At 72.1% G+C, this 57,671-nt stretch carries 45 protein-coding genes and 1 pseudogene (2 of these 46 cut by a window edge); 14 read left to right on the top strand and 32 right to left on the bottom strand.

All coding sequences use genetic code 11. The features are described from left to right. The 3 genes from eccE to ACZ4MF_RS21315 all read left to right on the top strand — a co-directional run. Positions 1–747: the 3' portion of a type VII secretion protein EccE gene (gene eccE / locus ACZ4MF_RS21325; RefSeq protein WP_467493503.1), read on the top strand. The gene continues 591 nt to the left of window position 1, outside the view; only the last 747 of its 1,338 coding nucleotides appear in the window; its start codon lies off the left edge, out of view; it ends in the stop codon at positions 745–747. Then, complete coding sequence (locus tag ACZ4MF_RS21320) at positions 744–1,523, top strand: hypothetical protein (RefSeq protein ID WP_467493502.1); 780 nt, start codon at positions 744–746, stop codon at positions 1,521–1,523. Before eccE ends, ACZ4MF_RS21320 begins: the two co-directional genes overlap by 4 nt. Positions 1,524–1,876: 353 nt before the next feature. Next, positions 1,877–5,041, top strand: a complete 3,165-nt coding sequence (locus ACZ4MF_RS21315; RefSeq protein WP_467493501.1) for an SCO5717 family growth-regulating ATPase — start codon at positions 1,877–1,879, stop codon at positions 5,039–5,041. A 62-nt stretch (positions 5,042–5,103) separates the two neighbouring features. On the opposite strand, the gene ACZ4MF_RS21310 is transcribed toward ACZ4MF_RS21315, so the two are convergent. The 9 genes from ACZ4MF_RS21310 to rimP form a co-directional block, all read right to left on the bottom strand. Beyond that, positions 5,104–6,051, bottom strand: a complete 948-nt coding sequence (locus tag ACZ4MF_RS21310) for a bifunctional riboflavin kinase/FAD synthetase (protein WP_467493500.1) — start codon at positions 6,049–6,051, stop codon at positions 5,104–5,106. 151 nt (positions 6,052–6,202) lie between these two features. After that, positions 6,203–9,946, bottom strand: a complete 3,744-nt coding sequence (locus ACZ4MF_RS21305; protein ID WP_467493499.1) for a trypsin-like peptidase domain-containing protein — start codon at positions 9,944–9,946, stop codon at positions 6,203–6,205. Between the two features lie 275 nt (positions 9,947–10,221). Next, entirely contained in the window at positions 10,222–11,127 is a 906-nt protein-coding gene (truB, locus tag ACZ4MF_RS21300) for a tRNA pseudouridine(55) synthase TruB (RefSeq protein ID WP_467493498.1), read from the bottom strand. Further along, entirely contained in the window at positions 11,124–11,576 is a 453-nt protein-coding gene (gene rbfA / locus ACZ4MF_RS21295; RefSeq protein WP_071375654.1) for a 30S ribosome-binding factor RbfA, read from the bottom strand. The genes truB and rbfA overlap by 4 nt, the downstream gene beginning before the upstream one ends. A gap of 72 nt (positions 11,577–11,648) precedes the next feature. Beyond that, positions 11,649–11,942 carry a DUF503 domain-containing protein gene (locus ACZ4MF_RS21290; RefSeq protein WP_356024361.1) on the bottom strand — a complete coding sequence of 98 codons (294 nt, stop codon included), beginning with the start codon at positions 11,940–11,942 and terminating at the stop codon, positions 11,649–11,651. A 324-nt stretch (positions 11,943–12,266) separates the two neighbouring features. Then, a complete protein-coding gene (gene infB / locus ACZ4MF_RS21285) occupies positions 12,267–15,347 on the bottom strand; it encodes a translation initiation factor IF-2 (RefSeq protein WP_467493497.1) in 3,081 nt (1,026 codons plus the stop codon). A gap of 148 nt (positions 15,348–15,495) precedes the next feature. Continuing rightward, positions 15,496–15,792, bottom strand: coding sequence for a YlxR family protein (locus ACZ4MF_RS21280; RefSeq protein WP_467493496.1), 297 nt, complete (start codon positions 15,790–15,792; stop codon positions 15,496–15,498). Between the two features lie 140 nt (positions 15,793–15,932). Beyond that, positions 15,933–16,919, bottom strand: a complete 987-nt coding sequence (gene nusA / locus ACZ4MF_RS21275; RefSeq protein ID WP_071375657.1) for a transcription termination factor NusA — start codon at positions 16,917–16,919, stop codon at positions 15,933–15,935. A gap of 2 nt (positions 16,920–16,921) precedes the next feature. Beyond that, positions 16,922–17,431: a ribosome maturation factor RimP gene (gene rimP / locus ACZ4MF_RS21270; RefSeq protein WP_467493495.1), complete on the bottom strand. Its 510-nt coding sequence runs from the start codon at positions 17,429–17,431 to the stop codon at positions 16,922–16,924. A gap of 245 nt (positions 17,432–17,676) precedes the next feature. On the opposite strand from rimP, the gene ACZ4MF_RS21265 reads away from it, so the two are divergent. The 3 genes from ACZ4MF_RS21265 (at position 17,677) to ACZ4MF_RS21255 (ending at position 19,659) form a co-directional block, all read left to right on the top strand. Next, positions 17,677–18,183: a hypothetical protein gene (locus ACZ4MF_RS21265; protein ID WP_467493494.1), complete on the top strand. Its 507-nt coding sequence runs from the start codon at positions 17,677–17,679 to the stop codon at positions 18,181–18,183. Continuing rightward, on the top strand, positions 18,180–18,698 hold the full coding sequence (locus ACZ4MF_RS21260; RefSeq protein ID WP_467493493.1) for a ferritin-like domain-containing protein: 519 nt from the start codon (positions 18,180–18,182) through the stop codon (positions 18,696–18,698). Before ACZ4MF_RS21265 ends, ACZ4MF_RS21260 begins: the two co-directional genes overlap by 4 nt. 61 nt (positions 18,699–18,759) lie before the next feature. Continuing rightward, positions 18,760–19,659 carry an aminoglycoside phosphotransferase family protein gene (locus ACZ4MF_RS21255; protein WP_467493492.1) on the top strand — a complete coding sequence of 300 codons (900 nt, stop codon included), beginning with the start codon at positions 18,760–18,762 and terminating at the stop codon, positions 19,657–19,659. Between the two features lie 96 nt (positions 19,660–19,755). Here the strand turns inward: ACZ4MF_RS21255 and ACZ4MF_RS21250 are convergent, their stop codons facing one another. From ACZ4MF_RS21250 to ACZ4MF_RS21215, 8 genes are all read right to left on the bottom strand, one after another. Next, positions 19,756–21,462 carry a proline--tRNA ligase gene (locus tag ACZ4MF_RS21250; protein ID WP_467493491.1) on the bottom strand — a complete coding sequence of 569 codons (1,707 nt, stop codon included), beginning with the start codon at positions 21,460–21,462 and terminating at the stop codon, positions 19,756–19,758. A gap of 72 nt (positions 21,463–21,534) precedes the next feature. Next, positions 21,535–22,065 carry a GNAT family N-acetyltransferase gene (locus tag ACZ4MF_RS21245; RefSeq protein WP_467493490.1) on the bottom strand — a complete coding sequence of 177 codons (531 nt, stop codon included), beginning with the start codon at positions 22,063–22,065 and terminating at the stop codon, positions 21,535–21,537. Positions 22,066–22,177: 112 nt separating this feature from the next. Continuing rightward, a complete protein-coding gene (locus ACZ4MF_RS21240; RefSeq protein ID WP_467493489.1) occupies positions 22,178–23,026 on the bottom strand; it encodes a GNAT family N-acetyltransferase in 849 nt (282 codons plus the stop codon). A 66-nt stretch (positions 23,027–23,092) separates the two neighbouring features. After that, complete coding sequence (locus ACZ4MF_RS21235) at positions 23,093–23,509, bottom strand: barstar family protein (protein WP_467493488.1); 417 nt, start codon at positions 23,507–23,509, stop codon at positions 23,093–23,095. Between the two features lie 6 nt (positions 23,510–23,515). Further along, positions 23,516–23,845: a hypothetical protein gene (locus tag ACZ4MF_RS21230; protein WP_467493487.1), complete on the bottom strand. Its 330-nt coding sequence runs from the start codon at positions 23,843–23,845 to the stop codon at positions 23,516–23,518. Between the two features lie 137 nt (positions 23,846–23,982). Beyond that, positions 23,983–24,228 carry a hypothetical protein gene (locus tag ACZ4MF_RS21225; RefSeq protein WP_467493486.1) on the bottom strand — a complete coding sequence of 82 codons (246 nt, stop codon included), beginning with the start codon at positions 24,226–24,228 and terminating at the stop codon, positions 23,983–23,985. A gap of 71 nt (positions 24,229–24,299) precedes the next feature. Continuing rightward, entirely contained in the window at positions 24,300–24,497 is a 198-nt protein-coding gene (locus tag ACZ4MF_RS21220) for a DUF397 domain-containing protein (protein ID WP_467493485.1), read from the bottom strand. Next, positions 24,494–25,330 (bottom strand): helix-turn-helix domain-containing protein, encoded by an 837-nt coding sequence (locus ACZ4MF_RS21215; RefSeq protein ID WP_467493534.1) that lies wholly within the window; start codon positions 25,328–25,330, stop codon positions 24,494–24,496. Before ACZ4MF_RS21215 ends, ACZ4MF_RS21220 begins: the two co-directional genes overlap by 4 nt. A gap of 137 nt (positions 25,331–25,467) precedes the next feature. Here ACZ4MF_RS21215 and ACZ4MF_RS21210 point away from each other — a divergent pair, with 137 nt between their 5' ends. Beyond that, positions 25,468–25,899 (top strand): ATP-binding protein, encoded by a 432-nt coding sequence (locus ACZ4MF_RS21210; RefSeq protein ID WP_467493484.1) that lies wholly within the window; start codon positions 25,468–25,470, stop codon positions 25,897–25,899. Between the two features lie 23 nt (positions 25,900–25,922). On the opposite strand, the gene ispG is transcribed toward ACZ4MF_RS21210, so the two are convergent. The 3 genes from ispG to dxr all read right to left on the bottom strand — a co-directional run bounded on the left by ispG (position 25,923) and on the right by dxr (position 29,821). Continuing rightward, positions 25,923–27,080: a flavodoxin-dependent (E)-4-hydroxy-3-methylbut-2-enyl-diphosphate synthase gene (gene ispG, locus ACZ4MF_RS21205; protein WP_467493483.1), complete on the bottom strand. Its 1,158-nt coding sequence runs from the start codon at positions 27,078–27,080 to the stop codon at positions 25,923–25,925. A gap of 168 nt (positions 27,081–27,248) precedes the next feature. Beyond that, positions 27,249–28,541 carry a M50 family metallopeptidase gene (locus tag ACZ4MF_RS21200; RefSeq protein ID WP_467493533.1) on the bottom strand — a complete coding sequence of 431 codons (1,293 nt, stop codon included), beginning with the start codon at positions 28,539–28,541 and terminating at the stop codon, positions 27,249–27,251. A gap of 8 nt (positions 28,542–28,549) precedes the next feature. Continuing rightward, positions 28,550–29,821, bottom strand: coding sequence for a 1-deoxy-D-xylulose-5-phosphate reductoisomerase (gene dxr, locus ACZ4MF_RS21195; protein WP_356024413.1), 1,272 nt, complete (start codon positions 29,819–29,821; stop codon positions 28,550–28,552). A gap of 137 nt (positions 29,822–29,958) precedes the next feature. On the opposite strand from dxr, the gene ACZ4MF_RS21190 reads away from it, so the two are divergent. Together ACZ4MF_RS21190 and ACZ4MF_RS21185 are read left to right on the top strand one after the other, a co-directional pair. Next, positions 29,959–30,423, top strand: coding sequence for a lamin tail domain-containing protein (locus ACZ4MF_RS21190; RefSeq protein ID WP_467493482.1), 465 nt, complete (start codon positions 29,959–29,961; stop codon positions 30,421–30,423). Positions 30,424–30,555: 132 nt separating this feature from the next. Next, positions 30,556–31,020, top strand: a complete 465-nt coding sequence (locus tag ACZ4MF_RS21185; RefSeq protein WP_467493481.1) for a hypothetical protein — start codon at positions 30,556–30,558, stop codon at positions 31,018–31,020. A gap of 2 nt (positions 31,021–31,022) precedes the next feature. Here ACZ4MF_RS21185 and ACZ4MF_RS21180 read toward each other — a convergent pair whose 3' ends face one another. Next, positions 31,023–32,963 (bottom strand): acyl-CoA dehydrogenase family protein, encoded by a 1,941-nt coding sequence (locus ACZ4MF_RS21180; RefSeq protein ID WP_467493480.1) that lies wholly within the window; start codon positions 32,961–32,963, stop codon positions 31,023–31,025. A gap of 288 nt (positions 32,964–33,251) precedes the next feature. Here ACZ4MF_RS21180 and ACZ4MF_RS21175 point away from each other — a divergent pair, with 288 nt between their 5' ends. Next, positions 33,252–34,265: a LacI family DNA-binding transcriptional regulator gene (locus tag ACZ4MF_RS21175; RefSeq protein WP_467493479.1), complete on the top strand. Its 1,014-nt coding sequence runs from the start codon at positions 33,252–33,254 to the stop codon at positions 34,263–34,265. 75 nt (positions 34,266–34,340) lie between these two features. After that, positions 34,341–36,404 carry a glycoside hydrolase family 31 protein gene (locus ACZ4MF_RS21170; RefSeq protein WP_467493478.1) on the top strand — a complete coding sequence of 688 codons (2,064 nt, stop codon included), beginning with the start codon at positions 34,341–34,343 and terminating at the stop codon, positions 36,402–36,404. Between the two features lie 50 nt (positions 36,405–36,454). On the opposite strand, the gene ACZ4MF_RS21165 is transcribed toward ACZ4MF_RS21170, so the two are convergent. The 6 genes from ACZ4MF_RS21165 to ACZ4MF_RS21140 all read right to left on the bottom strand — a co-directional run bounded on the left by ACZ4MF_RS21165 (position 36,455) and on the right by ACZ4MF_RS21140 (position 43,548). Next, positions 36,455–37,168: a glycoside hydrolase family 12 protein gene (locus tag ACZ4MF_RS21165; RefSeq protein WP_467493477.1), complete on the bottom strand. Its 714-nt coding sequence runs from the start codon at positions 37,166–37,168 to the stop codon at positions 36,455–36,457. Between the two features lie 44 nt (positions 37,169–37,212). Further along, positions 37,213–39,414: a glycosyl hydrolase family 95 catalytic domain-containing protein gene (locus tag ACZ4MF_RS21160; RefSeq protein WP_467493476.1), complete on the bottom strand. Its 2,202-nt coding sequence runs from the start codon at positions 39,412–39,414 to the stop codon at positions 37,213–37,215. Beyond that, positions 39,411–39,626: a Beta-galactosidase C-terminal domain gene (locus ACZ4MF_RS21155; protein ID WP_467493475.1), complete on the bottom strand. Its 216-nt coding sequence runs from the start codon at positions 39,624–39,626 to the stop codon at positions 39,411–39,413. Before ACZ4MF_RS21155 ends, ACZ4MF_RS21160 begins: the two co-directional genes overlap by 4 nt. Before the next feature lie 182 nt (positions 39,627–39,808). Then, positions 39,809–40,753 carry a carbohydrate ABC transporter permease gene (locus tag ACZ4MF_RS21150; protein WP_467493474.1) on the bottom strand — a complete coding sequence of 315 codons (945 nt, stop codon included), beginning with the start codon at positions 40,751–40,753 and terminating at the stop codon, positions 39,809–39,811. Then, the gene (locus ACZ4MF_RS21145) at positions 40,750–41,721 is read right to left on the bottom strand and encodes an ABC transporter permease (protein WP_467493532.1); all 972 of its coding nucleotides are present in this window, start codon (positions 41,719–41,721) and stop codon (positions 40,750–40,752) included. The genes ACZ4MF_RS21150 and ACZ4MF_RS21145 overlap by 4 nt, the downstream gene beginning before the upstream one ends. A gap of 117 nt (positions 41,722–41,838) precedes the next feature. After that, complete coding sequence (locus tag ACZ4MF_RS21140; RefSeq protein WP_467493473.1) at positions 41,839–43,548, bottom strand: extracellular solute-binding protein; 1,710 nt, start codon at positions 43,546–43,548, stop codon at positions 41,839–41,841. 255 nt (positions 43,549–43,803) lie between these two features. On the opposite strand from ACZ4MF_RS21140, the gene ACZ4MF_RS21135 reads away from it, so the two are divergent. Continuing rightward, the gene (locus ACZ4MF_RS21135) at positions 43,804–46,647 is read left to right on the top strand and encodes a glycoside hydrolase family 3 C-terminal domain-containing protein (protein ID WP_467493472.1); all 2,844 of its coding nucleotides are present in this window, start codon (positions 43,804–43,806) and stop codon (positions 46,645–46,647) included. Positions 46,648–46,731: 84 nt separating this feature from the next. Here the strand turns inward: ACZ4MF_RS21135 and ACZ4MF_RS21130 are convergent, their stop codons facing one another. From ACZ4MF_RS21130 to ACZ4MF_RS21115, 4 genes are all read right to left on the bottom strand, one after another. After that, entirely contained in the window at positions 46,732–48,099 is a 1,368-nt protein-coding gene (locus ACZ4MF_RS21130; RefSeq protein ID WP_467493471.1) for a S53 family peptidase, read from the bottom strand. Positions 48,100–48,327: 228 nt separating this feature from the next. Then, the gene (locus ACZ4MF_RS21125; RefSeq protein WP_356024446.1) at positions 48,328–49,776 is read right to left on the bottom strand and encodes an aldehyde dehydrogenase family protein; all 1,449 of its coding nucleotides are present in this window, start codon (positions 49,774–49,776) and stop codon (positions 48,328–48,330) included. Between the two features lie 154 nt (positions 49,777–49,930). After that, complete coding sequence (locus ACZ4MF_RS21120; protein WP_467493470.1) at positions 49,931–51,562, bottom strand: PucR family transcriptional regulator; 1,632 nt, start codon at positions 51,560–51,562, stop codon at positions 49,931–49,933. A 125-nt stretch (positions 51,563–51,687) separates the two neighbouring features. Further along, the gene (locus tag ACZ4MF_RS21115) at positions 51,688–54,114 is read right to left on the bottom strand and encodes a type IV secretory system conjugative DNA transfer family protein (protein WP_467493469.1); all 2,427 of its coding nucleotides are present in this window, start codon (positions 54,112–54,114) and stop codon (positions 51,688–51,690) included. A gap of 299 nt (positions 54,115–54,413) precedes the next feature. Between ACZ4MF_RS21115 and gabT the strand changes: the two genes are divergently transcribed. After that, on the top strand, positions 54,414–55,748 hold the full coding sequence (gabT, locus tag ACZ4MF_RS21110) for a 4-aminobutyrate--2-oxoglutarate transaminase (RefSeq protein ID WP_362821944.1): 1,335 nt from the start codon (positions 54,414–54,416) through the stop codon (positions 55,746–55,748). 434 nt (positions 55,749–56,182) lie between these two features. Continuing rightward, positions 56,183–56,701: pseudogene (locus ACZ4MF_RS21105) on the top strand (phosphatase PAP2 family protein); the annotation flags it as partial. A 49-nt stretch (positions 56,702–56,750) separates the two neighbouring features. On the opposite strand, the gene ACZ4MF_RS21100 reads toward ACZ4MF_RS21105, so the two are convergent. Beyond that, positions 56,751–57,671 carry the 3' portion of a chitinase gene (locus tag ACZ4MF_RS21100; RefSeq protein WP_467493468.1) on the bottom strand. The gene runs 897 nt beyond the window's last position, so 921 of the gene's 1,818 nt are visible here — the last part of the coding sequence; its start codon lies off the right edge, out of view; it ends in the stop codon at positions 56,751–56,753.

Here is a 57,671-nt window from a genome sequence, read left to right as displayed (position 1 = left end):
GTGGACGGGATCCGGCTGGAGTCGGCCCAGATCGTGCTGCACACCCAGCCGGCGCCCGCGCTGCATCTGCCCCAGCAGTCCGTCGCCGTGTCCAACTACCTTCCGCTGCAGGAGCAGACGGGCGCCCCGGCCGTCCGCATCACCTGGATCGCGCTGAAGCTCGATCCCGAGAGCTGCGCGGAGGCCGTGGCGGCGCGCGGCGGCGGGCTGCTCGGCGCACAGAAGTGCGTCGCGCGGACCGCGGACCACCTGGCGAGCCGGCTGACCGGCTCCGGGTTCCGCGCGCGGGTGCTCGACGAGGAGGAACTGGTCGCCGCGCTCGCCACGTCGGCATGCGCCAACCCCCTGGTCACCGCCGAGGCGGGGCGCAGCGAGACCCGGGAGCGGCGTACGGAGGAGGCCGGGCGCAGCTGGCGCTGCGACAACCGGCGGCACACGACGTACTGGGTCAGACGCTGGCCCCAACTGGGCGGAGGCAACGGCGAGTCGCTGCCGCACTTCGTCGCCCGGGTCACGGCGATCCCGGCCCTGGCGACCACCTTCAGTCTCACCCTCGCCCACGGGGAGCGGCAGGAGGTGTCCCTCTCCGGCCACCTGCGGGTGACCGGACGCAGTGACGAGGAACTCGTGGCGGCACGGCACGCGCTGGAGGCCGCCGCCCGGCAGGGCGGAGCCGGACTGGCCCGCCTCGACCGTGAGCAACTGCCCGGCATGCTGGCCACGCTGCCCCTCGGAGGTGCGCGGTGACGACGATTGCGACGACTTCCACGAGGCCGGGCACGGACACTCCGGCACCGTCCGGACCGCGCCGGATGGGCGAGCTGCTGCGGCACGGCCTGGGACTGATCGGACCCCGGCACAGCCGGCACGGGTTGCCCGTGCAGCAACTGGACGCGCTCGCCCTGCCGATCGGAGACGACGGCGTCGTGGCCGGTGTCGACGCCGAGGGCCAGCCGGCCGTCCTGGGTATCAACCGGCCCACGCCGTACGACGTCGTGCTGATCGGCGGGCTGTGGACGGCACAGGTGCTGGCTCTGCGCTCGGCGGCCACCGGCGCCCGGGTCGCGGTGGAGACGGGCCGGCCGCAGGCCTGGATGCAGATGGTGCACGCGATGGGCGGCGGGCAGAACGGACTTTCCGTGTACGACGTCGGGCGAGTGCCTCCGCAGGGCGCCTCGGCCGGCACGCCCGTCCTGGTGGTCCGGGACTGCGGCATGCGGCCGCCGCGTGGACGCGTGGTGTCCGGCCCCTGGCAGTCGGTACTGACACTGCTGCCGTATCTCAGTCCGGTCGCGCCCAGGCTGCTGCGCCAGGCACGGCTCGCCGGCATCCAGCGGGTCTCGCCGGACGAGGCCGCCGAATTGGGGCGCACGACAGGTCTGTCGCGCGCCGAGGTGGAGTCGCTGCCGGCGCTCCCCGACGGCGTCACTCTGTGGTGTACCGACCGCGACCGGCAGTACGTCCTGACGCAACCCACCGACGCCGAGATCGGATTGTTGGGCACGCCACGTCGGATGGACTGAACTACCCCCGAGTGTCCCTTTTATTCGCAGTTTCCACTCTCCCCTTTCATTACATCTCTCCCGTTTTACCCATCCTTCCTTCGGCAAGGCGCAAGGCCTGCGGGGTGTTTCGGGCGCATGGTGACCCGGCGTTCGCGTGCCGAGAAGCGGGCGGGCCTGCCGAGGGACGGCTCATGGTGATTAGGCTGGGAGTGGGCGCGCTGACAGGACCCGTGGACCGGGCGTCGGTGTCCGGGGGGAGAACCGATGGATCGGGCTGCCTCGAAAACGACTACGGACGACTCGGAACAACACGACATGGTCGCCCCAGCACGGCATGAGCATGAGGGTGTTCGACCACACCAGGAGGAACTGTGAACAGCGATCGGGACGGGATCCGCGGGGGCTGGGACACACCCGACGACGACCAGACCGACGCGGAGTCCGCCATCGAGATGACGGGCGAGTTCACCATCGACTACGCGCCGCCCGCCTGGTACACGCAGAACGCGTCGGGTTCGTCCGCTCCTCCTGCGGCGCCGGTGCCGCAGCAGTCCGTCGGCACCCCGCCGCAGGGCACTGCGTACGCGCCCCCGCAGGGCACCCCGTACGCTCCGCCGCCTCCGCCCGCGCAGGGCGGTTACGGCTTCCCGCCGCCGGTGCAGCCCGCGCCGCCGGTCGGACCTCCCGTCGGGCCTCCGGTGCCGATGCCGCAGCTGCCGCAGGGGTTCGAGCCGCAGCAGCCCGAGCCGCACGACTTCGAGCTGCAGCAGCCGCACGCCGCTCCGCAGGTCCAGCCCGTGGCGCCTGCGTCGGAGACGGACAACGGGGATCTGGAGAGCGGGGCCACCATGCGGTTCTCCGCCGTGGCCCTGAAGCGCGAGATGGCCGAGATCGCCGAGCGCGCGGCGGCCGTCAAGAAGGAGGCCGAGTCCGTCGGCCAGGATTCCGCCGAGGCCGGCGGAACGGAATCGGCCGACGCCGAGAGCACGGGTGCCGCCGGTGCCGAGGGGGCGCCCGGTGCCGAGGGGGCGCCCGAGGCCGTGGTGGCGTCGGACGACTCCGGCGAGGGCGCGGTGGGTCATGTGGCCGAGGAGCTCCAGGAGTCACGGGAGTCCGCCGAGTCCGGGGACGGTGTCGCCGCTCAGGGTGACGCCGTTGCCGAGAGCGCCGGATCGGAGGAGGACGGCTCCGCGGACGCGGAGGGTCCCGGTGCCGATGCCGATGCCGGTACTGATGAGGACGAGCACGAGGGCGCGAGCAGCGCCGGGCTTCCGGCCGCGGACGCGGACGGTGCCTCTGGTACCGAGGGCGGGGAGGGGGCCGAGGCGTCTCGGGCGGAGGGTTCCGCCGTCGTCGCGGACTCCGCCACGCCGCAGGACAGTGCCGCCCAGCCGGAGGCCGCCGCCGCTCAGACCGACGCGCCCCAGGACGCCGTGCCGCCCGCCGCCGTTCCGCAGGACGCCGTGCCGCAGGCTCCCGCCGCTCCCCCGGCCGCCCCGCAGGGTGCGCAGCCCGGTTGGACGCCGCCGCCCGCGCCGCAGAGCGGGGTGCCGCCGCTGCCGCCCTCCTACCAGCCCGCTGCCCCCGCCCCGGCGGGCCAGTGGTCCGGACAGCCGGGCCTCCCCGGTCAGCCGGCGCCGCCGCAGCAGCCCGCACCGCAGCAGCCCGGTCCCCTGCCCGGTCAGCAGCCGCCGTTCCAGCCGCAGGCCCCGCAGCCCGCGCCCGCCGCCTGGAACCAGCCCAACCAGCCGCAGCACCCCGGTCAGCCCGTCGGGCCGGCCGCGGGCCCGGGACCCCAGCCCCACCCCCAGCAGCCGCCGCAGCCCCGACCTCAGCCGCAGCAGGCAGGGACCACCGGACCCGGCGGTTACGGCTTCCCGTCGGCCGGGGTCAACTCCCCGGCGCAGCCGGGTGGTTACGGCTTCCCGCAGCCGCCGCAGGCTCCCCAGCCGCCGCAGCAGTCGCAGCCACAGCCGCAGAGCCCCACCGCGCCGACCCCGCCCGGCGGTTACGGCTTCCCGCAGCCGCAGGCGGACGCCCCGCAGACGCCGGTCGATCCGCGCACCGGTGCCGCGTGGCCGCAGCCGATCCAGCACGACCAGCGGCAGATGACCAACCCCGGTGCCGCGCCGCTCGGTTACACCGCCGCCGTGGAGCTGTCCTCGGACCGGCTGCTCAACAACAAGAAGCAGAAGGCGAAGAGCGGGCGGCCCGCAGCGGCGTCGAGTCGCTTCAAGCTCGGTGGCAAGAAGGAGGAGGCCGAGCGGCAGCGCAAGCTGGAGCTGATCCGCACGCCGGTGCTGTCCTGCTACCGGATCGCGGTCATCAGCCTCAAGGGCGGTGTCGGCAAGACGACCACGACCACCGCGCTCGGTTCCACCCTCGCCACCGAGCGGCAGGACAAGATCCTCGCGATCGACGCCAACCCGGACGCCGGCACGCTCGGCCGCCGCGTGCGCCGGGAGACCGGCGCCACCATCCGTGACCTCGTCCAGGCGATCCCGTACCTGAACTCGTACATGGACATCCGGCGGTTCACGTCCCAGGCGCCGTCCGGGCTCGAAATCATCGCCAACGACGTCGACCCGGCCGTCTCGACCACGTTCAACGACGAGGACTACCGGCGCGCGATCGAGGTGCTCGGCAACCAGTACCCGATCATCCTGACGGACTCCGGCACCGGCCTGCTCTACAGCGCCATGCGCGGCGTGCTCGACCTCGCCGACCAGCTCATCATCATCTCGACGCCGTCCGTGGACGGTGCGAGCAGCGCCAGTACGACGCTGGACTGGCTGTCGGCGCACGGGTACGCGGACCTGGTCTCCCGGTCCCTCACGGTCATCTCCGGGGTCCGCGAGACCGGCAAGATGATCAAGGTCGAGGACATCGTGGCGCACTTCGAGACGCGCACGCGCGGTGTCGTGGTCGTGCCCTTCGACGAGCATCTGGCCGCCGGTGCCGAGGTCGACCTCGACATGATGCGGCCGCGGACGCGCGAGGCGTACTTCAACCTCGCCGCGCTGATCGCCGAGGACTTCACCCGCCACCAGCAGGCACACGGGCTGTGGACCAACGACGGCAACCCGCCGCCGGTCGCCGCCCCGCCCATGCCGGGCTACGCGATGCCCGGTCAGCCCATGCCCGGACAGCCGATGCCCGGTCAGCCCATGCCCGGACAGCCGATGCCTGGACAGCCGATGCCTGGACAGCCCATGCCCGGACAGCCGATGCCCGGACAGCCCATGCCGGGGCAGCCTCAGCCGTACCCGCAGGTCCCCGGGCAGCCGTACCCGCAGGCTCCTGGGCAGCCGTACCCGCCCCAGCAGGGACAGCCCGGACAGCCGTACCCGCAGGCTCCCGCCGGTGCCCCCGGTCAGCCGTTCCCGCAGCAGCCGGGACAGCCGGGGCAGCCGTACCCGCAGGCCCCCGGACAGGAGCTGTACGGCCAGCCGCCGCAGCAGCCCGGCCAGGCGTACGGCTACCCCCAGGCGCCCCAGGCCCCGCAGCCCCCGCAGGAGCAGCCGCCGCAGCAGTAGTGACCGAAAAGGGCGGCCGGTGCGATGCGCACCGGCCGCCCTTTCGTGTCAGTCGCCCGCGGTCACTCCTGTGCCGCCACGATCTCCCGGCACCGCTTCACGTCCGCCGCCATCTGGTCCAGCAGGGCCTCCAGCGAGTCGAACTTCGCCTGGCCGCGCACGTAGGCGAGGAAGTCGACGGCGACGTGCAGGCCGTACAGGTCGAGGCCGACGCGGTCGATGGCGTACGCCTCCACGGTCCGCTCGGTGCCGTCGAACTGCGGGTTCGTGCCGACCGAGATCGCGGCCGGCATGGCCTCGCCCTCGACGTGCAGATAGCCGGCGTACACGCCGTCGGCCGGGATGGCGGTGTGCGGGAGGGTCTCGACGTTGGCCGTCGGGAAGCCCAGTTCGCGGCCGCGCTGGGCGCCGCGCACGACCACGCCCTCCACGCGGTGCGGGCGGCCCAGGATCTCGCGGGCGCCCTCGACGTCGCCCTCGGCGACCAGGCAGCGGGTCAGGGTCGAGGAGAACGGCTTGCCGCCGCCCGCCTCACCGGTGACGTACAGGTCGACGACCTCGACGTCGAAGTCGTACGTCTCGCCCTGCTCGGCGAGGAACTGGACGTTGCCCGCGGCCTTGTGGCCGAAGCGGAAGTTGGGGCCCTCCACGACCGCCCTGGCGTGCAACTTGTCCACCAGGACCTTCACGACGAAGTCGGCGGGCGAGAGCTTCGAGAACTCGGTGGTGAAGGGGAGCACGAGCACCGCGTCCACGCCCAGCTCCGCCATCAGCTCGGCACGGCGGTGGTGTGCGGCGAGCAGCGGCGGGTGGCTGCCGGGGCGGACGACCTCGCTGGGGTGCGGGTCGAAGGTGACCACGACGGCCGGGACGCCCAGCTCGCGGGCGCGGTCCACGGCATGCTTGATGATCAGCTGGTGGCCGCGGTGGACGCCGTCGTAGGAACCGATGGTGACGACGCTGCGCCCCCAGTCCTGGGGGATGTCCTCCAAGCCACGCCAGCGCTGCACTGTGACCGCTCCTCGAACCCGTGTCCGTATTGACTCTCATTGACTCTCACGACTTGCGCAGGTCTAAGGGTGCCATGCCGGGTGCTCCCGGCCCGCATCGGTGTCGGGGCTGTGACCGGGCGCACGTTCACGGCTATGCCGTCGGCGCTGCTCAGGCCGGCACCCGGACGCCGGCCAGGCTCTCCAGCGTGCGACGCGTGCTGGGGCCCACCACGGCGGCCCAGTCCTCCGGGGTCGCGCTCAGCCAGCGGGCCATCAGCGCGGCGAAACCGGGCACGTGCCGGCCCAGGTCGACCAGGCCGCGGTCGAAGCGGGTGGCGCCTTCGGGCGTACGGACCAGGAGGAGACCGGTGCGGTGGACGAGCCCGCGCGTCTCCTCCTCGCGGCGGTCGCCGTGCGCGGCCGCCGCGTGCAGGACGGCGGCCAGGACGGACGGCTCCTGTTCGCCGGCCAGCAGCACCTCCAGCAGCTCGCGGCGCAGCGGGCGGGAGGCCTGGGTGCCCGGGGCGGCGAGGACGGCGGCGAGGGCGGCACGCAGCGGTTCGGGGCCGTCGTCCAGCAGGCCCGTGACGAGGGGCAGGAGGACGGGGCGCGCGGTGGGCCCCTGCTGCTCGAATCGCCGGTCGACGTGGTGGGCGAGCTGTCCGGCCAGGTGTCCCGCGCCCTGCGGACGCAGCCGTACGGCATCCCGGGCGAGGCCGGCGACGGCGCGCGCGAGGGCCGGGGTGGCGGCGTCGGCGAGGGCCGCGAGCAGGCGCACGGCGTCGGGCGGGTCCGAGGCGCTCAGCCGAGTGCGGAAGGCCTCCAGGACCGGTTCGGGGTGGGTGGCGAGGGCCGGGGCCAGGGCGCCGGGCGGGACGTGCGGGTCGCCGTCGGCGAAGTGCCGCAGGGCGGCGGGCAGGTAGGTGTCCCGGGTGTGCGGGTCGTGGACCAGCAGGGCGAGCGCGCCGCCGTGCAGGAAGCGGTCGGCGGGGCGGGCGAGCAGGGCGAGGGCGGCGAGCCGCAGCAGCGCGCGGTCGGCCTCCGCGCGCGCGTGCGGGGCCGTGCGCAGCCCGAACGCGACGGCCGCCGCCCGGCGGACGGCGCGCTCGTCGTGCGCCCAGCGGTCGACGGCCCGGCACAGGGCCGCCGGCTCGTCCTCGGCGAGCGTGCCGAGCAGTTCGTCGGCGCGGCGGTGGGGGCTCGCGGCCAGCAGGTCGGTGAGGTCGTCCAGCGCGCCGTGCCGGTGGGTGTGCAGCAGCGCCTGGGCGGCCGTGGCGACGGTGGCGTGCGGCGTCGCGGGCAGCGGCCGCTCGTCGGCGAACCAGCGGATCAGCTCCGGCTGCACGACGGCGGGGGCGGCGGCGAGCAGCCGGGCCACGGCGTCGAGGTAGCGCCCGCCGGGCTCCGGGGGCACCTGGTCGGCCAGCACGAGCCGGCGCAGCAGATCGAGGCGTTCGGCGTCCGGGAGGGGCAGCCCGGTCCAGAAGGCGGGCCCGAACTCGGCCGGCACGGTCCGCCGCGCCCGGCGCCAGGCCACGATCCGCTCGGCGAGCAGCCGCAGCACCTCGGTGTACGGCGTCGCGTCCGGGACCTGGTGCAGGGTACGGGCGAGCAGCCGGGCGGCCCACCAGGAGCCGGGGTCCCGGTCCAGGGCGTCGGTCAAGTCCCGGAGCCGGGCGGTGAGTTGACGGGGTCCGCGCTGCCGGGCGAGCAGCAGCAGGGCCTGCACGACCGGGCCGACGCGGTGGTGCGGCACCGGCACGGGCGCGCTCTCGTGCGCGGCGCGGGGGCGGTGCACGAGGGCGTGCAGGGCCTCGTCCAGGTCGAGGTGCATGCCCTGGATCCAGTCGGCCAGCTCCTCGTGCGCGAAGCGGTAGCCGGTGCCGGCCGGGACGAGCAGGCCCTCGGCGAGCACGGCGGAGGCCCAGCCCGTGCCGCCGCCGAGGCGTGCCGGGGCGGGCCCCCACGGGAACACCGCCTCGAAGGACTCCCGGTCCAGCTCGCCCTGCCCGGGCCCGAGACTGCGCCGGGCGGCCTCGTGCACCTGCCCGGCGACGCGCGCGGCGAGCCGCCGTACGGCCGTACCGCGCGGGCCGTCGTTCCCGGCGGCGAGACGGACCGCGATGCGCAGGCACATCAGGTCGAGGTGGGCGGCGAACACCTCGTGCCGGTCGACGGGCCCGGCGGCGGGGGCGTCGGGGGCGGCGGCGCGGATCTCGGCCAGCAGCCGCAGGACGAGCGGATGCCGGGCGTCCCGGCCGGCGAGCACACCCTCGGGGACGCCGTACCGCGCACGAGCGCGGCGGGCCTCGTCCGACGTCAGCGCCGTGAGCCGGACACAGGGCGGCAGCGGAGGACCGGGCGGACAGGGGGTACAGGCCGGGGCCGGGGTGGAGGCGGCGAAGGACGTGCCGGTGGCGGCGGAGGACGCGTCGAAGGCGGCGGCGGTGGTCGCAGGCGCGGGGACCACCGGAGCCGCACGCCCGGCGGCCGAAGCCGCGGCGGTCAGCGGAGCCGCGGGGCCCGTCGCCCGAGCCGTGGGGGCCGTCGGGGCCGCGGGGTCCGCCGGGGCGTACAGCTGGTCCGGCGGGAATTCCGTACCCGCTCGCTCCCAGTACTCCTCCCGGCACGCCACCACCAGCCGTGCCCCGGTCTCGCGAAGCCAGTCGGCGGTGCCGCGGATCCACTCGGACTGCCGGTGGGCGAGGACGGGCGGCATCTCCTCGGGGCCGTCGAGGAGCAGCAGCAGCGGGCGTCCGGCGCGGGCGGCGAGGCGGGCCAGTCGCTCGGGGGTGACGTCGCCGAGGTCGCCGGAGGGGGCGCGGCGGGCGGCGGCGACGATCCGGGCGGCCCGCTCCAGCGTGCGGCGGGCCGCCTCGGCCACGGAGCAGTCGCCGTCCGCCAGGTCGGCGCCGCGCAGCCAGAGCGTGGGCGCGGGCCGTCCGGTACGGGCCCGGCGCGCGGCGAGGGCCGCCAGTTCCGTCGTACGGCCGCTGCCCGCGGTGCCGACGAGCGCGAGGACGGACCGGTCACCGTCCGCGAAGGCCGCCAACTCCCTTGCGACGCCGTACCGTTCGACGGGCTCCGGGCCGTCGGTGAGGCGGGCGTGCGGGCCGTCCTGGCCGACCGAGGTGGCGGTCAGCTCCAGGATGCCGGCCAGGTTGAGGTCGGCGCCGTACGCGGGCACGGTCGCCGCGTTGCGGGCGAGCAGGTCGGCGAGGGGGTCGTCGGCGGTGGGTCGCAGCGGCGCCGCGAACGCCGCGTCGCGCTGCCCGGTGTGCAGGGCCGCGCCCAGGACGCCGAGGACCGCGCCGGTGCGCGCGTCCAGCACCGGTCCCCCGGCCGCCCCGCAGCCGAGCCGCAGCGCGTCCCGGCCCGCGGTGCCGATGGCCAGCTCCAGCGCCTCGGGGACCGGGTGGAAGCGGTCCGTGGCGGTGTACGTCGCCTCGGTGGCGGCCAGCACCCTCGCCTCGCGCCAGCAGCCCGCCGGGAGCCGTACGTAGGTGCCGGCGTCGATCCGCTCCCGCACGGTCAGCGGCAGCGGGGCCACGCCCAGCCCCTCGGTGCGCACCAGGGCCAGGTCCTGGCCGGGCAGCGGGGTGACGGCGCCGGCGTCGACCACGCACACGCGCTCGCCGGTACCGGCGCCGCCGTGGCCGTCTCCGGCCTCGGCCGGGGCGCGCAGGACGAGCCGGGGCAGGCCGTCGACCGCCTCGTGGCTGGTGAGCAGGGTGCCGTCGTGATCGGCGAGGAAACCGACCCCGCGGGGGCGGCCGGCCAGGTCACGGATCTGGACCAGAGCGGGGCCGGAGGGAGGAGGCGCAGAGGTGCGGCCGATGCCGTCCTCCGGCTCTCGGCGACCGTCTCCCGCCTCCCCGCGACCGCTTCCGGTGCGCGGGCCCCGTCCCGCCATGGCCGTACCTCCCCGCCCGTGCCCCTGCCTGTCCTCGACGGTAGGCGCGCGATGATCGGCGGGACAGATCGCGTGGCGAACGCGCCCCCGTCCGCTCCCCCGGTTCACTCCGAGCGCCTGCCCGGACGGGTGAATAGGCGGGTGCCGCTGGATAGCCCTAGGGATGGGGGAACCGAGGGGGGACCGTGGAGCGGCGGCAGGAGCCCGCCCCGTGGCAGGCCGCCGCTCCACGGGCGAACACGCGTCCGTGCCGCGCACGCCCCGGAAGCGCTGTCTCAGCCGAAGACGGCCAGGCTCTTGGCCTTGCCCTTCTGTTCCTCGACGAGCGCCAGGAAACGGCCCTCCCCGTCGAAGACGGCCACCGGGCCGCGGCCCGCGTACGCGTCGGGCATGTCGAGCCGTACGCCGTTCAGCAGCAGCCGGGCCCGCCTGGTGTCCACCTGCCAGCGCGGGAACGCGGCCGCGGCGGCCTCGGCGACGGGCATCACGGTCAGCTCCTGCTGGAGCTGGTCCAGGGTCCTGGCCGCGTCCAGCTTGTACGGCCCCACGCGCGTGCGGCGCAGCGCGGTGAGGTGGCCGCCGACGCCGAGGTCGGCGCCCAGGTCGCGGGCGAGGGCGCGGATGTAGGTGCCGGAGGAGCAGACGACGGAGACGACCAGGTCGAGGACCCGCGTGCCGTCTTCGGCGACCGCCTCCCGGATGTCGTACACGGTGAAGGACGAGACCGTCACCGGGCGGGCCGGGATCTCGAAGTCCTCGCCCTCGCGGGCGCGCTTGTACGACCGCACGCCGTCGATCTTGATGGCGCTGACCTTGGACGGCACCTGCATGATGGTGCCGGTCAGCTTGGCGATGCCGGCGTCGACGGCCTCCCGGGCCACCTTGGCGGTGTCGGTGGACGAGGTGATCTCGCCCTCGGCGTCGTCGGTGAGCGTGTTCTGGCCCAGGCGGATGGTGCCCAGGTACTCCTTCTCGGTCAGCGCGAGGTGGCCGAGGAGCTTGGTGGCCCGCTCGACGCCGAGGACCAGCACGCCGGTCGCCATCGGGTCGAGGGTGCCGGCGTGGCCGACGCGGCGGGTCCGGGCGATCCCGCGCATCTTGGCGACCACGTCGTGCGAAGTGAAGCCCGACGGCTTGTCGACGATGACAAGGCCGTCGGGCGGGGTGGGCTTGCTGGTCATTCGGCGCTGTCGTCCGTCTCCTCGTCGGAACCCGGCTTCTTGTACGGGTCCGCCTCGCCGGCGTACGCGGCGCCCGCGGACGCCTCGCGCACCGCGGCGTCGGACTGCCGGGCCCGGTCGAGGAGGTCCTCGATGGTCCGGGCGGTGTCCGGCAGGGCGTCCGCGACGAAGGTCAAGGTCGGCGTGAACTTCACACCGGCCGCGCGGCCGACCTCGGAGCGCAGGATGCCCTTGGCGCTCTCCAGGCCGGCGGCCGCGGCCGTCCGCTCCTCGTCGTCCCCGTAGACCGTGTAGAAGACGGTCGCCTCCCGCAGGTCACCCGTGACCCGGGTGTCCGTGATGGTGACGTGCGAGCCGAGCCGCGGGTCCTTGATCCCGCGCTGCAGCTTCTGGGCCACCACCTCTCGGATGAGGTCCGCCAGCCTTTTCGCCCGCGCGTTGTCGGCCACTGGTCCGTCTCCCGTTCTTTCTTCTTCGTTCTGTGCTCAGTCGTCGTCGCTCGGTCGTCGCTCAGTCGTCGCTCAGTCGTCGTCGCCGTGAAAACGCCGTCGGACCGAGAGCAGTTCCACCTCGGGGCGGCCCGCGACCAGCCGCTCGCACCGATCGAGTACGTCGCTCAGGTGCCCCGCGTCGCCGGAGACCAGCGCCAGGCCGATGCAGGCCCTGCGATGGAGGTCCATGTGGTCCACCTCGGCCGCGCTCACCGCGTACTTCCGCTGGAGTTCGGCGACGATCGGGCGGACGACGGAGCGCTTCTCCTTCAGCGAGTGGACGTCGCCGAGGAGGAGGTCGAAGGACAGAGTCCCCACGTACATGTGTGTAGCCGGTTCACCCGCCGGTACGGGATCGATGGCCCCGTAGCCGTGTGGCCGGGGACATCAAGAACGGTACCGCGTACCTGCCGGTGGCTCGACAGGGTTTCGGCACCGTGGCCTGCGCAGCCGACCTGGGGGCTCCGCCCCCGGATCCCCGGCCTTGCCCACCAGCCATCCGACTCGCTTGGCTGAATGGGTGCCCTTTCAGCCGACCGGGACGAGTGGGCCGGTGGGCAAGCGGGGTCCGGGGGCGGAGCCTTTGGGAACGGCGAGCTGGCCGGCAGGACCGAGATCCCGCCGGCCAGCATCAGAATCCGTCGGCCGTTACGCCCGCGGCTTCTCGCGCATCTCGTACGTCGCGATGACGTCGTCGACCTTGATGTCGTTGAAGTTTCCGAGGTTGATACCACCCTCGTAGCCTTCGCGGATCTCGGTGACGTCGTCCTTGAAGCGACGCAGACCCTCGATGTTGAGGTTCTCCGCGACCACCTTGCCGTCGCGGATGAGGCGCGCCTTGGTGTTGCGCTTGACCTCGCCCGAGCGGATGAGGACACCGGCGATGTTGCCCAGCTTGGACGACTTGAAGACCTCGCGGATCTCCGCCGTACCGAGCTCGACCTCTTCGTACTCCGGCTTGAGCATGCCCTTGAGGGCCGCCTCGATCTCCTCGATCGCCTGGTAGATGACCGAGTAGTACCGGACGTCCACGCCCTCGCGCTCGGCCATCTGCGCCGCGCGGCCGGCCGCGCGGACGTTGAAGCCGATCACGATGGCGTCGGAGCCCATCGCCAGGTCGATGTCGGACTCCGTGACCGCACCGACGCCGCGGTGCAGGACGCGGATGTCGACCTCTTCGCCGACGTCCAGCTGGAGCAGGGAGGACTCCAGAGCCTCGACCGATCCGGACGCGTCGCCCTTGATGATCAGGTTCAGCTGCTGGACCTCGCCGGCCTTCAGCACCTTGTCCAGGTCCTCCAGCGACACGCGGCGCGTGCGCTTGGCGAACGCGGCGTTGCGCTCGCGGGCGGCGCGCTTCTCGGCGATCTGACGGGCCGTACGGTCCTCGTCGACCACCAGGAAGTTGTCGCCCGCGCCCGGGACGTTGGTCAGACCCAGGACCTGGACCGGAGTCGACGGGCCGGCCTCGGCGACGTTGTTGCCGTTGTCGTCGAGCATGGCGCGCACGCGGCCGTAGGCGTCGCCCACCACCATCGTGTCGCCGACCCGCAGGGTGCCTCGCTGGACGAGGACCGTCGCCACGGCACCGCGGCCGCGGTCGAGACGGGACTCGATCGAGATGCCCTGCGCGTCCTGGGCCGGGTTGGCCCGCAGGTCGAGCGAGGCGTCCGCGGTGAGGACCACGGCCTCCAGCAGCGAGTCGATGTGCAGACCCTGCTTGGCGGAGATGTCGACGAACATCGTGTCGCCGCCGTACTCCTCGGCCACCAGGCCGTACTCGGTCAGCTGACCGCGCACCTTGGTCGGGTCGGCGCCCTCGACGTCGATCTTGTTGACCGCGACGACGATCGGGACGTCGGCCGCCTTGGCGTGGTTGAGCGCCTCGACCGTCTGCGGCATGACGCCGTCGTTGGCCGCGACGACCAGGATCGCGATGTCGGTCGACTTCGCACCACGGGCACGCATGGCGGTGAACGCCTCGTGACCCGGGGTGTCGATGAAGGTGATCTTGCGCTCTTCGTCGTTGACCTCGGTCGAGACCTGGTAGGCACCGATGTGCTGGGTGATGCCGCCGGCTTCGCCCGCGATGACGTTCGTCTTGCGGATGGCGTCGAGCAGTCGGGTCTTGCCGTGGTCGACGTGACCCATGACGGTGACGACCGGCGGACGGACCACCAGGTCCTCCTCGTCGCCCTCGTCCTCGCCGAACTCGATGTCGAAGGACTCGAGCAGCTCGCGGTCCTCCTCCTCGGGGCTGACGATCTGAACCGCGTAGTTCATCTCGCCCGCGAGGAGCTGCAGCGTCTCGTCGGAGACGGACTGCGTGGCCGTGACCATCTCGCCGAGGTTCATCATGACCGCGACGAGGGACGCCGGGTTGGCGTTGATCTTCTCCGCGAAGTCGGTGAGCGACGCGCCGCGGGAGAGACGGATGGTCTCGCCGTTGCCGCGCGGCAGCATCACGCCGCCGACGCTCGGGGCCTGCATGGCCTCGTACTCCTGGCGACGCTGCCGCTTCGACTTGCGACCGCGACGCGCCGGACCGCCGGGACGGCCGAAGGCACCCTGCGTGCCACCACGGCCACCGGGACCGCCCGGACGACCGCCGAAGCCGGGACGACCGCCGCCGCCACCGCCGGGACCACCGGGACGACCGGCGAAGCCGCCGCCACCGCCGCCGCCACCGGGACCACCGGGACGACCGGCGAAGCCGCCGCCACCGCCGCCGGGACGGGCGAAGCCGCCGCCACCGCCGGGACGACCGCCGCCGCCGCCGGGACGACCGCCGCCACCGGGACCACGGCCACCGGGGCCACCGCCGCCGGGACGCGGGCCGGCAGCGGGACGCTGCGGCATCATGCCGGGGTTCGGACGCGGACCGGCCGGGCCGGGACGCGGGCCGCCCTGCGGGCGGGGCATGCCGGCGGGCGACGGACGGGAACCGCCCGGAGCCTGCGGACGGGGACCGCCGCCCTGCTGGCCGGGGGCCTGCGGACGCGGACCGGCGCCGGGGGCACCGGGGCCGCCATGGCCACCGGGACGGGGTCCGCCCTGCGGGCGCGGGGCCTGCGGACGGGCCATACCGGTGGAGCCACCGGAGGTGAAGGGGTTGTTGCCCGGACGCGGGCCGGCCGGACGGGCACCCGGACGCGGGGCCTGACCACCGGGACGCGGGGCACCCTGGCCCGGACGACCCTGGCCCTGACCCTGAGCGGGACGACCGCCGGGCTTCGGGGCGCCGGGGCGGGCGCCGGGACGCGGACCCTGCGCGGCCGGGGCCTGCGGGGTCTGGGCGGCGGCCGGAGCGGCCGGCGGAGCGGTGAACTCCGGGGCTGCCGGGGCCGGGCGCGGCGCGGGCTTGGGACCCGGCACCGGACGCGGGCCGGGGGCCGGCGCGGACGGCGCGGGAGCCGACGAGGCGGCCGGCTGCGGGGCAGCAGGCGCCGTCGGAGGCTTGGGGGCCGGCGGCCTCGGGGCAGCCGGACGGGCCGCCTGCGCCGGAGAGGGCGCGGCGGGCCTGGGGGAAGCCTTGCGCGGGGCGGGCTTACCGGCGGACTTGCCGTTGCCACCGCCCTGGAAGGCGTCGGTCAGCTTGCGTACAACCGGCGCTTCGATGGTCGAAGACGCCGAACGGACGAATTCACCGAGTTCTTGGAGCTTGGCCATGACGACCTTGCTCTCCACGCCGAACTCCTTGGCGAGTTCGTATACCCGGACCTTAGCCACTTCGCTCCTTTGAGGTCCGGGTTTGCGTCCGGACCGTCGCTACTTCATGGGCGTACTCATCGCGTGCTCATCGAGTGCTCATCGCAATCTCGACCTACTTCCAACTCGCGGGGTACCTGGTCACGCGGACGGTCCGCGCGCCACTTCCTTACGGTGTTGCCTGCTCGACAACTGTTGTCTGCTCGACGTACTGGCGCAACGCCTTTGTGTCGAGCGCTCCCGGGGCGCGAAGTGCCCGCGGGAACGCCCGGCGGCGTACCGCCTGATCGAGACAGACCAGGGCGGGATGTACATAGACACCCCGGCCGGGCAGCGTACCGCGCGGATCGGGGGCGCACGCGTCCTCGATCCGCACGATCCGCAGGAGATCGTTCTTGGCCGCCCGCTCCCGGCACCCCACACAGGTGCGTTCAGGGCATGCTCGGGCGTGCGTCCGGCCAGACACAGTTAAGTCTACCTCCCCGCACCGACCTCACCCCTCCGGGGGAAAGATCGAACGGCTGTTGTCGCAAACCAGCTGTCAACCCAACGATCTGCGGCTTGGATCCATTCCCTGCGGCCCGGGGGCGCCGGGCCGCCCGGCTCCTACTCGGCGGGCTGCTCGGTGTCCGGGCGGATGTCGATGCGCCAGCCGGTGAGGCGCGCGGCGAGGCGGGCGTTCTGCCCCTCCTTGCCGATCGCCAGCGACAGCTGGTAGTCCGGCACGGTCACCCGGGCGGAACGGGAGGCGAGGTCGACGACCTCCACCTTGCTCACCCGAGCGGGTGACAGGGCGTTCGCCACCATCTCCGCCGGGTCGTCCGACCAGTCGACGATGTCGATCTTCTCGCCGTTCAGCTCGCCCATCACGTTGCGCACCCGGCCGCCCATCGGGCCGATGCAGGCGCCCTTGGCGTTCAGGCCCGAACGGGTGGACCGTACGGCGATCTTGGTGCGGTGACCGGCCTCGCGGGCGATCGCCGCGATCTCGACCGACCCGTCGGCGATCTCCGGCACCTCCAGGGCGAAGAGCTTCTTCACCAGGTTGGGGTGCGTGCGGGACAGGGTCACGGACGGACCGCGGACGCCCTTCGCCACCCGGACGACGTACGACCGCAGGCGCATGCCGTGCGGGTAGGTCTCGCCGGGAACCTGCTCCTGCACCGGCAGGATGGCCTCCAGCTTGCCGATGTCGACCAGCACGTTCTTCGGGTCGCGGCCCTGCTGGACGACGCCGGTGACGATGTCGCCCTCGCGGCCGGCGTACTCACCGAGCGTCGCGTCGTCCTCGGCGTCGCGCAGCCGCTGGAGGATCACCTGCTTGGCGGTGGTCGCCGCGATCCGGCCGAAGCCGGACGGGGTGTCGTCGAACTCGCGGGCCTCCTGGCCCTCCTCCAGGTCCTCGGGGTCCTCCTTCGCCCACACGGTCACATGCCCGGTCTCCCGGTTGAGCTCCACGCGCGCGTGTCGGCGGCTTCCCTCGGTGCGGTGGTAGGCGATGAGGAGGGCCGACTCGATCGCCTCGACCAGCAGGTCGAAGGAGATCTCCTTCTCCCTGACCAAGCCCCGCAGGGCGCTCATGTCGATGTCCACGGCTACGCCTCCTCCTCTTCCTTCATGTCCTTCATGTCCTTGCGGTTGAACTCGACCTGCACGCGCGCCCTGGCGATCTCCGGGAAGCCGAGCCTGCGGCTGGTCGCCTTGCGGCCCTTGACTCCGGGGACCTCGACGTCGAGACCGTCCTCGTCGACCGTCAGGATCCGGGCGACCAGTTCGCCGCCCTCGGTCAGCTGGAACTTCACGAGCCGTTCGGTGGCGCGCACGAAGTGCCGGTGCTCGGTGAGGAGGCGCTCCGCGCCGGGGGTGCCGACCTCCAGGTCGTACGCCGCGTCGCCCATCGCGTCGGTCTCGTCGAGCTTCGCCGAGAGCGCACGGCTCACATCGGCGATGGCGTCCAGATCGGCTCCCTCGTCGGAGTCGACGACCACGCGCAGCACCCGCTTGCGTCCGACGGAGTCCACAGCGATCTCTTCGAGATCCAGCCCCTGGGAGGTGACGAGCGGTTCCAGCAGCTCTCGCAGCCTCTCGCTCTGGGTGGTGCTCATCCGGGTGACTCCTCGGCCGCGTGTGCTGTTGTGGGATGGGTCGCGTGTCTGGTCAAAGGGTATCCGGTCGCGGGGGGTGTCGCTGTCCCCGCCCGGGGCGGGGGCGGGCGTCCGGTGCACCCGAGCGCCCCTTGGGTGGCCTGTCTGAGCCGGTGACATGAAGCGAGGGGATGCGCGGGTACCGTGATCACGGCGGGCCGCCCTCCCGCCCGTGTGTTCGTACGAGCCCCCCGAGGACGTCAGCCGTGCCGTACCCGCCAACCCCGCGCGCCCTCTCGGGTCCGCGGAGGAGAACCCTGCTCGCCTCGGCCGCCGGTGCCGCCCTGCTGGCGGGCTGCACGTCCGGTCCCGGCTCGGGCGGCGGCACCCCCTCGGTGACCGAGCGGGCACGCGCGCGTGCGGCCGCGGACAGCCGGGCGCTGCTGGCGCGCTACGACGCCGTCCTCGCCGCCCACCCCGGGCTCGCGGACCGGCTGCGGCCGCTGCGGGCGCAGGTGGCGGCCCATGTCGCGGCGTTCGCGGACGGTACGCCCCCCACGCCCGGGAAGTCCTCGGCCTCTCCCGCTCCCACCCCGGCCGTCCCGGCCGCCGAGAAGGACGCCCTGGCCGCGCTGGCGACGGCCGAGCGCACGCTCGCCGACCGGCGCGCCAAGGCCCTGCTGGACGTGCCGGGCGAGCCGGCGCGGCTGCTGGCGTCGGTGGCGGCGGCCGGGGCGGCGCACGCGTACCTGCTGGCGGAGGGGGCCAAATGAGCGGCGACAGGACCAAGGACGAGGCCAGGAAGGCCGAGCTGACCGCGCTCCAGGCGGCGCTGGCGGCGGAGCACGCGGCGGTGTACGGGTACGGCGTCGTCGGCGGCCGGATCGCCGAGGCGCGCCGCGCCGAGGCACTGACGGCCTGGAACGCCCACCGGGCCGGCCGCGACGCGCTGGCCCGCGAGGTGCGCGACCTGGGCGGCCTGCCGGTCGCCGCGGACGCCGCCTACGCGCTGCCCTTCCCGGTGCCGGACGCGGCGGCGGCGCTGCGGCTCGCCGCACAGCTGGAGCAGCGCCTGGCCGGGGCGTACGCGGACCTGGTGCGGGCGGCGACGGGCACGCGGCGCGGCGCTGCCGCCGGGGCGTTGCGGGAGGCCGCGGTGCGCGCGGCGCGCTGGAGCGGGCAGAGCGTAGCCTTCCCTGGGCTCGCCGAGCGGGCCGCCGAAGGAGTCGCCGAGGGGACGGGCCCGGCCGGTGCGACCCCGTCGGCCTCCGCCTCGGTGTCACCGTGAGCCGGTGACCCGGCCCGCTCCGCAACGACACGATTTCTGACCCGAAGGGAAACGCTCGCGCATGGCTTTCGAACCGCCGCCGCGCCTCGTCAAGGCGCTCGGTGAGACGGCACCGGACGGCGACGCCTGGCTGGCGGAGCTGCCCAAGGCCGCCGAACGGGCCGTCGCCGAGCGGGAGTTGACCGTGGAGCGGGTGCAGGTGCCGGGCGGGCGCAGCAGCCTGGTGCTGCTGGTGCGGCGCGCCGACGGCACCCCGGCGGTGCTGAAGCTGGCCCCGCCCCGGGCCCGCCCGGAGAGCGAGCGGGCGGCGCTGGCGCACTGGGGCGGGCTGAGCGCCGTGGAGCTGCTGGAGGACGGGGCCGAGGAGGGCGTACTGCTGCTGGAGCGGCTGCACCCGGATGTGTCGGTGCGGTCGCTGCCGGAGGCGAAGGCGCTGCTGGAGGCGGCGGGGACGCTGCGCCGGCTGTGGGTCGAGCCGCCCGCGGACCATGTCTTCGAGACGGTCGCCGAGCGCACCGGGCGGCAGGCGACGGCGATGCGGGCGGGCGCGGACGCCGGCCCGGAGGTGGCACCGCTGGTCGACGCGGCGCTCACGGCCCGCGAGGAACTGCTCGCCGCGCCGCCCGAACACCGCTTGCTGCACGGCACGTTCCGGCAGAGCAAGGTGCTGTCCGGGGAGCGGATGCCGTGGCTGGCGGTGGGTCCGGATCCGGTGGCCGGCGAGTGCGCCTTCGATCTGGCGCGGCTGGTGCGGGACCGGGTGGAGGACCTGATCGCGTCGCCCTCGGGCGCGGCGACCGTACGGCGGCGGATCAAGCGGCTCGCCGAGTCCCTGGAGGTCGACCAGGAGCGGCTGCGCGGCTGGACCCTGTTCCGGGCGGTGGAGTCGGGTGTGCGGGCCCTGCGGGTGGGACGGCCGAAGGACGGCGAGCTGTTGCTGGAGTTCGCCGGCTGGCTGTAAGAGGCTCAGGAGGCTTCGACGACCGGCGGCGAGCCGCGACGCACAAGCCCCCTGGGACCACCGCGGGTCCCAGGGGGCTTGTGCGTCGCCGAGGGCCTACTGGGCGGTGAGGCGGGCGATCGCGTCCTCGACCGGCAGCTCCTCGCGCTCACCGGTCTTGCGGTCCTTCAGCTCGACGACGCCCTCGCCGGAGCGGCGGCCGGCGACCAGGATCTGCGGGACGCCGATCAGCTCGGCGTCGGTGAACTTCACGCCCGGCGAGACCCCGGCCCGGTCGTCGACCAGGACGCGGACGCCCGCGGCGGCCAGCTTCTCGGCGACGTCGAGGGCCAGTTCGGTCTGCAGGGCCTTGCCGGCGGCGACGACGTGGACGTCGGCCGGGGCGACCTCCTTGGCCCACACCAGGCCCTTGTCGTCGGCGTTCTGCTCGGCCAGCGCGGCCACGGCACGCGAGACGCCGATGCCGTAGGAGCCCATGGTGACGCGGACGGGCTTGCCGTTCTGGCCGAGGACGTCGAGCTTGAGGGCGTCGGCGTACTTGCGGCCCAGCTGGAAGATGTGGCCGATCTCGATGGCGCGGTCCAGCTTCAGGCCGGTGCCGCACTGGGGGCAGGGGTCGCCCTCCTGCACGACGACGACGTCGACGTACTCGGCGACCTCGAAGTCACGGCCCGCGACGACGTTCCTGGCGTGGGTCTGGTCCTTGTTGGCACCGGTGATCCAGGAGGTGCCGGGGGCCACGCGCGGGTCGGCGATGTAGGTGACCTTCTCGCCGAGGCCCTGCGGGCCGACGTAGCCGCGCACCAGGTCGGGGCGGGCGGCGAAGTCGGCCTCGGTGACCATCTCGACGGTGGCCGGGGCGAAGTGCGCCTCGACCTTGTCCAGGTCCACCTCGCGGTCGCCGGGCACGCCGACGGCGACGATCTCGCCGTCCACCTTGACCAGCAGGTTCTTCAGCGTGGCGGAGGCGGGGACGCCGAGGGAGGCGGCCAGGGTCTCGATGGTGGGGGTGTCCGGGGTGGGGATCTCCTCCAGCGCGGGCGCGTCCGCCGCGTCGACCGGCTTGAGGGCGTAGGTGATCGCCTCGGTGTTGGCGGCGAAGTCGCAGTTCGGGCAGTCGGCGAAGGTGTCCTCGCCGGCCTCGGCCGGGGCGAGGAACTCCTCGGACTTGGAGCCGCCCATGGCACCGGCGGTCGCGGCGCAGATGCGGTAGTCGAGGCCGAGGCGCTCGAAGATGCGCTGGTAGGCCTCGCGGTGCAGGGCGTAGGACTTCGCGAGGCCCTCGTCCTCGGTGTCGAAGGAGTACGAGTCCTTCATCAGGAACTCGCGGCCGCGCAGGATGCCGGCGCGGGGGCGGGCCTCGTCGCGGTACTTGTTCTGGATCTGGTAGAGGATCACCGGCAGGTCCTTGTAGGACGTGCACTGGTCCTTGACGAGGAGGGTGAAGATCTCCTCGTGGGTGGGGCCGAGGAGGTAGTCGCCGCCCTTGCGGTCCTTGAGCCGGAACAGCTCCTGGCCGTACTCGTCCCAGCGGCCGGTCGCGTCGTACGGCTCGCGGGGCAGCAGCGCGGGGAGGGTGACCTCCTGGGCGCCGATGGCGTCCATCTCCTCGCGCACGATCCGCTCGACGTTGGAGAGGACCTTCTTGCCGAGGGGCAGCCAGCTCCAGATGCCGGCGGCGGTGCGGCGGACGTAGCCGGCGCGGACGAGGAGCTTGTGGCTGAGGACCTCGGCGTCCGCCGGGTCGTCGCGCAGGGTCTTCGCCATCAACTGGGACATGCGCTGGACCGGTGCTTTCGCCATGGCTCTCGTACTCCTGCCGGGTAAGGGTGATGTCAGGAGGTTAGCCGGGCCGCCTGTGCGGGCGGAAATCGGTCAGCGCGCGCGCAGCGGCAGGGGGGCGCCCATCACGGCGTACGGCCGCGGCGCGCTCGGGAAGTGGACCTGGCGGGCGAGGTCGACGTAGCCGAGGGAGAAGTACAGACCGCGGGCGGGGCTGTCGGTGTCGATCGCGGAGAGGATCGAGCGGGGCTCGGCGGCGGAGTCGGTGATCATGGTGATCAGCCGCCGCCCGATGCCCCGGTTCTGATGACCGGGGTGGACGTGCAGTTCGGTGATGACGAAGGAGTCGTCCAGCCAGTCGGCGTTGTCGTTGGCCCGGAGGTAGGGCTCCACGACGGTGGACCACCAGTGGGTGCGGGAGTTCGGCATGCCGTAGACGAACCCGACCAGACGCCCCCGGCTGGTGGCCCCGAGCGCCCGCGCACCCCGGTACTGCATGTGCCGCTGGACGATCTGCCGGCGTACGGCGACCTCGTCGGGCCCGAGCCCGAAGGCGACGGCCTGTACGGCCAAGGCCTCGTCGACGTGGGCGGCGAGGTCCAGGGGGCCGATGACGAGGTCCATGCCGGGAGGGTACAGGGAAGCCGGTGGCGGGGGTTCGGCTGTACGGCGGGAGTGGCCGGCGGGCGACCGGGGGCAGTGCGACGCGGGGATGTGAGCGCAGGAGCGGTGACTTTCAGAAGAGGACGCTCATGAACGCGCCCACCTCTTGGAAGCCGACCCTGTGGTACGTCCGTCTCGCCGCCGTGTTGAAGTCGTTCACGTACAGGCTCACCACGGGGGCGGCGTCGGCGAGGGCGTACCGCAGGACCGCCGCCATGCCCGGTGCCGCGAGCCCCCTGCCCCGGTACTCCGGAGCGACCCACACGCCCTGGATCTGACAGGCCTGGCTGGTCGCGGCGCCGATCTCGGCCTTGAAGACGACCTTGCCGTGCTCGTCGACGCGGGCGAAGGAGCGGCCGGCGCCGACGAGCTCGGCGACGCGGGCCTGGTAGAGCAGCCCGCCGTCCCCGGCCATCGGGGACACGCCGACCTCCTCGGTGAACATCGCCACGCACGCCGGCATGATCGTCTCCATCTCGTCCTTGCGGACGCGGCGGACGTACGGGTCCGGGGCGACGTCGGCGGACATCCGGTCGGTGACCATGAGCGGCTGATGGGAGCGGACCTCACGAGCCGGCCCCCAGTGCGGCTCCAGCAGACGCCACAGCCCGGCGGTGGCCTCGGCGGGCCCGACGATGGAAGAACAGCGCCGCCCGGCCCTGCGGGCCCGGTCGGCGAAGGCCCGTACAGCCCTCGGAGTCGCACAGATGGGCACCAGGTTCGCCCCCGCGTAGCACAGGGACGTGAGCATGCCGTCCTCGTACCAGCCCCACATCTCGCCGCCGAGCCGCCACGGGTCGAGGCCGGCGATCTGGACGCGCGAGGTCACGAACGCGTTCGTGACCGGCTCGCGGTGGAGGACGGCGAGCGCGGCGTCCAGGTCGCTCGGTTCGAGCACCCGTGAGGTGGTCTGGGTCAACACGTGCGGGGCCTCGGGGCTGGGGATCTGCTGATCCTCCGCACTGTACCCCGAGGGGTGGTGGAGCGCTTAGTGGTGAGATCCGGCTGCGGGCGGACCCAGCAGCACGACCTCGAAGGTGCTCCTCTCCTGCCCCGGCGATCCGGGTCTCCCCGCCCAGAAGGTCACGGCGTCGTCCAGGGCCCGCAAGAGGATCTCGCGTTCGTCAGGGCCTTCCGACAGGACCGCGTCGGCGTCGTCGATGACGACGAGGAAGCGCGTGGCAGCGATCCAGTGGAGATCGCGCGGGCAGTCCCGCAGGGCGTTCCAGTTCCAGCCGAAGTGGTCGGGGAGGCGGAGCGCCTCGTAGAACTGGGTGAACACCCCGTCGACGTCGCGCATCTCCTGCCCCCGCATCCGGGCCGTGTGGAGCAGGCCGACGGGAGGGCGGGCGTCCTTCAAGGGGACCAGTAAGTCGGGTGAGGCGACACGGATTCCGCTGTCCACGGTGGCTCAGCCCTCCTGCGGCCAGGCTCGGAACGAGCGTGCCCGCTGCACCGACATGTCCGCCGCCCGGAAGCTCGGCGCAGAGCCCTCGGCCTCGGCCGACATCATGATCCCGTCGCCTGTTCTTCGAAGCTGTACGTTCTTGCGCCCCGGAGCTGCCCAGCCGCGCACGGTCACGTTCCGGACCTCGGTGAAGACGAGGAAGAACTCGAAGGCCTCGTGGCCTGCCCGGTCGGTGAATCCGAGGGTGGCCGAGCAGTGCCGCTCGCCGAAGTGCACGTAGAAGAGGTCGTAGCTGCTCAGTTCGGCGAGATCGGCGTTCGGTTCAGCGTTCATAGAAGGTCTTCTCGCAGGGGTCGGGAAGCGTCGCGTGCCGCTTGGCGTCGACCCTGCCGCGGAAGACGTGCGGGCCGTCGTCCGAGCCGTCCGGTCCCGGCCGGAAGCCGCTCAGATGCGCGGCGAGTACGTCCGCGCTACAGGTGAACGCCAGGAACGTACCGCGATCCGTACTCCTTGCCCTGCTTGTCGTCGCCCCACGGCGAACCGGCCGCCGCCAGCGCCGTCTTGAGCTTGGTCAGCGCCTTGCTCAGATCGGTGCTGTGCGTATGGAAATGCGGAGCCGTCTTCTTCAGATCCTCGATCTTGATGTCGAGAATCTTGCCGTCGCCGCCGCCCTGGTCACCCATGGTGCCGCGCCCCTCCCCCGTCAGCCAACTCATCGGTCCGGAGACCCTGGTTGGCAAGACGCGTTCGCAATCGAGAGCGGCACCAAGGGGCGGTAAAGCCGCGTTCAGGATTGCGCGAGCCCGAGGAACGCCTGCCAGGCGGCGGGGGGCACTATGAGGGTGGGGGCGGTGGAGGGGTTCTGCTTGGAGTCACGGATGTGGATGGTGGTGGGGGTGGGGGCGACCTCGACACATTCGCCGCCCTCGCCGCTGCTGTAGCTGCTCTTGAACCACGTCAGCTCGGACGACTCTTCTACGTTCATGTCTCTCCCAGCAACTTCTCTACGAGGGCCAGCGATTCGCGTGGGGTCAGGGCTTGGGCGCGCAGGAGGCCGTACTGCTCTTCCAGCTCCCTGACCGTCGTGCGGTCGACGAAGAGGCGGCTGTGCTTGTGCGCCTCCATGTAAGCGATCCTGCGCCCATTCTCTGTCTCGATCAAGCTGAACGGTCCAGCGAGCGCCGCATGCTCTTCGCGGTCGTCCGGCATCAGCTGGATCTGGACGTTACGCCGTTCACCGACGAGCAGAATCTGCTCCAACTGGCCTCGCCAGACGGTCGATCCACCCAGACGCTTGCGCACTACGGCCTCCTCCATGACGAAAGACATGGTGGGTGCCGGTTTCCTCGCGAAGACTTCCTGCCGCGCCAGCCTCGCCTCCACCCGCTGCTCGATGGTCACCTCGTCCAGCAGGGGACGCCGCATGGTGAACACCGCCCGCGCATAGTCCTCCGTCTGCAACAGGCCCGGAACCCCCTGCACAGCGAAGAAGTACAAAGTGACCGCCTTCTTCTCCAGCACCGCAGCGTCCTGGAAGAAGGCTGGATACTGGGCCTTCTCCATGTCCTCAAGGAAATCGGTCAGTGCCCCGCGAGCGTTCAGCAACTCGTCGGCCCGCACGATGAACTTCGGAGGCGGGATCCGCCTGCCCTGCTCGAACGACGCGATGGTCGCCGCCGAGTAGCCGGTGAGGGAACCCAGTTGGGCGCGTTCCATCCCGGCCTGCGTCCTGAACCTCTTCAGCAAGCGCCCGAAGGCGAGCGGAATGCCTGACGCTGGCTCGGACGCGCTCTCCGGTTCCTGTGTTTCCTCGCTCACGTACACCCCCAATGTCTCGCCGCCACTGTCGGTCACGGCGCGCGTAGGTACAGCGGCACCTCACGCTCGTACAACGCGTGAACAGTCCTGGTGCAGCCGCTGTTCAACGTTACTGAGCGTGCGGGAGCGTAAACGGCATGAAGTCAGAAATCTCCACCCACGAATTCACCCACGAATTCGCCATGCGCTTCACCTCGACCCCGCGCGGCGCACGCCTCGCCCGGCGGCTCGTCTCGCACCGGCTGGACGAGTGGGGGCACCCTTACGCCGGGCCCGCGAACGAAACCCTCACGCTGATCGCAGCCGAACTCGCAGCGAATGCGGTCCGGCACGGGCACGTACCCGGACGGGACTTCCACCTGAAGCTCACCGGAGCAGGTACGACCCTGCGGCTGGAGGTCTCCGACACCCGTACCGAGTGCCTGCCCGAGCTGCGGGTCCCGCAGGGCGAGGGAGGCCGGGGCCTGCTCCTGGTCGAGGCGCTCGCGGACAAGTGGGGTGTCACGCCACGGCGGCCCGGCAAGTTCGTCTGGGCGGAGGTACGACTGAGTCCCGCCACCGAGTGGTGACGGGACTCACGGAAATCCAGGGGTCAGCCCGCGACGGACACCGACGGCTCGCCCGACTCCACGCCCGCGTCCTGCATCTTCTCGGCCAGCTTCATGGCCTCCTCGATGAGGGTCTCGACGATCTTGGACTCGGGGACGGTCTTGATGACCTCGCCCTTGACGAAGATCTGACCCTTGCCGTTGCCGGAGGCCACACCGAGGTCGGCCTCGCGGGCCTCGCCCGGGCCGTTCACGACGCAGCCCATGACCGCGACCCGCAGCGGGACGTCCATGCCGGTCAGACCCGCCGTGACTTCCTCGGCGAGCTTGTAGACGTCGACCTGGGCGCGGCCGCAGGACGGGCAGGAGACGATCTCCAGGCCGCGCTGGCGGAGGTTCAGGGACTCCAGGATCTGGGTGCCGACCTTGACCTCCTCCACCGGGGGCGCGGACAGGGAGACGCGGATCGTGTCGCCGATGCCCTGGGAGAGGAGCGCGCCGAAGGCGACGGCCGACTTGATCGTGCCCTGGAAGGCCGGGCCCGCCTCGGTGACGCCGAGGTGGAGCGGGTAGTCGCACTGGGCGGCGAGCTGCTTGTACGCCTCGATCATGACGACCGGGTCGTTGTGCTTCACCGAGATCTTGATGTCGCGGAAGTCGTGCTCCTCGAAGAGGGACGCCTCCCACAGGGCCGACTCGACCAGGGCCTCGGGGGTCGCCTTGCCGTACTTCTGGAGCAGGCGCCGGTCGAGGGAGCCGGCGTTGACGCCGATGCGGATCGGAGTGCCGTGGTCCTTGGCGGCCGTGGCGATCTCCTTGACCTTGTCGTCGAACTGCTTGATGTTGCCGGGGTTGACGCGGACCGCGGCGCAGCCGGCCTCGATGGCGGCGAAGACGTACTTCGGCTGGAAGTGGATGTCCGCGATCACCGGGATCTGGGACTTCCTGGCGATCGTGGCGAGGGCGTCGGCGTCGTCCTGGGTGGGGCAGGCCACGCGGACGATCTGACAGCCGGACGCGGTCAGCTCGGCGATCTGCTGGAGGGTGGCGCCGATGTCGGACGTACGGGTCGTGGTCATCGACTGGACCGAGACGGGTGCGTCTCCGCCGACGGCCACGCTTCCGACCTGGATCTGCCGGCTCTTCCGGCGCTCGGCGAGCTTGGTCGGAACGGACGGCATGCCGAGAGAAATCGCAGTCATCTGCTGTGCAACCCCAAGTCGTGGATCAGGATCCGGTCCCGTATCGGCGGGCTCCAGGCTTCGAGATTACGGCACCGGCCCCGGCGGGAGCACATCCCGTCCGGCAAACCCACCCGATGGGTGGCGGCCCGGAAGATCATCCTCCGGGCCGCCGCCAACGGCGTTTGGCTACGAGATTTTCACTGGGTTAACCACATCCGCAATCAGGACGAGAACGGTAAAGCAAACAAAGATCCCCGCCACCACATACGCCACCGGCATCAGCTTCGCCACGTCGAACGGACCGGGGTCCGGGCGGCGCAGGACGCGGGCCAGGTTGCGGCGCAGGGCCTCCCACAGGGCGCCCGCGATGTGCCCGCCGTCCAGGGGGAGCAGCGGGAGCATGTTGAACAGGAACAGGGAGAGGTTGAAGCCGGCGAGCAGCATCACGAACATCGCCACCTGCTGGGAAGCGGGGATGTTCAGGGTGGCGATGTCGCCGGTGATGCGGGCCGCGCCGACGATGCCGACCGGGGAGTCCGGTTCGCGCGGGCCGTCGCCGAAAGCGGCGTTCCACAGGGCCGGGATCTTGGCGGGCAGGGCGGCGAGGGAGTCGACGGCGTCGCCGACCCGGTCGGTCATCCAGGTCACGGACTCGCCGAAGCTCTGGTGGACCACGCCGGTGGCGGAGCTGAAGCCGAGGAAGCCGGCCTTGACGTACTTGCCCCGGACGTACGTGCCGCTGGAGTCCTTCTTGGCGACCAGGTTCGTGGCGATCGTGGCGTGCAGGGTGAGCTGCTTGCCGTCGCGGTCGACGACGATCGGGACCGTCTTGCCGGCGCTGTCGCGGATCAGGTCGGAGAGGGTGTTCCAGTCCTTCGTCCGCTTGCCGTCGAAGGAGACGATCTTGTCGCGCTTCTGCATGCCGGCGGCCTGGGCCGGGGAGGCGGGGTCGGACTTCTTGCAGGTGTCGCGGTTCTCGCTCTGGGCGATGACGCAGGGGGAGACGGAGGCGACCGTCGTCGTCTGCTGCTGGATGCCGAAGCCCATCAGGACCGTGAAGAAGAGCGCGACCGCCAGGACCAGGTTCATGAACGGGCCGGCGAACATGACGATGACGCGCTTCCAGGGCTTGCGCGTGTAGAACATGCGCGTCTCGTCACCGGGCTGGAGCTCCTCGAAGGCGGCGGAGCGGGCGTCCTCGATCATGCCGCGCCAGGGCGAGGTGGAGCGGGCGGAGACCCGGCCCGCCTCGTCGGGCGGGAACATGCCGATCATTCGGATGTAGCCGCCGAGCGGGACCGCCTTGATGCCGTACTCGGTGTCGCCCTTCTTCCGCGACCAGACGGTCGGGCCGAAGCCGACCATGTACTGCGGCACGCGGATGCCGAAGAGCTTGGCCGTGGAGAGGTGGCCCAGCTCGTGCCAGGCGATCGAGACGAGTAGGCCGACGGCGAAGACCACTATGCCGAGGATGAACATCAGGGACGTCATGCACGCGCCTCCGCGGTCGCCGTCGTGGCTGTCAGTTCACGGGCCCGGGCTCGTGCCCAGGTCTCCGCTTCGAGGACGTCCGACACGGTGAGTGAGGTTCCCGTGACCGGGGTGCCGTGTTCCTCGACGACCCGGGTGACGGTTTCCATGATCCCGTTGAAGGGCAGTGCGCCGCCCAGGAAGGCCTCCACGCACTCCTCGTTGGCCGCATTGAACACCGCCGGAGCCGTGCCCGCGAGCTGCCCTACGTGCCGGGCGAGGTTCACCGAGGGGAAGGCCTCGTCGTCCAGCGGGAAGAACTCCCAGGTGGAGGCCTTGCTCCAGTCGAAGGCGGGCGCGGCGTCGGGGACGCGTTCGGGCCAGCCCAGTCCGATGGCGATGGGCCCGCGCATGTCGGGGGGCGTCGCCTGGGCGATCGTGGATCCGTCGGTGAACTCGACCATCGAGTGAACATACGACTGGGGATGCACGACCACCTCAATGCGGTCGAAGGGAATGTCGTAGAGGAGGTGTGCCTCGATGACCTCCAGGCCCTTGTTGACGAGGGTCGCGGAGTTGATCGTGATCACCGGGCCCATCGCCCAGGTGGGGTGGGCGAGGGCGTCCTCGACGCCGACGTGCGCCAGTTCGGCCTTGGTACGGCCGCGGAAGGGGCCGCCGGAGGCGGTCACCACCAGCTTGCGGACGTCGGCCCGCGTTCCCGACGCCAGTGCCTGGAAGAGGGCGGCGTGCTCGGAGTCGACCGGGATGATCTGGCCGGGCTCGGCGAGCGCCTTGACGAGCGGGCCGCCGACGATCAGCGACTCCTTGTTGGCGAGGGCGAGGGTGCGGCCGGCCTCCAGGGCGGCGAGGGTCGGGGCGAGGCCGATGGAGCCGGTGATGCCGTTCAGGACCGTGTGGCAGTCGGAGGCGGCGAGGTGGGTGGCCGCCTCCGGTCCGGCGAGGATCTCGGGCAGCGGCTCCCCCGCGCCGTACTCGGCGGCGAGTGCCTCGCGCAGGGCCGCCACGGCGTCCTCGCGGGCGACCGCGACGGTGCGCACCCGCAGCCGGCGGGCCTGCTCGGCGAGGAGGGCCACGCGGCCGCCGTTCGCGGACAGGGCGGTGACGCGGAAGCGGTCGGGGTGGCGCAGTACGAGGTCGATGGCCTGGGTACCGATGGATCCGGTGGAGCCGAGGATCACCACGTCCTTGGGGCCGTCGCCCGCGAGAGGGTCGTAGACGAGGTGCGGATCGGCGAGGGGTGCCGGATGGGCGGGGCTGTCGGTCATCTCTCCATTGTTGCCGCATCGGGCAGCGCTCCGGACAGGGCGTCCCCCGGGCGGGTGCGTCAGCAGGTTTCGTTGCCGGATGGAGTGATTCTCCCGATGTGAAGTACTGGTGAAGATCATGTGATAACTCTTCAGGCATGTCGATACGTACCGTGCGGCTGCGCGCCGCCCTGCCCGCCCTCGCCGGCGCGGCCCTGCTCACCGGCACCCTGCTCAGCACCCCGGCCCAGGCGGCCGGGGGCGTGCGGATCTACCAGGTCTGGTACGACAGTCCCGGCAAGGACACCCGCTCGAACAGCAGCCTCAACGCCGAGTGGGTGCAGATCAAGAACACCGGCGGCACGACCGTCTCGCTGGCGGGGTGGGTGCTGAAGGACGCCTCCAACCACCGGTACGTCTTCAAGAGCGTCAGCATCGGCGCCGGGAAGTACATGAAGATCCACACGGGCCGCGGTACGGACACCGCGACGGACAAGTACCAGGGCCGCCGCGCCTACGTCTGGAACAACGACCGGGACACGGCCACGCTCACTCGCGCGAACGGGGCCAGGGTCTCCTCGTGCTCCTGGACGAAGCCGGGCGCGGGGCACACGTACTGCTGACGCACGTAAAGGTGACGTACGTACTGCTGCCGTAGCGCGAAATCGCGCACGTGCGGTCGTGGATCATGGCATCCTTCCCGTTGACGCCCGTCAAGTAGGGCGAAACGGGGAGGAGTCACCACCATGAAGCGCATGCGTACGACCACGGCCGTGCTGGCCACGACCGGTCTGCTGGCCGCCGCTCAACTGGGTCTCGCGGGCGGCGCGTTCGCCGCCGCGCAGACGCCGAAGGCCGCCGGCTGCCCGGTCGACATCGTCTACCCGAGCCGCTTCTACATCGGCTCGAACCACTGGGTGACCAACGGGGGTCTGTACTTCGGCATCAAGAGCAGGACGGCGACCGGCTTCAAGCGGGTCACGTTCACCGTCACGGACACCAAGAACCTCCGCTTCGGCAAGGCCGGGGCGACCGGCGGCCGGATCACCCACAACTCCTCGACGTCGGTGTCCGTCTACGCGGGGACCCTCAAGGGCAGGGCGAGCCTCGGGATGAGGATCCCCACGCATCTGCTCAACACCCGTTCCTACGGCGTGAAGTTCACGCTTCACGGCTCCGGCTGGAACTGCGCCGTCAACCAGGGCACCTGGGGCAACTGACCTCAAGCGCCGTACGGGCGGCGCTCGTTCTCCCGGGTGGCCGGTCCGGGGGTCGCGTCGGCGATCCACGGGCCGTCCCCGGAGGGGTCGATGATTCCCTCTTCCAGCCAGGTGTGCGACCCGGCGAGCACGGCCTTGACCACCGTGTGGTCGAGGCCGTCCGTATTGGTCCACAGCCGGCCGAAGAGCTCCTCGATCCGGATGCGGGCCTGGTGGCAGAAGGCGTCGGCGAGCTGGTAGGCCTCGCGGCCGTGTTCACCCTGGACGCGCAGCCGCTCGGCCCGTACGCAGGCCGCGCTCATCGCGAACAGCTCGGCGCCGATGTCCACGATCCGTCCGAGGAAGCCCTGCTTGGTCTCCATCCGGCCCTGCCAGCGGGACATGGCGTAGAAGGTGGAGCGGGCCAGCTTGCGGGCCGCCCGCTCGACGTACCGCAGATGCCCGGACAGGTCGATACCGTGCTTGAACTCGCCGTAGGACGTGGGCAGTTGACCGGGACCGGCGACCAGCTTGGGCAGCCACCTGGCGTAGAAGACGCCCGCGTTCGCGCCCGCCTTCGCCTTGTCCGTAAGGGACTTGTCGGGGTCGATGAGGTCACCGGCGACCGACAGGTGGGCGTCGACGGCCTCGCGGGCGATCAGCAGGTGCATGATCTCCGTGGAGCCCTCGAAGATGCGGTTGATGCGCAGGTCGCGCAGCATCTGTTCGGCCGGGACGGCCCGCTCTCCGCGCGCCTTCAGGGACTCGGCGGTCTCGTAGCCGCGTCCGCCCCTGATCTGGACCAGTTCGTCGGCCATCCGCCAGGCCATCTCGGAGCCGTAGAGCTTGGCGAGGGCGGCCTCGATGCGGATGTCGTTGCGGTCCTCGTCGGCCATCTGGGAGGACAGGTCGAGGACGGCCTCAAGAGCGAAGGTCGTGGCCGCGATGAAGGAGATCTTCGCGCCCACCGCCTCGTGCAGCGCGACCGGCTTGCCCCACTGCTCGCGCTCCGCCGACCACTCGCGCGCGATCTTCAGGCACCACTTCCCGGCACCGGCGCACATCGCGGGCAGCGACAGCCGGCCGGTGTTCAGGGTGGTGAGCGCGATCTTCAGGCCCGCGCCCTCGGGGCCGATGCGGTTCGCCGCGGGCACCCGGACCCGGTGGAAGCGGGTGACACCGTTCTCGATGCCGCGCAGGCCCATGAAGGCGTTGCGGTTCTCGACGGTGATGCCCTCCGAGACCGCCTCGACCACGAACGCGGTGATGCCGCCCTTGTGCCCCTCGGACTTCGGCACCCGCGCCATGACGACGAGCAGATCGGCGACCACCCCGTTGGTGGTCCACAGTTTCACTCCGTCGAGGACGTAGCCGTCGTCCCCGTCGGGTACGGCCGTCGTCGCGAGGCGGGCCGGGTCGGAGCCCACGTCCGGCTCGGTGAGCAGGAACGCGGAGATGTCGCTGCGGGCGCAGCGCGGCAGGAAGGCGTCCTTCTGCTCCTGGGTGCCGAACATCTTCAGCGGCTGGGGTACGCCGATCGACTGGTGGGCGGAGAGCAGCGCGCCGATGGCGGGGCTCACGGAGCCGACCAGGGCGAGGGCCTTGTTGTAGTAGAGCTGGGTGAGACCGAGACCGCCGTACGTGGGGTCGATCTTCATGCCGAGGGCGCCGAGTTCCTTCAGGCCCGCCACGACCTCGTCGGGGATGCGGGCCTCGCGCTCGATGCGGGCCGGGTCGATCGTCGTCTCGCAGAAGGCGCGCAGCGCGGTGAGGAACTCCTCGCCGCGCCGGACGGAGTCGTCGTCCGGGAGCGGGTGGGGATGGATGAGGTCGAGCCGGAAGCGCCCGAGGAACAGTTCCTTGGCGAAGCTGGGCTTGCGCCAGTCCTGTTCCCGGGCGGCCTCCGCCACCTGACGCGCCTCGCGCTCGGTGACGTTGGTACGGGGGGTGGTGGGGGCGGACATGAGGCTCACCTCGCCGCGAAGAGGGATGATGGGGGACCGTTAGCTACCGACCCGTGCTACTGGATCGTTCGTACCCGAAACGGCCCGACCCCACCACCCCTCGCGCGTCCGTTCAGCCGATGCCCAGCGACGCGTTGGCGGCCCGGCCAAGGAGCACGAAAGGGCTGTCGAAGCGCTTCGACAGCCTATGGACACCTCCCCCGGCTGAAGCTAGTGTCAATCTCACTCTCACTCACTCTAGTCGGTCACGCGCTCTGTCGAAGCGCTTCACATAGCTTGGAGAGCCGGATGGTCACCCTCGCCGAGGTCGCCCAGCATGCCGGAGTGTCGGCGAGCACGGTGAGTTATGTCCTCAGCGGCAAACGGTCCATCTCCGCGACCACCCGGCAGCGGGTCGAGGAGAGCATCCGGGAGCTGGGCTACCACCCGAACGCCGGCGCCCGGGCGCTGGCGAGCAACCGGTCGAACATCATCGCGCTGATGATCCCACTGCGCACCGACATGTACGTGCCGGTGATGATGGAGATCGCCATCGCGGTGGCCACCACGGCCCGCACGCACGGCTACGACGTCCTGCTGCTCACCGGCGAGGAGGGTCCGGACGCGGTGCGCCGGGTCACCGGCAGCGGGCTCGCCGACGCGATGATCCTGATGGACGTCGAGCTGGAGGACGAGCGGCTGCCGCTGCTGCGGGGGACCGACCAGCCCTCGGTCCTGATCGGGCTGCCCGCCGACACGGACGGTCTGACCTGCGTGGACCTGGACTGGACGGCGACCGGCGCGCTGTGCGTGGCGCATCTGGCGGGGCTCGGTCACCGTGACATCGCTGTCATCGGCGAGGCCCCGGCCGTCTACGAGCGGCACACCGGCTTCGCCGAGCGCACCCTCGACGGACTGCGCGCCCGGGCCCGCGAGGCGGGCGTGCGGGTGCTGCACCGCCCGTGCGAGGGCGGGTACGACGCGATGGCCCTCACCCTGGCCCGGATCTTCGACGAGCGTCCGGGCACGACCGGGTTCGTGGTGCAGAACGAGTCGGCGGTGGAGCCGCTGCTCGCGCTGCTGCGCCAGCAGGGCCGGGCCGTGCCCGAGGACGTCTCCGTGGTCGCGATCTGCCCCGACCAGGTCGCCGTGCAGGCCTCGGTGCGGCTGACCTCGGTCGCCATCCCCGCGCAGGAGATGGGCCGGCACGCCGTGGAGCACCTGGTGGCCAAGCTGGACGGGCGCGGCGGCGACGGCGTCGTCCTGCTGGCACCCGAGCTGACCGAGCGGGCGAGTACGGGACCGGCGTCGGCCGCGTCCTGACCTGCACCGACGGTGCCCTTCCCGGGCACACCCCTGCCTGCGTCCCTGTCTGCACTCCTCACCTCAGGAGCCGCCGTGAACCAGCCAGCCGGTATTCAGCCCGCCCTCGCGCGGCCCAAGGTCAGCCTCGCCCAGTCCGCCCCCACCGTCGGCCGCATCCAGGTGCGGGAGGGGGCGCTGGAGTGGAGCGGCCGTCAGGAGACGGTGCGGATCGAGCCGTGGGGTCCGGACGCGGTCCGGGTGCGCGCCCGGCTCGGCGGTCCGGTGCTGGAGGGGCTGCCGGGGGCGCTCCTCGACTCCCCTCCGGCCGCCGAGGCGACGATCGCGGTCGGTGCGGCGGAAGGGAGGCTGACGGTCGGCTCACTGACCGTCGAGGTGAGCGCCGAGGGCATGCTCCGCTTCCTGCGCACCGACGACGGGGGCGAACTGCTCGCCGAGGAGCGGGCGCACTTCTGGTGGCCCGGCCCGCGCCTCTACACGGCGGTCGGCAACGGCCACCACCGTCTGGAGCAGCGCTTCGCCGCCTACGAGGACGAGAAGCTGTACGGCCTCGGCCAGCACCAGCACGGGCGGCTGGACCAGAAGGGCCTGGTCCTGGACCTGGTCCAGCGCAACAGCGAGGTGAGCGTCCCGGTGCTGGTGTCCAGCCGGGGCTACACGCTGCTGTGGAACAACCCGGCGATCGGCCGCGTGGAGCTGGCGGGCAACGGCACCCGCTGGGTCGCGGACTCGGCCCGGCAGATCGACTACTGGATCACGGCGGGCACCCCGGCCGACGGCCAGCGCGCCTACAGCGCGGTGACGGGCCGTACGCCCATGCTGCCCGAGTGGGCGGCGGGCTTCTGGCAGTGCAAGCTGCGCTACCGCACCCAGGACGAACTCCTCACCGTGGCCCGGGAGTACAAGCGCCGGAACCTGCCGATCTCGGCGATCGTGTGCGACTTCTTCCACTGGACGCACCTCGGCGAGTGGAAGTTCGACCCGAAGGAGTGGCCCGACCCGGCCGCCATGGTCCGCGAGCTGGACGAGCTGGGCATCAAGCTGGTCGTGTCCGTGTGGCCGTCGGTGTCCCCGCTCTCGGAGAACCACCAGCTGATGGAGCAGCGCGGCTACTTCATCGGCACGCAGTACGGCCCCATGGCGCACGCCGACTGGCCGGACAAGGAGGTCGCCACCCCCGTCCAGGTGGCCTTCTACGACGCCACGAACCCCGAGGCCCGCGCGTTCGTGTGGTCGAGGATCCGGGACAACTACCTGCTCCCGTACGGCATCACGGCGTTCTGGCTGGACGCGTGCGAGCCCGAGCTGAAGCCCGGCTTCCCCGAGAACCTGCGCTACTGGGCGGGTCCGGGCCTGGAGGTCGGCAACCTGTACCCGCGCGAGAACGCCCGCGCCTTCCACGAGGGGCTGCTCGCGGCCGGACTCGGCGACGACGAGGTGATCTCGCTCAACCGCTCGGTGTGGGCGGGCAGCCAGCGCCACGGCGCGGCCCTGTGGTCCGGTGACATCGGCACCGACTTCGCGACCCTGCGGCGGCAGATCGCGGCCGGGCTCAACACCGCGCTGTCCGGGATCCCGTGGTGGAACACCGACATCGGCGGCTTCCACGGGGGCGACCCGGACGACCCGGCGTACCGCGAGGTGATGGTCCGCTGGTTCCAGTTCGGCACGCTGTCCCCGCTGATGCGGCTGCACGGCTTCCGCGACCCCGGTATGCCGCTCGGCCCGGAGATGACCGGCGGCCCCAACGAGGTGTGGTCGTACGGCGAGGAGGCGGGCGCGATCCTGGAGCGCTGTCTGCGCCTGCGCGAGCGCCTGAGGCCGTACATCCTCAAGGTCATGCGGGAGGCCCACGAGCAGGGCCTGCCCGTGCTGCGCCCGCTCTTCCTGGAGTTCCCCGAGGACCGGACGGCCTGGTCGGTGGACGACTCCTACCTCTTCGGCCGCGACCTCCTCGTCGCCCCGGTGCTGACCGCGGGCTCCAGGGCCCGCACGGCGTACCTGCCGGCGGGGGCGACCTGGACGGACGCCTGGACGGGCACCGCGTACAAGGGCGGTACGGCGGTGACGGTGGACGCACCGCTGGACCGCATCCCGCTGTTCCTGCGGGACGGCGCGGTACTCCCGATCGCCGGATGAGGCAGGGGGCCGGTCCCGTGCGGGACCGGCCCCCTGCACCGCCGGGCGGCTCAGCTGCTGCTGACGCTCTCGCTGTTGACGGTGAAGTTCAGCCCGCCGGCCGAGGAGGTGATCTCGAAGCCGAACTGGAGGTCACCGATGGTCACGTCGCCGAACCAGCCCTTGGTGTCCTTGATCCACTTCAGGATCGGCAGGATGCTGACCGAACCGGCACTGGAGTTGGAGCTGCGGACGAAGGAGAACACGTCGTTGGAGCCGTTGTTGCCCCTGTAGACGGTCCAGGTGGAGCCGCCGAGGGTGACACTGCCCTGCGAGGTGCCGAGCGGGCCGACGGCGCCGGTCTTGTTGACCCAGAGCATGATCTCGTACTTGTGGTTCGTGTCCCAGATGTCGTATGCCGTCTCGTAGGCGCCGGACGACGGGACGGTGACGTTGTAGCTGCTGGTGAGCGAGGCCAGGGAGCCGACCGACTTGTTGATCACCTTCTCGGCGTTGGGGTAGGACTTGATGCCGCCGGTGTTGGGGTGGTTGGCGTTGACGCCCCAGTTGGTGCCGGAGTCGGCCCAGATGCACTGGGTGCCGGCGCCGGAGCCCCAGATGTCGTTGTAGAGGGTGTAGCCGTTCAGCGTGGTGCTGCCCCACTGGTCGCAGGAGGACCAGACGGCGGCGGAGGCGGGCGCGGCGGCGAGGCCGACGGTGGCGCCGAGGGCCAGGGCGGGGGCGATGAGCGCCGTGGCGGCCTTGCTGAGCGTGCGTGGTGCCATGGTGGCGTCCCTTCCGTTCCATGGGTGGGGGGATGTGCGGGGAGTCACCACGTCCCCAGGGTGAGGACGCGGTCTTCTCCGGCGACGAGGTCGAGCGGCTGTGCGCCGGAGGAAGTCCGCAGGTCGATGCGGGCGGTGCGGCTCGGCCGGAGGGTGACCGTGGCACGCCCCGGAGCCCAGCCGAGGTCGACTTCGGCACCGAACCGGGTGCGCACGCCCCGGAGTTCGCCGGCCGGGCAGCTGTCCGGGACGGCGGGCAGCAGGACCAGCCGGCCGGGGGTGGACTGGACGAGCATCTCGATCAGGACGCCGGGCAGGGTGTGCGCGGCGTCCGCGTTGTAGACGTCCCGGTGGGGGTAGTGGGCGCTCATCAGCGAGGCGTGGAAGAAGTCGCCGCCGAGGACCTCGCGCAGGGCGTCCTCGGCCCGGCCGGCGTCCCGCAGCCGTGCCGCGATCAGGGCGTGGTGCAGATGGCCGTGCGCCGAGTGGTTCTCGGCGCCGCGCAGGGCGAGGGCACGATGGGCGGCGGCGGCCAGGCCGGGGGTGTCGTAGGGATTGATCTCGTCGAGCGGCCAGACGCCGTAGAGGTGACTGAGGTGCCGGTGGTCGTAGGTGTCGTCCAGACCGGGCCAGGCCCATTCGGCGAGCGCGCCGTCGGAGTTGACCCGGTGCGGCGGCAACCGCTCTGCCAACTCGCGCCATTTCGCCGCCTGTTCGGGGTGGTAGCGGGCGGCGGTGAGCAGGGCGTGCCGGGCGGCGGACAGATCCATGGCGGCGTTGAGGGCGCCCCAACTCGCGTTCGCGGGCCGGTTCTCGGGCGAGTAGGAGGGCACGACGACGAGCCGGCCGTGCGTGTCGGTGCGGGTGAGGAAGTCCTCGTAGAAGGCGGCCACCTCGGCGAGGACGGCGGCCGTGCGCGGATCCCGTTCGCCCCGGGTCTCGTCGTGGTCGACGAGCGGCTTGAGCAGCCAGTCGGCGCCGGCCGTCCACAGCTGGTGGGGGTACGCGCGGTCGAAGTGGTACGTCCGCCCCGACTCGCCGTCGGTGTGGGTGGGCGCGACCACGCCCCGGGCGCCGAAGATCGCGCGGGCGTTCCCGCGCCAGTCGCCGAGCTGGCGGTGGATCAGTTCCGCGAGTGCGTCGGTGACTTCGGGGAGGGCCGCGGCCGGTGCGGAGGCGGTCTGGAGGTTGAGGTTGGCGTTGGTGGTGAACGCCCCGGACCAGGCGGGGTCCCAGTCGCCGGTCCACAGGCCGGTGAGCCGGGGCGGCAGCAGGCCGCTGCTGGAGAACAGGTGATAGCGGCCGGCGGCGAAGAGCCGTTCCAGCAGGGCGGGGCTGTCCGGGCGCCGCAGCAGCTCCGAGCCGGGCAGCGCGCGCTCGGCGGGGTCGGCGCCGAGGTCGAGGCCGACCCGCTGGTAGGCGGTGCGGTGCGACTCCAGGTGCCGGTCGAGCAGTTCCTCGTACGGCCGCTCGGTGCCGGACACCAGGTTCCGGAGCAGCCCGGCCTCGGCGGCGACGTCGGCCTCGCCGGTGTGCCTCAGGACGCGGGTGAGCAGCAGCACCGGGCGGGCGCCGGTGACGCGGACGCCCGGCGGCTGGAGTTCGGCGCCGCCGACGGCGACGACGAGGGTGACGCCGGTGTAGGCGCGGTCGCCGCCGGGGTAGCGGGCGCGCAGGCTCAGCAGGGCGCCCTCGGGAGTGAGCAGGGCGCCGTGGCCGACCCTGAGCCCGGCCGGGGCGCCGGGCAGCCGGTGGTCGAGGCGGATGTCGAGGTCGCCCGCCGCGATCTCGTGCACGATCACGTCGTCCGCGCGGGAGACGAAGACCCGGCTGCGGAAGTCGGCGCAGACGGCGGTGACCTCGCCGGTGGTGAAGTCGACGCTCCGCCGGTATCCGCTCCGGCTGTCGCCGGGTCTGCCGAGCCGTATCTGGAAGGCGGGATGGAAGGGCTGGACCCACTGGAGCGGGCGGCCGTCGGTGAAGCTCTCGGCGGCGGTGAGGTCTCCGTCGAGCAACCGGTCCTGGAGCGCGGCGAGTTGATCGGCGAGCCGGGGCGGGCGGGCGTGTTCGCCGCCGTTCGGCCGGACCAGGGTGTGCTGGGTGACGATGACCCGTTCATCGTTCGGATCACCGAACACAAGGATGCCGTGCCGGCCGTTCCCGCTCAGGAAGGCGTCCTCCCAGCGCTTCGCCGGGGCGGGCTCCCAGGTCCCGTGCACGGGTGCGTGTGCGGATGCGTCGCTCATGGCCGCAGCACCGCCACTCCGTACCGGTCGAGGGTGACGGACCCGGTGACCCGCTCCCCGCCGATCAGCGCGTTGCGCCGGCGGTAGCTCTGCGAGGCCCCGGGTGTGGTATCGGCGGCGGCTTCGGCCGCGGTGGCCCTGGCGGGAAGGGTGAGGAGGGCCGCGGTGGCCGCGGTGCCGGTGAGGACGGTTCTGCGGGTGGGGGCGGGCACGGGGGACCTCGGTGGGTTGGTCGACGGAGTTGTCGCCGGGCGGGGGTGGGGTCGCCTGCCCGCGCTCGCGGGGTGCCGCCCGCGCCCACCCGTGCCGCCCTGGGGCGCCTCCCGGGCCCTTCAGGCCCTGAGGGAGGCACGACTGCCCGCAGGCTGGGCAGGTGAGCGCCTGGAGACTCGGGTCACCCCTTGACCGCTCCCGTCAGCATCCCCTTCTTGAAGTGCTTCTGGACGAACGGCGACAGGACCGTCACCGGCAGCAGGGCCATGACCATCACGGCCATCTGCACGGCCAGCCCGGACAGTTCGCCCGTCTTGATGGCCTGCCCCAGCCCCACCGGGGCCTGCTGCTTCTGCACCAGCTGGATCATGACGTTCTGGAGCGGCATCTTGTCCTGGTCGTTGAGGTACAGGGACGCGTTGAACCAGGCGCTCCAGTAGCCCACCGCGTAGAAGAGGGTGATGACGGCGAGGACCGCGCGCGACAGGGGCATGACGATCTGCCACAGGATCCGGAAGTCCCCGGCCCCGTCGATGCGCGCGCTGTCGATCAGCTCCTGCGAGATGCCCATGAAGAACCCGCGCAGGACAAGGATGTTGAAGACGCTCACCGCGCTCGGAAGGATGAGGGCCAGGTAGCTGTTCATCAGACCCAGGGACTGGACCAGCAGGTACGTCGGGATCAGGCCCGCGCTGAAGAACATCGTGGCCAGCAGGAACACGAGGAGCCAGCGGTGCCCGAGGGTGCCGATGCGCGAGAGGCCGTAGGCGCACAGGACCGACACGGCCATCGAGAACAGCGTGCCGACCAGCGTGACCAGGACGCTGATGACCGCGGCCCGGGTGACCTGGCCGCCGCTCAGCAGTTCCTTGTACGCGACGAACGTGACGCCCTTCGGGATGATCACCAGTCCGCCCGCCCGGTCGATCGTCCTCCGGGACGACAGGCTGGTGACGATCACGATCCAGAGCGGGAAGAGGATGCCCAGGCAGGCCAGGGTCAGGACCAGGCCTTTGCCGGCGAGACCGGCCCTGCCCGGTTCCTCCTCCCACACCGGGCGGGGCGGCGCTGCCCAGCGGGACGGCGGCCGCTCCCGGACGGGCGGGCTGTCGATGACGGCGGTCACTTCTTGTACACCCCCTGCTCGCCCATGAGATGGGCCACCTTGTTCGCGGCGAGGACCAGGCCGAGGCTGACCACGCCCTTGACCAGACCGGCGGCGGCCGCGTAGCCGAAGTCCTGGTTGCGGACGCCGTTCCACCAGACGAAGGTGTCGAGGACCTCCGCCGCGCCGGGTCCGACGGCGTCGCGTTGCAGCAGGATCTGCTCGAAGCCGACGGTCAGGGCGTCGCCGACCCGCAGCACCAGCAGCAGTGCGATCACCGGTCGCAGTGCGGGCAGCGTGACGTGCCACATGCGGCGCCAGCGGCCGGCGCCGTCCATCGCCGCGGCCTCGTACAGATCGGGGCTGACCGAGGCCAGCGCGGCGAGGAAGATGATGATTCCCCAGCCCGCGTCCTTCCAGATCCCTTCGGCCGTGACGAGGAACTTGAAGGTGGACGGGTTGGTCATGATGTCCAGCCCGTTGTAGCCGTGTCGGCGCAGCAGCTGCGACAACACGCCCGCGCCGCCGAAGAGTTGCTGGAAGACGGCGATGACCAGCACCCACGAGAAGAAGTGCGGGAGGTAGAGCACGGCCTGGGCGAACGCCCTCACGCGCGGCCTGACCACGCTGTTGATGAGCAGCGCGAGCAGGATCGGCACCGGGAAGAACAGCACGAGCTGGAGGACGAACAGGACCAGGGTGTTCTTGACGGCGCTCCAGAAGGCCGAGTCCGCGAAGATCTGCCGGAAGTTGTCGAGGCTCACCCAGGCGCTGTGCAGCATCGAGACGATGCCGTTGTCGCTGACGTAGGGGTTGTAGTCCTGGAAAGCGACGATGTTGCCCAGGATCGGCAGGTAGTTGAAGACCAGGATCAGCAGGACCGCGGGCAGTGTCATCAGCAGCAGGACGCGGTCGCGACCGAACCTGCGGCGCAGGCTCGGCTTCCCGCTCACCGTCCTCTTCCCGCTCGCCTTCCTCTTCCCGTCCACCGCCTCCTCCCCGTTCACCGCCTCCTCGCGGGTCCTGCCCGCGCTGTCGTCCGCCCCGGCCCTGCTCCGAGGCACCGTGCTGTGGGACACGGCCGTCTCCTCGCCTCGCGCCTCGCCTCAGCCGGCCGCCGTGCCGTTCTCGTCGAGCAGCTTCTTGTACCAGTCGCGCAGCTTGTCCCCGCCCTTGCTCTTCCAGTCGGAGACGGCCTGCTGCATGTCGCTGATCTTCTTGCGGCCGCGGGTGATGTCGTCCTCCAGCTGCTCGAAGTCGTTGCCGAGGTCGGTGTAGCGGGACGGCTCGGTGATCATCTGGCCGTAGAAGCTGGACTTCCTGGTGAAGGCGCCCATCCGCTGCTGCCACTCGACCTGGGCCTTGGCGACGTCGGGGAAGTCGGGGTGGGCGATGGTGGCGGCGGGCTGCGCGACCATGACGTAGGCGTTGAGCACCTCGTTGTTGCCCTGGGTGGTCTTGACGGGCACACCGTTCTTGACCGTGTAATCGGCGCCCTGCACACCGTAGTTGGTGGCCATGTACTCCTTGGTGCCGTACGGCGCTGCGGTGACGTTGGCGACGGCCAGCACGCCACGGACCACGGACTCCGAGGCCTTCTTGTTGATGAAGGCGAAGATGCCGGCGGGCTGTTCCGCCCACAGGTGCGGATCGCCGCCGTCGTGGCCGAAGAGGTCCATGCCCCAGATCTTGTACGACGGGTTCTGGGTGGCCTGTTCGGCGGTGCGGCTCCACCACTGGCTGATGTTGTTGGGGTAGATCAGGAACTCGCCGGCCGCGAACTTGGGGCCCGGGTCGGGGGCGTTCTTGCCCATCAGGGAGTCGGGGTGGACGTATCCGGCGGCGAAGAGCCTGCGGGTCCACTCCAGCGCTTCGAGGTACTCCTCGGTCTCGATGCGGTTGATCATCTTTCCGTCGACGAGGTTCCAGCCGAGCGGCTTCTCGCTGCCGGAGAGCACGCCGAACATCTGGAACGCGGTCCACTTCATGTCCAGACACGCCCAGCGCTTGGCCTTGGCGTTGGTGATCTCCTTGCACAGGGCCGTGAACTCGTCCGCCGAGCGCGGTACCTGATAGCCCTGCTTGTCGAAGATGTCCTTGCGGTAGAGGGGCACGATGCCGGTGACGTACGGGGCGGGCTGCGGCAGGCCGCGCAGTTTGCCGCCGATGATGCAGCGCCGCCAGGCGTCGGTCGGGATGGCGGCGAGGTTCGGGTAGTCCTTGACCTTGTCGCCGGAGAGATAGGGGCCGAGGTCGGCGAACTTGTTGATGACGGCGGTGGGTATCTTGCCGCCCATGTTCCAGCTCGGGACGACCACGACGTCGGGGACGTCGCTGGAGGCGAGGACGGCGCCGAGCTTCTGGTCGTAGGTGTTGCCGTCCTGGTTCCGCCAGACGACGTCGACGCCGATCATGTCGTTCATCGCCCGGTAGTAGGCGTTGTCGCCCTTGGGCGGGGAGCCCCAGAACGGCGACATGATCGTGACCTTGCCGCCCTTGCCGAGCTTCTTGGGCACCGAGGTCTTCAGGGCCGCCAGGTCGGTCTTGCCGGTGAAGCCGATCGCCGAGCCGTTCTTCGCGGGGATGTCCGGGGTCACCACGGTGTTCGCGACGTAGGTGGGCAGCAGTTTCCGGTCGCCCTTGCCGCCGGAGGTGCCGCCGCCGGAGCCGCTGTCCGACGCCCCGCAGGCGCTGAGCAGCGGCATGCCTCCGGCGACCGCCGCGGCGGCGACCGCGGTGGAGGCGAGGAAGCTCCGCCGGCTGGGAGATTCTCTCCGGCCGGGCACGGAGGAGGCGGAGGCGGCGTTCGGCGTCATTGCGTCAACCCTTCGAGATCAGTCGAAGCGCTTCGATGTTGCTGCGAGGTTAAGTGAACACATGGGGGCGCACAAGGGTCGCTCCCAAGATTTCCGCGATGCGCCGGGCCCTTGCGCGAGCGGCAACACCCCATGCAGGCTTGGCCGTATACGAGTGTTCGTCACGCACGGCACCTTGACACCCCGGCCTCTCCCGTCCGAGCATCGAAGCGCTTCGAAAGCGCCTCGTCGCTCCCTCCGCAAGGGGAACCACCCGTGACCGTTGACCCGCCGTCCGCCCCGCCGTTCCGCGATCCGCATCTGCCCTTCGCGAAGCGCATCGACGATCTGCTGGCGCGGCTCACCCCGGCCGAGAAGATCTCCTTCCTGCACCAGTTCGCGCCGGCCGTCGAGCGTCTCGGCATCGCCGCGTTCCGCACCGGCCAGGAGGCACTGCACGGGGTTGCCTGGATGGGCCCGGCGACAGTGTTCCCGCAGGCCGTCGGGCTCGGCGCGACCTGGAACCCGGAGCTGGTGCGGCGGGTCGGCGAGGCGGTGTCCCGGGAGGTCCGCGCGATGCGGGCGCGGGACGAGCGGGTCGGCCTCAACGTCTGGGCGCCGACGGTCAATCTGCTGCGCCACCCGTTGTGGGGCCGCAACGAGGAGGGCTACTCCGAGGACCCGAAGCTGACCTCGGCGATCGCCACGGCGTACACGCAGGGCCTGCGCGGCGGCCATCCGCTGTACTGGCGCACCGCACCCGTCCTGAAGCACTGGCTGGCCCACAACAACGAGACGGACCGGGCCACCTGTTCCGCCTCCGTCCGCCCGCGTGTGCTGCACGAGTACGATCTGCGCGCCTTCCGCGAGACGGTCGAGGCGGGCGCGGTGGCCGGGGTGATGCCCGCGTACAACCTGGTCAACGGCCGCCCCAACCACGTCTCCCCGTATCTGCGCGACCCCCTGCGCACCTGGACCGAGGAGGAGCTGCTGGTCTGCTCGGACGCGGGCGCACCCTCCAACCTGGTCGACGCCGAGCACTACTTCGACACCCACGAGGAGGCCGTCGCGGCCGCCCTGCTGGCCGGCGTGGACAGCTTCACCGACCACGGCACGGACGGCTCGCAGATCACCGGACGCCTCGAAAGGGCTTACGAGAAGGGCCTGTTGACCGATGCGGACATCGACACCGCCGTGCGCCGCCAGCTCTCCGTGCGCTTCCGGCTCGGCGAGTTCGACCCGGCGTACGACCCGCATGTCGGCGCCGGCGAGTTCGACACCCCGGCGCACCGGGAGCTCGCGCGGGAGGCCGCCGAGCAGGCGGTCGTGCTGCTGAAGAACGACGAGGACCTGCTGCCGCTCGCACCCGACACCCGGATCGCGGTGGTCGGCCTGCTCGCCGACGAGTGCAAGCTGGACTGGTACAGCGGCAGCCTCCTGCACCGCTCCACCCCGCTGGAGGGCCTGTACGAGCGGTTCGGCGCCGCGCGCGTGGAGTTCGCCGAGGGCGTGGACCGGGTCCGGCTGCGCACCGCCGCCGGGGCGTTCCTGCACGTGCCGCCCACGGACGCGCCGACCGAGGCGCGGGGCGCCGAGGGCGCCCTCGACCCGGCGCTGCTGGCCGGCCGCACCGATCTGCCGCCGCTCACCACGGAACCGGCCGGCACCGAGTTCGCGCTGGTGGACTGGGGTGAGGGCGTACTGACCCTGCGCGCGCCGGACGGCCGGTACCTGTCGGTGGCCGACGACGGCTACGTCCGCGCCTCCGCCGACCAGCCGGGCGGCTGGGTGGTCCAGGAGACGTTCCGCCTCGAACCGCATCACAACGGTCACCTCCTCAGGCATCTGGGCACGGGTCGCCATGTCCAGGTCGCCGCCGACGGCGTGAAGGTTGCCGACGCCGAGGGCTCCGGTGACGTCTTCGAGGTGATCACGGTCGAGCGGGGCGAGGAGGCCGTGGTCCGGGCGGCCGAGCAGGCGGACGTGGTGCTCGTGGTCGCGGGCAACGACCCGCACATCAACGGCCGCGAGACCGAGGACCGTACGTCCCTCGAACTGCCCGAGCACCAACGGCGGTTGCTGCGCGCGGCCCGCGCCGCGAACCCCCGCACGGTACTCGTCCTGACCTCGGCCTACCCGTACGCGGTCGACGTGGCGCGGCTCCCGGCCGTCGTGTGGACCGCGCACGGCGGCCAGGCGGCGGGCACGGCCCTGGCCCGCGTCCTGGCCGGCGACGTCTCCCCGGCGGGCCGGCTCCCGCAGACCTGGTACGCCTCCGACGGCGACCTGCCCGACCTGCTGGACTACGACGTGATCGGCGGACGCCAGACCTACCTCTACTTCGACGGCCTCCCCCTGTTCCCCTTCGGCCACGGCCTGTCGTACGCGTCCTTCGGCTACGGCGATCTCGCGGCGTCGGTCGCGGGCGGCGCGCTCCGCGTCCGCTGCACGGTGACGAACACCGGGGACCGGGCGGCGGACGAGGTGGTCCAGCTCTACGGGCGGGCCGCGGACCCGTCGGTGCCCCGCCCGCGCCGGGAGCTGCTGGCCCATCGCCGGCTCGGTCTCGCGCCCGGCGAGCGGGCCGAGGTGACCTTCGAAGTGCCGCTGTCCGCGCTGCAGTTCTGGGACGTGGCGCTCGGCGGCCCGCGCCTGGAGACCGGGCCGTACGACCTGCTGGTCGGCGCGTCCAGCGAGGACATCCGGCTGCGCACGACCGTGCACGTGGACGGCGCCCCGCCGGCCCCGCGTCCGGTGGTCCGGCGGGGCCTCGCGGGCGTGGACTTCGACGAGCAGTCGGGCATCGCGATCGTGGACCGGGCCCGCACGGCGGGCGACGCGGTGACCGCGGCGCACGGCGGGACGGCCGAACTGGTCTACCGCGCCTGCGACTTCGGCCCGGGCGTGACCGAGGTGACCGCACAGCTCGCGGGCGAGGGTGTCCTGGAACTCTCCCTGGACGGCGGCCCGGTGCTCGCGGCCCTGCGGCTGGACACCCCCACCGACGGCCCGTACGCCTACACCACGCTCGGCGCCGGGCTCGTCGCCGAAGGCGTGCACGACGTCCGGCTCAGGCTGCGCGGCCCGCTGCGGCTCGCGCACGTCGGCTTCTCCGGTTGAGGGTCCGGAGGAGACCGACGCCAGGAAGGGGCCCGGCACCGAAAGGCAGCGGTGCCGGGCCCCTTCACCTGCTCGGGACGAACGTCAGCCGCGGCTCGCGCGCGCGAGGGCCGGCACGAAGGTCAGGGCGTTGAGCGTGCCCACACCCGTGGCCATGTCGTAGCCGTCGACGGCCTTGTAGCCCTTGACGCCCTGGTAGCTGTTGTCGGTGCCGTCGTTGACGTCGACGACGCCGGAGCCCTTGCGACCCATGAGGGTGTAGAGGGCCTGGTTGATGTCGCCCACGCGGTGGCCGCCCGCCTGGTCGGCGAGGGCGACGATGCCCGAGAACAGGGGGCTCGCCTCGCTGGTGCCGCCCGCGACGTCCCAGCCGGTGGCGGTCGGGTCGTAGCTGGAGTAGGTCCAGGCACCGCCGTTGACCGCGGCGGCCATCGAGATGTCCGGGGTGCCGCGGCGGGTGCCGACGACGTTCCGCACACCGCTCTGGAAGGCCGGGCGGGTGAACACGTGGGACTGGCCGCCGCCGCCCGCGCCGTTGTCGTTGTAGACGCTGTCCGGCTTGACCCGCTCGCCCTTGTCGTTCAGGTGGAGCTGGGTACCGCCGATGGAGGTCACCAACGGGTCCGAGGAGGGCCAGGAGTTGACGCGGTACTTGTAGTAGCCCTTGCCGTCCGCGGTGGCGTCGGTCGCGCCGCCGTCGCCGGAGGAGGCGAGGACGGTCACGTGCTTGCGGGCGGCGTCCTCGAAGGCGTACCGCAGCTTCTTGATGCTGGAGAAGTCGCCCTTGTCGAAGCCCGGGAAGGTGTTCTCCGTGGCGCCGAAGCTCTGGCTGATGACGTCGCCGACCCCGTGGTCGATCATGTACTTCTCGGCGTCCATCATCTCCGGCAGACCGGTGGTGCCCTCGGTCTCGGCGACGGCCGTCTCCACCAGCACGATCCTGGCGTCCGGCGCGACGGCGTGCGCCATCTCCACGTCGAGCGTGGTCTCGCCGGCCCAGCCGGTCATGTCGGAGTTCTTCGGGTCGAACGGGGGCACCTTGCCCCACTTGACCACGTTGACCTTGGTGCTCTTCATCCCGAACTGCTTGCTGTACACGTCGAGATCGTGCTGGATCGTCGGCGAGCCGAACGAGTCCACGATGACGATCGTGCGCCCCTTGCCCGTGATGCCCTTCTTGTACAGCGCGTTGAGGTTGTACGCGGTTCTGTACTGGAGCGGGTTGTAGCAGTTGATGTGCCACTTGGCCTGGCACTGCGCGATGGGAAGGGGGCTCGCGACGTCGCGAGCGAGGGTGTGCCCCGCGATGGCCGGCTGCGCGAAGGTGTGCGGTACGCCGGCGGGCGCGGCGGCGGTGGCGCCGGCCGAGGAGACGGTCGCCAGGCCTGCGGCGACCAGTGCGGCGGTGGCGGCGGTGGCGGCGAGGCCGCGCCCGGTACGGGCTATGTGCATGTGTTCCCCTGAGTGGTCCGAAGTCGGACGTGGATCGGTCGCCCCAGTCGACACGCAACCCCATGGGTGAGTCATGCACAGAACAAGATTATTGACCTGCGGATATCAAATCCTTTACCGGAGCACAGCATTCAGCGGGAAGGCGAACGGCCGTTCCCCGCGCACGCGAACGGCCGCGACCCCCGCACAGTGGGCCGCGGCCGTCCGGTCCGACCTGTCCGTGGCAGGTCAGAGCGCGAGACCGGTGAGGACCAGCACGCGCTCGTAGGTGTAGTCCTCCATCGCGAACCTGACGCCCTCGCGGCCCACACCGGACTGCTTGGCGCCGCCGTACGGCATCTGGTCGGCGCGGTAGGACGGGACGTCGCCGATCACCACGCCGCCGACCTCAAGGGCGCGGTGGGCGCGGAAGGCGGCCTGCAGGTCGCGGGTGAACACGCCCGCCTGGAGGCCGTACTTGGAGTCGTTGACCGCGGCGAACGCCTCGGCCTCGCCGTCCACCTTCTGCACGCTGAGGACCGGTCCGAAGACCTCCTCGCGGGCGAGGGTGGTGCCGGCCGGGAGGTCGGTGAGCACGGTCGGCGCGTAGGCGGCGCCGTCGCGCTTGCCGCCGGTGAGCAGCTGGGCACCGGCCTCGACCGCCTCCGCCACCCAGGACTCGACGCGCTTGGCCGCGTCCTCGCTGACCAGCGGGCCGACGTCGGTCGCGGCGTCGCTCGGGTCACCGGTGTTCTGCGCCTCGACGGCGGCGACGATGCGCGGCAGCAGCCGGTCGTAGACCGACGCGTCGGCGATCACGCGCTGCACGGAGATGCAGGACTGGCCGCCCTGGTAGTTGGAGAAGGTCGCGATGCGGGTCGCGGCCCAGTCCAGGTCGGCGTCGGAGGCGTAGTCGCCGAGGACGACCGCGGCGCCGTTGCCGCCCAGCTCCAGCGTGCAGTGCTTGCGCGGCACCGAGTCCATGATCGCGTAGCCGACCTTCTCGGAACCGGTGAAGGAGATGACCGGCAGGCGCTCGTCCTGGACGAGGGCGGGCATCTTGTCGTTGGCGACCGGGAGGATCGACCACGAACCGGCCGGCAGGCCCTCGGTCTCGGCGAGCAGGTCACCGATGAGCAGGCCGGAGAGCGGGGTGGCGGGCGCCGGCTTCAGGATGATCGGCGCGCCGGCCGCGATCGCCGGGGCGATCTTGTGGGCGCAGAGGTTCAGCGGGAAGTTGAACGGCGCGATGCCGAGCACGACGCCCTTCGGGAAGCGGCGGGTCAGCGCGAGGCGGCCCTGGCCGCCGGCGTCGGTGTCGAGCCGCTGGGCCTCGCCGCCGTTGAACCGGCGCGCCTCCTCGGCCGCGAACCGGAACACGGAGACGGCCCGGCCGACTTCCCCTCGGGCCCACTTGATGGGCTTGCCGTTCTCGGCGGAGATCAGCTGGGCGATCTCCTCGGTGCGCTCGGCCAGCCGCTTGCTGACGTGGTCGAGGGCGGCGGCGCGCACGTGGGCCGGGGTGGCGGCGAACTCGTCCCGCACGGCGTACGCGGCGGCCACGGCCTCCTCGACCTGGGCGTCGCTCGGCACGGCGACCTTGCCGACGAGCCGGCCGTCCCACGGGGAGGTGACGTCGAGGGTGTCCTCGCCGGTGACCTGGCGGCCGGCGAGCCAGAAGGCGTGGGTGGAAGTCATAGTGCGAGTCCCGGCCCTTCCGCGTTGGAGGTGTGCTGCTTTCGTGCTCCACGGTAGGGCTGGGGCGGCGGGCGGTCGCTTGTCCGACTCGTAGCAGTCGGGGCGGGGGATACGCCGTATTGGCGAGGTGAGGTGGCGGGTCGCGCACCACCGCTCACTCCGCCGAGGTCGCCTTCAGGGCGAGCCACAGCTCCATGCGTACGTCCGGATCGTCCAGGGACCGCCCGAGGATCTCCTCGACCCGGCGCATCCGGTACCGCAGCGTGTGCCGGTGCACACCGAGGTCCGCGGCGGCGGCGTCCCACTGTCCGTGCCGCGACAGCCAGGCCCGCAGCGAGGCGACGAGATCGCCGCGGCCGGTCGCGTCGTGCTCGTGCAGCGCCCGCAGCAGCCCGTCGGCGAACGCCTTCACCGCGTCGTCGGCCAGCAGCGGCAGCACCGACCCGGCGGCCAGCCGCTCGTGCTCGACCAGCACCCGGCCGCGCCGCCTGGCCACCGACAGCGCCTGCTCGGCCTGCTTGTAGGCCGCCGCCGCGGCGATCGGCCCGGCCGGCGCCGACAGGCCCACGACCAGCTCCGCCTCGTCGCCCCCGGTACGCTCCGGCGCCGCCCGCGCGGCCTCCAGCGCCGCCGCGTACCGGGTGCAGGCGGCCACGGCCGCGCCCGCGTCGGCGGCCAGCACCACCAGCCGCTCCCCCTCGGGCACGACCAGCACGGCCTCGCCGGAGCGGGCGGCGGCGGACTCCACGCTCTCCGCGAGCCCACCCAGGGGATCTCCACCGCTGTCGGCGACGACGGCGGTGCGGCCGGGGGCATCCGCCTGCGCCCGTGCCGCCGCACCGGACGCGGACTCGGCGACGATCATCCGGAACGGCGCGTCGAGGAGTCCGCCGTACAGGTCTCCGGCGACGGCCCGGGCGTGGTCGGGCTCCCCGGCGAGCAGCATGCGCAGCACGGCCGCGCCGACGCGCTGTTCGGCCGCGTGCAGGGAGCGGGAGCGTTCGGTGGTGAGGGTGAGCAGCGCGATGGCGGAGTGCACGGCGTAGCGCTCGGCGGTGCCGAGGGCGGCGGCGGTACCGACGGCGAGCGCGGCGCGCGGCCGTCGCCCCGTGCCGAGGGAGTGCAGCTCGACCCGGTCCTCGTGGTCGGGTCCGCCCACCACGGACGAGGCGGGCGCGGGCCGCTCCCGCAGCCGTTCCACCTCGGCGGTCAGCCGCGCGGCCCGCCGTCCCGCCCACTCGGGCGCGGCGGCGACGACGGCGCCCGAGGCGTCGTACAGGGCCGCCCACCCGTCGACCTGCGCGGCGAGCGCCCCGAGCAGCCCCTCGGGGCCGGCGTTGAGCGTCTGCTTGGTCAGCTCGCGCTGTGCGGCGAACCCCGCCGTGACGGCCCGGTACTGGTCGGCGGCGATGGCGGCGGAGACGGCCTTGCTGATGGCGAGGAAGGGTGTGCGCCGCGGCACCTCCAGCAGCGGCAGCCCCTCCTCGCGCGCGGCGTGGACGAGCGCCTCGGGAATCTCCTCGTAGTTCACCCCTACGGCGAACCCGAGCCCCACGACACCGGCCCCCACCAGCCGCTTCACATAGCGCCGCATGGTCTGCGGATCCTCCGCGTCCAGCTTGAGGGCGGTGATCAGCAGCAGCTCGCCGCCCTCCATGTACGGCACGGGGTCGGCCAGCTCGCTCACGTGCGCCCAGCGGACGGGCACGTCGAGGTGGTCCTCGCCCGCGCGCACGGTCAGCTTGAGCGCGGAGTGATGGACGAGCGAGGCGAGCGTGGGGGGCATGGGTCCTTCACGGTGAGGAGCATCCGCCGGTCTCGGCGATCTCGGCGGTCTCGGCGATCTTTTGGCCGCCGCGTATGAACGGCCCACCCCGATTCTGCCTCACCGTACGAGCCCGCGCCGCCCCCTCACCCCCGCAGATCCACGAGCAGCGGCGGTGCGTGCTCCCCCCGCACACTGGTCAACGACAACACGGCATGCCCCGCGGGCACCCCGTGCGCCAACTCCGAGGCCGACCACCGCTCCCGCTCGACCTGGCGGACGGTCACGGCCTCGGTCGTCACCGCCTTGCCGGTGATCAGCTTGCGCAGGGCGTGGATCGCGCGGGTCATGGGCTGGTTCGCGAAGACGGTGTGCTGGGCCACGTCCCGGGTCTCCACCCACTCGGTGCCCCAGGCGTCCGCGAACCTGCCGCCGTCCCACGTGGCCACCCCGGAGAACGCCATCCGGCAGCCGACGGCCGCGTACAGCGGTCCGTGCAGCGCCTCGGGGACATCGCCGACGGTGCGCAGGGCGAGCACGACGCCCGCGTTGCGCGAGCGCAGCCGCGGGATGCGACGCAGGGACTCGGTCGTCACCGCGCCGGTGGCGTCGTCCAGGACGAGGCAGGCGAAGTGGGTGCGCTCGCCGGCCATCGCGACGGCGCCGAACTGGGCGAGCACCAGCCGGGTGACGATCCGAGCCGCCTCTTCGTGTCCGCGCTCGGGCAGGTCGATGCGGACCCGCAGCGGATGGTGGGCGACGGCGCGCAGCGAGAACGGCCGGGTACCGGCGCCGTCCGCGCCGAAGAACTCGGCGAACGCCGGGCGGTCCAGCACGGCGAGCCGGTCGGCCAGGACCGGGCCGGGGTCGCCGGCGCTGCCCGACTGCCGGGCACGCGCCTCGAGTTCGCGGCGCATCGCGGCGTGCTCGTCGCCGGCGAGCGCCGCGCGCAGCGCCGCCAGGGCCGACGGCTCCCCTTCCAGCAGCTCGCGCAGCAGCGGCAGGGCCGGAAAGCGGCCGTGGGCCGCCCGGTAGGGGCCGAGGAGCTGGGCGAGCGCGGTGACCGCCCGCTGCCCGCTCACCGTGTCCAGATCACCGACGAGCCCCTCGGCCAGGAAGGCGGCCGCCTCGTCGGGATCCTCGGACTCGGCGTACGGGTCGAGGTCGTGGACGGACGCGGGGTCGCCGAGGCGTACGACGACATCGTGGGCGGAGTCGGGGCCGAGCGGGGTGCCCGCCGCGCAGACGGCGACGACGGCGCACTGTCCGGTGAGCGCCTGCAGGCCGAGCGACTCGACGACGGGCTGGATCAGATGACGGGTCTTGCCCGCACCGGAGGGTCCGACGGCCAGCAGCGAGGTGCCGAGGGTGTCCGGCGCGAGCGCGACGCCCGCGCCGCCGTATCCGCGAGGCGTGCGCTCTCCCTCGGCCCACCGCCCGATGCGCACCTGTCCGACCAGCAGATCGTGCCGGCCGGTGCGGCCGGGCAGGTCACGGTGGCCCGACGGGTGGGTCCAGGCGGCGCCGCCCTCGCGCAGGACCGTGTCGGAGAAGGACGAGACCCGGGCCCGGGCGCGGGCCACGGTCCACATGTGGCCGACCCGCGCGCAGTCCACGTCGTTCATCCGGCCGGCGTCCACCTCGGCGGCGAGCAGGTCCGCTGCCTGGTGCTGACCGGCCTCGCGCAGCTCGGGCCACTGCGACGGCCGCCGGTCGACGGCCGTCTGTACGGTCCGGCCCGCCTTCGCCCGCCCGCGCGCGGCGAGCTTCTCCCGCGCGAGGGACCGCCAGCCGCCGATCCGGGCGAACGGCCACAGCACCAGCACGGTGATGAGCGTGTACAGCCCGTCCGTGAGCCACTGCGACGCGAACACGCTGTAGTCGCCGGTGATCAGGACGAGGAGCGAGAACAGCGGATCCTGGACGGGAAGGGGGTCCCAGCCGAGGCCGAACCAGGCCGGGAAGACGAAGGCCAGCGCGATCAGCGCGCCCACGGCGGCGAGCAGGGCGCGGGCGGGCTGCTCACGGCGGCCGACGACGTGCCGGACGATGTCGCCCCAGCTGCCGAGGCGTGCCATGGCGTAGACGAGGATCGCGAAGACCACGCCGTTGGCGACCGTGAGGGCTTCGGCGCCCTTGAAGGTCTTGGGCGACGTGGTGCCGCCCCACCACCAGTCGTCCGGGGTGAGCAGCTTGAGGACGGTCCATTGATAAGGGAGGCTGCCGTGCCGCCACAGCGACCACAGCAGCAGCCCGGCCGCCAGGGGCACGACGAAGCCGACGATGGTGACGGGGGCCAGCCGCTGGGCCGGCCGGGCGGCCTTGGGCGGGCGGTAGCCGAAACGCCAGATGCCGGGCTCGACGGCCGGTCGCGGCTGGTCGAGCCACTCGGCGACGGGTGCGCGCAGTGGCGCGCCGTGGGAGGCGTGCGAGGGCTGGGCGGTCGGGGGCGGCGGCACGTCGGGCGCCCGGGACGGCCGGGGCGGCACCTCCCCTCCCTCCAACGGCGTAGCCGGGCGCGGTACCGGCTGCGCATGCGTGCCGCGCGCGTCGCGTGTGCCGTCGCTGTCCATCGCCCTTGCCCCCTGACCAGCCGTTCCGTCCACCGTCAGCGAGCCAATCTAACGCCCCCGCAGGGGGAGTTCACCGATTACGGGGCCGACAGGGCCGGGCGGGCGGGTGGAATGCGGGCGAACGGCTATGTCCAACGCGGACAAGGAATCGCGCCGACAACGCCCACATGGAGCATGCCCACCCCCCGTTCCCGGCCCTAGCCTGCGAAGAAAGACATGTAAGCGGCCGAAAACGCACGGCCCCGGACCGTTCGGGACACCGGACACCACGCCCGTACGCAAGATCATCAGGAGCCCTCATGACCGCACTTCCGCAGGAGCGCCGCGTCGTCACCGCCATCCCCGGTCCGAAGTCGCAGGAGCTGCAGGCCCGCCGCACCGCCGCGGTCGCGCAGGGCGTGGGCTCCACGCTGCCGGTCTTCGTCACCCGCGCCGGCGGCGGCGTCATCGAGGACGTCGACGGCAACAGCCTCATCGACTTCGGGTCCGGCATCGCCGTGACCAGCGTCGGCGCCTCCGCCGAGGCCGTCGTACGGCGCGCCTCGGCCCAGCTCGCCGACTTCACCCACACCTGTTTCATGGTCACCCCGTACGAGGGCTACGTGGCGGTCGCGGAGGCACTGGCCGAGCTGACCCCGGGCGACCACGCCAAGAAGTCCGCGCTGTTCAACTCGGGCGCCGAGGCCGTCGAGAACGCCGTCAAGATCGCGCGGGCGTACACGAAGCGGCAGGCGGTCGTGGTGTTCGACCACGGGTACCACGGGCGCACCAACCTGACGATGGCGCTCACCGCCAAGAACATGCCGTACAAGCACGGCTTCGGGCCGTTCGCGCCCGAGGTGTACCGGGTCCCGGTGGCGTACGGCTACCGCTGGCCGACCGGGCCGGAGAACGCCGGTCCCGAGGCCGCCAAGCAGGCCATCGACCAGATGAGCAAGCAGGTCGGTGCGGACAACATCGCCGCGATCATCATCGAGCCCGTGCTCGGCGAGGGCGGTTTCATCGAGCCGGCCAAGGGCTTCCTGCCGGAGATCGTGAAGTTCGCCAACGACAACGGCATCGTCTTCGTCGCCGACGAGATCCAGAGCGGCTTCTGCCGGACCGGGCAGTGGTTCGCGTGTGAGGACGAGGGCATCGTTCCCGACCTCATCACCACCGCCAAGGGCATCGCGGGCGGGCTTCCGCTCGCCGCCGTGACCGGCCGCGCCGAGATCATGGACGCCGCGCACGCCGGTGGGCTCGGCGGTACGTACGGCGGCAACCCCGTCGCCTGCGCGGGTGCGCTCGGTGCCATCGAGACCATGAAGGAGCTGGACCTCAACGGCAGGGCCAAGCGCATCGAGGAGGTCATGAAGGGGCGCCTCACCGCCATGGCCGAGAAGTTCGACGTCATCGGCGACGTGCGCGGGCGCGGAGCGATGATCGCGATCGAGCTGGTCAAGGACCGGGCCACCAAGGAGCCGAACCCGGAGGCCACCGCGGCGCTCGCCAAGGCCTGCCACGCCGAGGGCCTGCTGGTGCTGACCTGCGGCACCTACGGCAACGTGCTGCGCTTCCTGCCCCCGCTGGTCATCGGCGAGGACCTGCTGAACGAGGGCCTCGACATCATCGAGCAGGCCTTCGGCCGCATCTGAGCCACCGGTGCGCGCACTGCTGACGTGCCGTACGACAGGCCGTGTGAAGAAGGTGTGCGAGGTGGATGACGGGACGCCGTTCCGTCTGCCCAAGCGCGCCCGCCTGCCGTAGGTTCTAGGCAGATGAGAGATACACCCCGCCCACAGGGGACTGTGGGCGATTTCAGGCCGGGGCCTCCCCAGCTTCGACCTGGTCGTGCCCTCGCGCACACATCCGGCGCCTGACGGCTCCGGGATCTCCTCACCGATCGGACGGTCGCCGCCCCAAACCCCCCGGGGCGCGCGACGTTCCGATCCGGACGGCCGCCTCGGAACGACCCCCCCCTGTTCCGGGGCGGCCGACCTCCTTCTCCGCGCCGCCCGCCCCGTCTGCGAAGCTGGGCGCCGTGTCGACCGTCGCCCGCCGCACCCCGCGCGCCCCGCGCGCCCTGTTCATGGTTCTGCCGGCCGTGCTCCTCGCCCTGCTCACCTGGCAGGTCGTGGCGCACGGCCCACTGCTGCGCCTGGACGCCCGGGTCAGCCGGGCCCTCGTCCGTCCGGACACGTTCTCCGAGGTCCTCTCCGACCTCGGCGACATCCAGGTCGCCGTGCCGGTGCTCGTGATCGCCCTCGCCCTCGTGCTGTGGCGGGGCCGGCGCGCCGGTGCGGAGCGCTGGTGGCTGCCGCCCGCCGTCGCTGCCGTCCTCATGGCGCTGCTCCCGGCGGTCGTCGTCCCGCTGAAGGACTGGACCGCGCGGCCGGGGACCCCCGTGGTGCCCCCGGCCGTCGGCTACTTCCCCTCCGGGCACACGGCCACGGCGGCCGTCGCCTACGGCTCCGCGACCCTGCTCCTGCTGCCCTGGCTGCGTTCCGCGGCCGCCCGCCGCGCCCTGGTCGCCCTCTGCGCGGCCTTGGTCCTCGGCGTGTCGTACGGCCTGGTCCGGCACGGCTACCACTGGCCGCTGGACGTGGTGGCCAGCTGGTGTCTGGGCACCGTGCTGCTGACCGTCCTCAGCCTGGTGATCAGCCGAAGTACGCGTCGAAGTTCTTCTGGAACTCCCAGTTCGCGTACCGGTCCCAGTTCACCGACCACGTCATCAGACCGCGCAGCGCGGGCCAGGTCCCGTGGGTCTGGTACGAGCCGCAGTTCGTCTTCTTCGTCAGACAGTCCAGCGTCTTCGTGACCTCGGCGGGCGCCACGTAGCCGTTGCCCGCCTCGGTCGAGGCCGGCATGCCGATCGCCACCTGGTCGGGGCGCAGCGGCGGGAAGACGTTGTTCGGGTCGCCGGCGACCGGGAAGCCGGTGAGGAGCATGTCGGTCATGGCGATGTGGAAGTCGGCGCCGCCCATGGAGTGGTACTGGTTGTCCAGGCCCATGATGGGGCCCGAGTTGTAGTCCTGGACGTGCAGGAGGGTGAGGTCGTCGCGCAGGGCGTAGATGACCGGGAGGTACGCCCCGCAGCGCGGGTCCTGGCCGCCCCACTTGCCCGTGCCGTAGTACTGGTAGCCGTTCTGCACGAAGAAGGTCTCGGGGGCCATCGTCAGGACGAACGTCGGGCCGTACTTGGCCTTCAGGGTCTTCAGGGCCGAGATCAGGTTCACGATCACGGGTGTCGTGGGGTTCTTGAAGTCCGTGTCGTTCGTGTCCAGGGACAGCGAGTGGCCCTCGAAGTCGATGTCCAGTCCGTCCAGGCCCCAGGTGTCGATGATGTTCGAGACCGACGAGACGAAGGCGTCGCGGGCGGCCGTGGTGGTCAGCTGGACCTGGCCGTTCTGGCCGCCGATCGAGATCAGCACCTTCTTGCCGGCCGCCTGCTTGGCCTTGATCGCCGCCCTGAAGTCGGCGTCGGACTCGGCGTTCGGGCAGTCGGTCACCGGGCAGCGGGTGAAGTGGACGTCCCCGGAGGTGGGCGAGGTGGGCTCACCGAAGGCCAGGTCGATGAC

It is taken from the genome of Streptomyces sp. NPDC025793 (genome assembly GCF_055558375.1).
The sequence above is the reverse complement of the archived record's forward strand: the minus strand, read 5'-3'. Positions and strand labels throughout refer to the sequence as shown.

Excerpts from the sequence above, each read along its gene's own strand:
- ACZ4MF_RS21245 (WP_467493490.1), bottom strand. The coding sequence starts at position 22,065 with ATGGACCTCGTCATCGGCCCCCTGGACCTCGCCGCCCACGTCGACGAG.
- ACZ4MF_RS21120 (WP_467493470.1), bottom strand. The coding sequence starts at position 51,562 with ATGCCCCCCACGCTCGCCTCGCTCGTCCATCACTCCGCGCTCAAGCTG.
- ACZ4MF_RS21250 (WP_467493491.1), bottom strand. The coding sequence starts at position 21,462 with ATGGCGAAAGCACCGGTCCAGCGCATGTCCCAGTTGATGGCGAAGACC.
- ACZ4MF_RS21225 (WP_467493486.1), bottom strand. The coding sequence starts at position 24,228 with ATGAGTTGGCTGACGGGGGAGGGGCGCGGCACCATGGGTGACCAGGGC.
- ACZ4MF_RS21185 (WP_467493481.1), top strand. The coding sequence starts at position 30,556 with ATGCGTACGACCACGGCCGTGCTGGCCACGACCGGTCTGCTGGCCGCC.
- ACZ4MF_RS21160 (WP_467493476.1), bottom strand. The coding sequence starts at position 39,414 with ATGAGCGACGCATCCGCACACGCACCCGTGCACGGGACCTGGGAGCCC.
- rimP (WP_467493495.1), bottom strand. The coding sequence starts at position 17,431 with ATGAGCACCACCCAGAGCGAGAGGCTGCGAGAGCTGCTGGAACCGCTC.
- gabT (WP_362821944.1), top strand. The coding sequence starts at position 54,414 with ATGACCGCACTTCCGCAGGAGCGCCGCGTCGTCACCGCCATCCCCGGT.
- ACZ4MF_RS21180 (WP_467493480.1), bottom strand. The coding sequence starts at position 32,963 with ATGTCCGCCCCCACCACCCCCCGTACCAACGTCACCGAGCGCGAGGCG.
- ACZ4MF_RS21175 (WP_467493479.1), top strand. The coding sequence starts at position 33,252 with ATGGTCACCCTCGCCGAGGTCGCCCAGCATGCCGGAGTGTCGGCGAGC.
- ACZ4MF_RS21140 (WP_467493473.1), bottom strand. The coding sequence starts at position 43,548 with ATGACGCCGAACGCCGCCTCCGCCTCCTCCGTGCCCGGCCGGAGAGAA.
- ACZ4MF_RS21230 (WP_467493487.1), bottom strand. The coding sequence starts at position 23,845 with ATGAACGCTGAACCGAACGCCGATCTCGCCGAACTGAGCAGCTACGAC.
- ACZ4MF_RS21210 (WP_467493484.1), top strand. The coding sequence starts at position 25,468 with ATGAAGTCAGAAATCTCCACCCACGAATTCACCCACGAATTCGCCATG.
- ACZ4MF_RS21200 (WP_467493533.1), bottom strand. The coding sequence starts at position 28,541 with ATGTTCATCCTCGGCATAGTGGTCTTCGCCGTCGGCCTACTCGTCTCG.
- ACZ4MF_RS21220 (WP_467493485.1), bottom strand. The coding sequence starts at position 24,497 with ATGAACGTAGAAGAGTCGTCCGAGCTGACGTGGTTCAAGAGCAGCTAC.
- ACZ4MF_RS21305 (WP_467493499.1), bottom strand. The coding sequence starts at position 9,946 with ATGGCGGGACGGGGCCCGCGCACCGGAAGCGGTCGCGGGGAGGCGGGA.
- ACZ4MF_RS21125 (WP_356024446.1), bottom strand. The coding sequence starts at position 49,776 with ATGACTTCCACCCACGCCTTCTGGCTCGCCGGCCGCCAGGTCACCGGC.
- ACZ4MF_RS21115 (WP_467493469.1), bottom strand. The coding sequence starts at position 54,114 with ATGGACAGCGACGGCACACGCGACGCGCGCGGCACGCATGCGCAGCCG.
- dxr (WP_356024413.1), bottom strand. The coding sequence starts at position 29,821 with ATGACCGACAGCCCCGCCCATCCGGCACCCCTCGCCGATCCGCACCTC.
- ACZ4MF_RS21130 (WP_467493471.1), bottom strand. The coding sequence starts at position 48,099 with ATGCACATAGCCCGTACCGGGCGCGGCCTCGCCGCCACCGCCGCCACC.
- ACZ4MF_RS21260 (WP_467493493.1), top strand. The coding sequence starts at position 18,180 with ATGAGCGGCGACAGGACCAAGGACGAGGCCAGGAAGGCCGAGCTGACC.
- ACZ4MF_RS21190 (WP_467493482.1), top strand. The coding sequence starts at position 29,959 with ATGTCGATACGTACCGTGCGGCTGCGCGCCGCCCTGCCCGCCCTCGCC.
- ACZ4MF_RS21165 (WP_467493477.1), bottom strand. The coding sequence starts at position 37,168 with ATGGCACCACGCACGCTCAGCAAGGCCGCCACGGCGCTCATCGCCCCC.
- ACZ4MF_RS21255 (WP_467493492.1), top strand. The coding sequence starts at position 18,760 with ATGGCTTTCGAACCGCCGCCGCGCCTCGTCAAGGCGCTCGGTGAGACG.
- ACZ4MF_RS21290 (WP_356024361.1), bottom strand. The coding sequence starts at position 11,942 with ATGTACGTGGGGACTCTGTCCTTCGACCTCCTCCTCGGCGACGTCCAC.
- ispG (WP_467493483.1), bottom strand. The coding sequence starts at position 27,080 with ATGACTGCGATTTCTCTCGGCATGCCGTCCGTTCCGACCAAGCTCGCC.
- truB (WP_467493498.1), bottom strand. The coding sequence starts at position 11,127 with ATGACCAGCAAGCCCACCCCGCCCGACGGCCTTGTCATCGTCGACAAG.